Genomic DNA, 52,628 nt, shown 5'->3' with positions numbered 1-52,628 from the left:
ACCCCGGGTTCACATTGTTTTTAGCCCCACCACTCGCCGACGAAACTGGCAATAACCTCATGATCAACGCGGGTTTGGGCGGATGAGGTGGGGTGGACGGGGAAGGGCGCGCCGGCTAACCGGCGCGCCCTTCCTGCGAGCGGTGGTTCGGGGGGATCACATGCTGGAGATGTCGCCCTGCTTGGCGCGGACGGCTTCGGCGGCCTCCAGGAGGCTGGCGCGCTCGTCGGCGTCCAGGTCGGTCTCGACGACCCGCTTGACGCCCTCGGCGCCGATCTCCGCCTCGACGCCGAGGTAGACACCGGAGATGCCGTACTCACCGTCGACCCAGGCGCAGACCGGCATGACCTCACCGGAGTCCTCGGCGACGGCCTTCGCCATCCGGGCGGCGGCGGCGGACGGGGCGTAGTACGCCGAACCGGTCTTGAGCAGCGCGACCACCTCGGCGCCACCGTTGCGGGTCTTGACGACCAGCTCCTCGATCTGCTCGGCCGGCATCGCGTCGCGCAGCGGCTTGCCGTTGACGGTGCTCTTGGAGGGCACCGGCACCATGGTGTCGCCGTGTGAGCCCAGGGTCAGCGTGCGTACCGACGCGACCGGCACGCTCAGTGCCTCGGCGACGAAGTTGCTGAACCGGGCAGTGTCCAGCATGCCGGCCTGGCCGAGGACCCGGTTCTTCGGGAACTGGGTGGCGAGCTGCGCCAGGGCGGTCATCTCGTCCAGCGGGTTGGAGACCACGATGACGACGGCGCTCGGCGCGTACTTGGCGACGTTCTCGGCGACCTGCCGGACGATCTTGGCGTTGGTCTCCAGCAGGTCCATCCGGCTCATGCCGGGCTTGCGCGGCAGACCAGCGGTGATCACGACGACGTCGGAGCCCTCGATGGCCTCGTAGCCCTCACCGTTGGCACCGGTGGTCACACCGACCACCTTGGTCTCGAAGCCCTCGATGGCCCGGGACTGGTTGAGGTCGAGTGCGAGACCCGCGGGCTTGCCCTCCACGATGTCGGTGATCACTACGGTGTCGAAGACGTCGTACTCGGCCAGGCGCTGTGCGGTGGTGGAGCCGTAGAAGCCAGCCCCGACGACAGTGACCTTCTTACCCATGGTCGTCCCACTCCCTGATACCAGTCGGTTTTCCGGACCGTATCAGTCATCCTGGCACCCATCCGGCCAGGGGCGGCGGCCATCGCCGGGATGGGGCGAACGTCACCGCCGTCCTGGTTCGACACCCGACGGGCGAGTCAGCCGCGCTCGGCGCGCTCCACGACGTTGCTGAGCAGCATGGCCCGGGTCATCGGGCCCACGCCGCCCGGCATGGGGACCAGCGCGCCGGCCGTCTCGGCCACCTCCGGGTCCACGTCACCGGTGTAGCGGCCCTTGCCGTCCGCGCCGATCACGCGCGTGATGCCGACGTCGACCACGACCGCGCCCGGGTTGATCATGTCGGCGGTGAGCAGGCCCGGTACGCCGGCCGCGACGATGACGATGTCGGCGCCGCGGGTGTGCGAGGCGAGGTCGAGGGTGCCGGTGTGGCACAGGGTGACGGTGGCGTTCTCGCTGCGGCGGGTGAGCAGCAGGCCGAGCGGCCGGCCGACGGTGTTGCCGCGGCCGACCACGGCGACGGTGGCGCCGCGCAGGGCCACGTCGTGCCGGCGGAGCAACTCGACGATGCCGCGCGGGGTGCAGGGCAGCGGGCCGTCGTAGCCGAGCACGAGCCGACCCAGGTTGACCGGGTGCAGACCGTCGGCGTCCTTGTCCGGGTCGATCAACTCCAGCACCCGCTGGGTGTCGAGGTGGGCTGGCAGCGGCAGTTGGACGATGTAGCCGTGGCACGCCGGGTCGGCGTTCAGCTCGGCCAGCACGTCGTCGACCTGCTGCTGGGTGGCGTCGGCCGGCAACTCGCGGCGGATCGAGGCGATGCCGACCTCGGCGCAGTCGCGGTGCTTGCCGTTGACGTACGCCTGGCTGCCCGGGTCCGCCCCGACCAGGACCGTGCCGAGCCCGGGGGTGATGCCGCGTTCCGCGAGTGCCTTGACCCGTATCCGCAGCTCGTCCTTGATCTCCGCCGCGGTTGCCTTGCCGTCCAGAAGCGTCGCCGTCACGACCAGATCGTCTCACGGCCATCGCCCGCCGTTCGGACGACCTCGCTTCAGCGGCCCGCCACCAGCTGGTCACCATCGACCACGTGTGACGTTCGGTGACGTGGCGCTAGTCACTCTCAGTCACATATTGTGGATTCGGTCACCGGCGAACCAGACACGCCGCTGCGGCAAGGCAGAGACCGGACGACCGGACGAGAGGGCGTCAGCACGGCCGAGGCCGGCACAGCGTGCGCGCGAGCCGACCCAATATGTGCAGCCAGAGGGCGCATAGGTCGAATTTTGCTAGCAGAAACGCCGGCCTCCGACAAGCCCGGCGGTGCCGGACCGTTACCCACCCGCAACCGCGTCGTTGCCGAAGGCCCATCGCCGACCTACCGTTGCCGCTTGTTGCGCAGCGTAACCCAGCGTCGGGCCTGACTGCGCAGCGTGAGGAGATGAGGAGGCACGATGCGAGTTCGTAGACTCGCCGCCTGGACCGCCCTCCCGCTCGCGGTGACGCTGGGCCTCGCGGCCTGCGGCAGCGGCGGAGACGGTGGATCCGGCGGCAGCGCCAGTTCGGCGGTCAGCATTCAGATCGCCGAGCCGAAGCACCTGGTTCCCACCAACACCACCGAGACGTCCGGGTCGCAGGTGCTCGCCGGCCTGTTCAGCCCGCTCGTGGACTACGACGCCCAGAACAAGCCGTACGAGGTCGCCGCGCAGTCGATCACCTCGTCGGACAACAAGGTCTGGACGATCAAGCTCAAGGACGGCTTCACCTTCCACAACGGTGAGAAGGTCACGTCCGAGGACTACATCAACGCCTGGAACTACGGCGCGTACGCCCCCAACGGTCAGGACGCCAACGCCTTCTTCGACAAGATCGCTGGCTACGCGGACCTGCAGGGCAAGGCGCCGAAGGCCAAGGAGATGTCCGGCCTGAAGAAGGTCGACGACGCCACGTTCACCGTGACGCTGTCCGACCCGTACATCGACTTCAAGACCACGCTCGGCTACAACGCGTTCTTCCCCCTGCCGAAGGCCGCGTTCTCGGCCCCGGGCGTGCTCAAGGACGGCTTCGAGCAGGCGCCGATCGGGCAGGGCCCCTTCAAGATGAAGGGCACCTGGCAGCACGACAGCAAGATCGACGTCGAGCGCTTCGACGCGTACCCGGGTGAGAAGCCCAAGGTCAAGGACGTCGAGTTCCGGATCTACCAGCAGCTCACCGCGGCCTACGCGGACGTCCAGGCGGACAACCTGGACGTGCTGCCGACGATCCCCACCGAGAGCCTGAGCACCGCGCCGAGCGACCTGGGCGACAGGTACCAGACCAGCCCGATGTCGTCGTTCCAGTTCCTCGCGTTCCCGACGTTCGACAAGGACTACAGCAACCCGGACGTGCGCAAGGCCATCTCGATGGCGATCGACCGTGACGAGATCACCAAGTCGGTCTTCAAGGGCTCGCAGACGTCGGCGCGTTCCTTCGTCTCGCCGGTCCTGCCGGGCTACCGCGACAACACCACGGGCAAGGCGGGCGAGTTCAACCCGACCGAGGCCAAGAAGCTCTACCAGGCCGCCGGCGGCCCGTCGAAGATCGTCATCTCCTACAACGGCGACGGCGGGCACAAGGACTGGGTCGACGCCACGGTCAACCAGCTCAAGGCCAACCTGGGTGTGGACGCCGTCGGCTCGGCCGAGCCGAAGTTCGCCGACCTGCTCACCAAGGTCGAGAAGAAGCAGCCGGTGGGTGCGTTCCGGATGGGTTGGGTCATGGACTACCCGACCATGGAGGACTACCTCGGCCCGCTGTACAGCACCAACGGCTCGTCGAACTACTACGGCTACAGCAACAAGGAGTTCGACAAGCTGGTCAAGGAGGGTTCCGCCGCCAAGACGCAGGACGAGGCGATCGCCAAGTACCAGCAGGCGGAGGACATCCTGGCCAAGGACATGCCGGTGATCCCGCTCCGCTTCGGCGAGAACGTGTTCGGCCACTCGTCCAAGGTCAAGAACGTGCAGATGGACCTGTTCCAGCGGGTCAACCTCGTCAAGATCGAAGCGGCCAGCTGAGCTGACCATGGTGCGGGCCATCCGGGCGACGACGCCCGGGTGGCCCGACCGCACCACCGGGGCCGGGTCGCGGTAGCGGACCCGGCGTCGGTGGTGCCGGCTTCCCCGGGCCGGACGGCACGTCTCGGATATTTCGGGTACGACCAGAGATGCCGTCCTGCGACCCTTTCGCACATTTCCGGAGAGACTGCTAAGCATGTTCCGCTACATCTTGCGGCGCCTACTGCAGATGGTCCTGGCGTTCTTCGGGACCACCCTGATCGTCTACGCGCTGACATTCGCCGGGCAGGGCGACCCCATCCAGGCGCTCGCCGGTGAGCGGCCGGTGACGCCGGCCCAACGGGCCTACCTGACCGAGAGGTACCACCTGGACGCGACAGGCGTCGGCGGGTTCTTCTACCGCTACTTCGACTACGTGAAGAACCTGCTCCAGGGCAACCTGGGCGAGTCGCTCACCGGTCGGAACATCGGCGACATCCTCCAGCAGGCCTGGCCGGTCACCGTCCAGCTCGCGCTCATCGCGCTCGCCGTGGCGATCATCTTCGGTGTCACCGCCGGCGTGCTCGCCGGCATCCGCCGGGCCAGCATCTTCGACAACTCGACACTGGTGCTGACCCTGCTGGTGCTGGGCATCCCGACGATCGTGCTGGCGCCTCTGGCGCAGTACTTCCTGGGCGTGAAGTGGCAACTCTTCCCACCCACCGCCGGCTCCGACCCGACGTTCTACGCGCTCCTGCTGCCGGGCATCGTGCTCGGCTCGCTGTCGCTGGCCACCGCCCTGCGGCTCACCCGGGCCTCGGTGGCGGAGAACCTACGCGCCGACTACGTCCGGACCGCCCGGTCCAAGGGCCTGGTCAAGCGCCGCATCGTCGTCGTCCACGTGCTGCGCAACTCACTGATCCCGGTGGTCACCTTCCTCGGTGTGGAACTGGGCAACCTGATGAGTGGCGCGATCATCACCGAGGGCGTCTTCAACATCCCCGGCGTGGGCTTCAACCTCTTCCGCGGCATCCGCACCGAGGACGGCCCCCTGGTGGTGGGCATCGTCAGCGTGCTCGTCGTGGTCTACCTGGTCTCGAACCTGGTGGTGGACGTCCTGTACGCCGTACTCGACCCGAGGATCCGCTATGAGTGAGCGCAGCGAGGTGCAGGCATGAGTGAGCGCAGCGAACGAATCATCAGCGCAGCGTGCTTGGGCTCTCATGCCGGCGCCGAGCGCAGCGAGGTGCAGGCATGAGTGACTTCGAGACGGTGGCGGCCAGTGAGAACCAGGCCGCGCGGCGTGGGCCCTCGGGCGAGCCGGGCACACCCAACCAGGTCGGCGCCGCGAACAAGCCCCGCAGCCTGGCCGGAGACGCCTGGCGCGACCTGCGCCGTAACCCGATCTTCTGGATCTCGCTGGCGCTCGTCGTCATCTTCACCCTGATGGCGCTGCTCCCCGGCGTGTTCACCGCCAACAACCCGAACGACTGCCTGCTCTCCCGGCAGCACGCCGGGCCGTCCGGCGGGGCCATCTTCGGGTACGACTTCCAGGGCTGCGACACGTACTCCCGGGCGGTCTACGGCACCCGGGCCTCGCTGCTGGTCGGCGCGCTCGCCGCGCTCGGCACCGGGATCATCGCGCTGGTGATCGGCATGCTGGCCGGTTACTTCGGCCGCTGGGTCGACGCGGTGCTCTCCCGGGTGATCGACGTGGTGCTCGGCATCCCGCTGCTGCTGGCCGCGATCGTGCTGCTCAAGCGGGTCTCCAGCGACAGCCAGTGGGCACGGATCGGTGCTGTCGTCTTCGTGCTGGCCCTGCTCGGCTGGACCACCGCCGCCCGGGTGGTCCGCTCGTCGGTGATCACCGCCAAGGAACAGGACTACGTCTCGGCGGCCCGGATGCTCGGCGCGGGCAACGGTCGGATCATGTGGCGGCACATCCTGCCGAACTCGCTGGCCCCGGTCATCGTCGTGCTGACCATCGCGCTCGGCTCGTTCATCGCGGCCGAGGCGACGCTGTCGTTCCTGGGCATCGGCCTGAAGGCGCCGACCATCTCCTGGGGCCAGGACATCGACACCGGCCGCATCCACATGCGGGAGGCGGCCGCGCCGCTGATCGTCCCGTCCGCATTCCTCGCGCTGACCGTGCTGGCGTTCATCATGCTCGGCGACGCGATCCGTGACGCCTTCGACCCGAAGCTGCGGTGAGACACTCATGACCGTCCAACCCACACCCGCCTCCACCACGCCCGAGGGCGGCCACCTGCTGGAGTTGCGGGACCTGCACGTCGAGTTCCGCACCAACGAGGGCGTGGCCCGGGTGATCAACGGCGTGTCGTACCACCTGGACGCCGGCGAGACGCTTGCCGTGCTCGGCGAATCGGGCTCCGGCAAGTCGGTCACCGCCCAGGCGATCATGGGCATCCTGGACACCCCACCCGCGCTCGTCCGCTCCGGCCAGATCCTCTACCAGGGTCAGGACCTGCTCACCCGCTCCGAGGAGCAGCGTCGACAGGTACGCGGCAAGGAGATCGCGATGATCTTCCAGGACGCGCTGTCCGCCCTGAACCCGGTGTTTCCGGTCGGCTGGCAGATCGGCGAGACGCTGCGCCAGCGCGCCGGCATGTCCCGGGCCGACGCCCGGCGGCGCGCCATCGAGCTGATGGATCTGGTCAAGATCCCAGGAGCCGCCAAGCGGATCGGCGACTACCCGCACCAGTTCTCCGGCGGCATGCGCCAGCGCGTCATGATCGCGATGGCCCTGGCGCTGGACCCGAAGGTGCTGATCGCCGACGAGCCCACCACGGCGCTCGACGTGACAGTCCAGGCCCAGATCATGGACCTGCTGGCCGACCTGCGCCGGGAACGCGACATGGCGATGATCCTGATCACCCACGACCTGGGTGTGGTCGCCGGTGTCGCGGACCGGATCGCGGTCATGTACGCCGGCCGGATCGTCGAGCACGCCGACGTCCGCTCGCTCTACAAGGCGCCCGCCCACCCGTACACCAAGGGTTTGTTGGAGTCGATCCCGCGCCTGGACGTCCGCGGCGAGGAACTGTCGACGATCAAGGGGTTGCCGCCGAACCTGATGCGCATCCCGTCCGGCTGCCCGTTCCACCCGCGGTGCCCGTACGTCCAGCAGGTCTGCGTGGACGTCGTACCCCACGACCTGGTCCTCGGCGACGGCCGGACCAGCGCTTGCCACTTCGCGCAGGAGGTCCGTGATGACAGCGTCGCCCGCTAGTCCCGCCAAGGTCCGCGGCGAGACGATCCTCTCCGTCGACAACCTGGTGAAGCACTTCCCGATCACCCAGGGCGTCCTGTTCCAGCGGCAGATGGGCGCGGTCAAGGCCGTCGATGGGGTGAGCTTCGAGCTGCGTCGGGGCGAGACGCTGGGCGTGGTCGGCGAGTCCGGCTGCGGCAAGTCCACCCTCGCCCGGCTGCTGATGCGGCTGGAGACGCCCACCTCCGGCCGGGCCACCCTGGAAGGTCGGGACCTGTTCAAGGCCTCCGGGGGCGAGCTGCGTCGGGTACGCCGCAACATGCAGATGGTGATGCAGGACCCGTACACCTCGCTGAACCCGCGGATGACCGTCGGCGACATCATCGGCGAGCCGTTCGAGATCCACCCGGATGCCGCCCCGAAGGGCAGCAAGGCCAAGCGGGTCCAGGAGCTGCTCGACCTGGTGGGGCTCAACCCGGAGCACATCAACAGGTACCCGCACCAGTTCTCCGGCGGTCAGCGGCAGCGCATCGGCATCGCCCGCGCGCTCGCCCTGCGGCCCGAGATCATCGTCTGCGACGAGCCGGTGTCGGCCCTGGACGTCTCCATCCAGGCCCAGGTAATCAACCTGCTCAAGCAGCTCCAGGACGAGCTGGGACTGTCGTACATCTTCATCGCCCACGACCTGTCCGTGGTGCGGCACATCGCCGACCGGGTCGCGGTGATGTACCTCGGTCGGATCGTCGAGATCGGCACCGAGGACGAGATCTACGAGCGAGCCACCCACCCGTACACCCAGGCTCTGCTCTCCGCGGTGCCGGTGCCGGACCCGGAGGCCCGCGACCAGCGCAACATGATCCGGCTGGTCGGTGACGTGCCCAGCCCGGCCGACCCGCCGAGCGGCTGCCACTTCCGCACCCGCTGCTGGAAGGCCCAGGACATCTGCGCCGTCGAAGACCCGGCGACCGTTCCCCGGGCGGCCGACCCCCACCCGTCGGCCTGCCACTTCGCCGAACTCCGCCCAACCCCCTAACCCACCCCCCGGCCCACCCCCCACCCCCGCCCCCACCCCCGCCCTTCAGCGCGTTGATCATGGAGTTATTGCCCGGCCGACCGGCGTGTCGGCGCTATAACCTCATGATCAACGGGGCGAGGGGGTGGGACCGGTGGGGGTGCGACCGGTGGGGGTGGGACCGGTGGGGTGGGGGGTGGGGGGGTTAGTGGTAGAAGTGGCGGGTGTTGGTTAGGTACATTGTTACGTTTGCCTTTTTTGCCGCTTCGATTACTTCCTCGTCGCGGATGGAGCCTCCGGGCTGCACGATGGCGCGGACGCCGGCGTCGATGAGGATCTGCGGGCCGTCGGCGAACGGGAAGAACGCGTCCGACGCCGCGACCGAGCCCCTCGCCCGGTCGGCACCGGCGCGGGTGACGGCGAGCTGCGCCGAGTCGACCCGGTTGACCTGACCCATGCCGACCCCGACGGTGGCGCCGTTCTTGGCCAGCAGGATCGCGTTGCTCTTCACCGCGCGGACCGCCCGCCAGGCGAACGCGAGGTCCCGCAGCAGCTCCTCGTCGGCGGCCTCGCCGGTCGCCAACTGCCAGTTGGCCGGGTCGTCGCCGGGGGCGTGCACCCGGTCGGCGACCTGGGTGAGCACGCCACCGGTAATCTGCCGCCACTCGACCGGCGCCGGGGTCCAGGCCGGCGCCCGCAGCAGCCGGATGTTCTTCTTGCCCTGCAACACCTCGACCGCGCCCTCGTCGAAGCCGGGGGCGACCACCACCTCGGTGAAGATGTCGGCGACCTGCCGGGCCAGCTCGACCGAGACCGACCGGTTGACCGCGATCACGCCGCCGAACGCCGACACCGGGTCGCAGGCGTGCGCCAGGCGGTGCGCCTCGGCCACGTCCGCGCCCACCGCGATGCCGCACGGGTTGGCGTGCTTGATGATCGCCACCGCCGGCTGGTCGGCGAAGTCGTTCGCGGCCCGCCAGGCGGCGTCCGCGTCAACGTAGTTGTTGTACGACATCTCCTTGCCGTGCAACTGCTCGGCCTGGGCCAGACCCGCCGGGGCGTCCGGGTCGGTGTAGAGCGCGGCCGGCTGGTGCGGATTTTCCCCGTAGCGCAGCACCGTCGACTTACGCAGTGCCGACCCGGCGAACGTTGGCCAGGAGTCGTCGGCCGGGGCCAGCTCCCGGGCACACCACTGGGCCACCGCCACGTCGTACTCGGCGATGTCCGCGAACGCGCGGGCGGCCAGCGCGCGGCGCTGCGCCAGGGTGAAGCCACCCTCGCCGAGCGCGCCGAGCAGCGCCGGGTAACCGGCCGGGTCGGTGAGCACGGCGACCGAGGCGTGGTTCTTGGCGGCGGCCCGCACCATGGCCGGGCCACCGATGTCGATCTGCTCCACGCACTCCTCGACGCCGGCGCCGGACGCGACTGTCGCCTGGAACGGGTAGAGGTTGGAGACCAGCAGGTCGAACGCCGCCACGCCCAGCTCGTCGAGCTGTGCGACGTGCGTGTCCTTGCGCAGGTCGGCGAGGAGACCGGCGTGCACCTTCGGGTGCAGGGTCTTCACCCGGCCGTCGAGCACCTCGGGGAAACCGGTCACCGTCTCCACCGGCGTCACCGGGACACCGGCGGCGGCGATGGTGCCCGCCGTGCTGCCGGTGGAGACGATCTCCACGCCGGCCGCGTGCAGGGCCTGGGCCAGCTCGACCAACCCGGTCTTGTCGTAGACGCTGACCAGCGCCCGCCTGATCGGGCGGCGCCCGTCCTGAGTGGGACTCACGGAACCGTGACCTTCCTTCCGGTAATGGTCCAGCCTTCGCGGACCAGGCGACCGACCTGCTCGACGAGCTGACGCCGCTCGGCTTCCTTGATGCGCTCGGTGAGCGTGTCCACGTCGTCGTCGTCGAGCACCGGCACCGCGACCTGCGCCACGATCGGCCCGGTGTCCATGCCGGCGTCGACGAAGAAGAGGGTGGCCCCGGTGAGCTTCACGCCGTAGGCGAGAGCGTCGCGGGGGCCGTGGATGCCGGGGAACGCCGGCAGCAGCGTGTTGTGCGTGTTCAGGTAGCGGTCGCCGAAGGCCGCGAGGAAGTGCGGGCCCACCAGCTTGAGGAAACCGGCGGAGATGACCAGGTCGGGTTGGTGCTTCGCGACGTGCGCGGTGAGCGCCACGTCCCAGTCTTCCCGGGTGTCGTGGTCGCGGACCCGCTCGACGAACGTCGGCACGCCGGCCGCGGCGGCCCGGTCCAGGCCCGCGATGCCGTCGCGGTCCGCGCCGACCGCGACGACCTGTGCGCCGTACGCGGGGTCGACGGCGGCATCCAGCAACGACTGGAGGTTGCTTCCGGAGCCGGAGACGAGGACGACGATGCGGGCGACAGGCGCGGGCTCGGTCACCGGGCCACCCTATCGGGCAGGTCAGGATGCCCTTCCGCTGGGCGGTGCGCCGATCGTCGACGGTGCTGACGAGCATCGACCCGGTACGCTGCCGCTCGCTCGGGCCGAACGTCGTCACGACCCACGCCCGTCACTGCCTCGACACGCGGAACTGGCCAAGAAGGGCCCTTTCCCGCGCTTTGGGGGAGATGTCCTCCGGCTGCGGCACTGGGCTTTGGGAGGACTGACCGCGATCATGGATGGAAACAACAGCAGTAACTGACGGAACCAGTCCAAGGAGCTTTTCGAATGCAGCCCGGTAACCCCGGTCAGGACCCGTACGGCCAGCAGCCCAACCAGGACCCGACCGCCCCTCCGCCGCCACCCGCCCCGTACGGCCAGCAGCCCACCTCCGGCCAGCCGTACGGCCAGCAGGATCCGTACGCGGCACCGCAGGCCCCATACGGCCAGCAGCCCACCTCGGGTCAGCCGTACGGCCAGCCGCCGGCGTACCAGGACCCGTACGGCCAGCCGCTGCAGTACGGCACCGGCCCGACGTACCCGAACGCCGGGTACCCGCAGGCGCAGGGGCAGAACAACACCCTCGGCCTGGTGTCGATGATCCTCGGTATCGCGTCGATCCCGCTGCTGTGCTGCTTCTACCTGGGCATCCCGGTCGGCATCGCGGCCGTGGTCACCGGTTACCTCGCCAAGCAGAAGGTCGCCCAGGGCCAGGCCAGCAACGCCGGGCAGGCCAAGGCCGGCCTGATCTGCGGTGCGGTCGGCGTCGTGCTCGGCATCCTGCTGATCATCCTGCTCGTGGTGGCACAGGTCACCCTGCCCACCCAGCCCTGACCGGGCCGTTGTCGACGGGGCGCTCCGGATTCGTCCGGAGCGCCCCGCGCTCGTCCAGCACGAAGGCATGCGCCGGGTGCGCCCCGCGCTCGTTCAGCACCGAGTCCGGCGCGAGGGCATGCGCCGGGGCGCCCCGCGCTCGTTCGTTCAGCGCGAGGGCACGCGCGGAGGCATCGCGGCCTGCTGGGCGGGGGCGCGGGTGAGCGCTCGGGTGGCCGCGGCACCGAGCAGCGCGCCGACCGCGATGACACCCGCCGCCACCGCCCCGACCTGCCAGCCCACCGGCCCGACCTGGGCCAGCCGACCGGCACCGAGCGGCCCGCCGGAAACCGCGGCGGCCACGCCGATCAGCACCCCGGCCACCGGCCCGGCCAGCGCCGCGGGCGCCAACACCTCGGCCCACCGATGCGGGGCCCGCTCCGGCCCGGCGAGTCGAGCCAGCCGGCGGGCGAGCAGCCAGCCGGCGACCATCCCGGCCAGCACCGGCACCGCGAGCAGAAGAGCACCGAAACCGTCCACCGGGCCTCGCGGCAGGCCGGCGAGCAAGGGCACGGCCGGCAACGCGCCGACCGACACCTCGCTGGTGCGGACCGCGGTGTCGGTGCCCACCGCGAAACCCGGCCCGAGCAGGTAGCTGGCCGACCAGACCGCCGCGTTCGGCGCGTACGCCACGCTGACCAGGGTGATCCCGGCCTGGCCGGCGACCCCGGTCCGGTACGCGCCGATCATGTCGGCCGCGTCGCCGCCGCCGGTGGCCACCGCCAGGCCGGCCGCGCCGGCACCCGCGCCGAGCAGCAGCAGCCCGGCCACCAGCCCGGTGCGAACGCCGTCGCGCACCGGGCCCGGCAGCCAGCCGACGACAACCTGGGTCACGGCGGTGATGCGGGTGGCGCCGACCAGCGCGGCGAGTGTGCCGACCACAGCGAACGTCACCCCCGCCCGGAGCACTGACACGTCCGGTCCGTCGGCGCCGATCAGCACCGCCGCGAGCGCGCCGAGCAGCGCGTAGGCGATGCCGACCGCGCCCGCGGCGAGCAGCGCCCGACGCGGTGAGCGGGTGTCGCGGGCACCGATCGCACGGCTGACGTGCACTCCGGCCCGGGTCAGCCGCCAGAGCGCGAGCACGGTCAGCGCCAGCGGGGCGAGCCCGAGCGGACCGGACTCGGTGTGCAGCCCCACGCCGTGCCCGAGCAGCCAGCCGCCCAGTGCGGTGCGCAGCGTGTTGGTCAGGGTGCTGGAATCCGTGCCGAGGTGCACCAGGCCGAGGACGATGGCGACCGGCAGGTAGGAGGTGAGGGCAGCCCAACCGGCCGCCACCCCGGCGGCGACGGGCAACGGCGCTCGCCCGCGTGGCGACCCGGCCGGGCGGGGCGCGGGCACCCGTCGGGCCGGTGCGGCACGATCGACCGGCCGGTCGTCGGCGCGCACACCGCCGGGACGGCTGGGACGGTCAGGGGTGACGGGGGACATCCGCTCTACTCTGGCACGTCGCGCGGGCCGTGGCAGTCCGATAACCCACCCGAAGGGCGACGAGTTGACCGAACCCGGGCCCCCGGCCACCCGGTCCGGTCTAGCCTCGGCCGAAGGGGGCGCCAGTCGCCGCCGCCCGGGTCGGGTCCGCCGGTCGCGGTCCGCCGGCCCGCCGCCGACGAACGCCCGGAGGACGCTGTGACGACGCCATACCCGCCACCACCGCCACCACCGGCCCGGGGACGGGACCGGACCACGCTCTGGGGCGTGCTGGGCATCGTGTTGGGGCTGATCTGCTGCGGCATCCTGGGCATCATCTTCGGCTACCTGTCCATCCGCGACGCCCGGCGCAACGGGCAGTCACCGGTGCTGGGCTACCTCGCCATCGTGTTCGGCGTGATCAACATCATCGGCGGGGCGATCCTGCGCGCCACCGGCAACTACCCGTTCTGGAACAACGACTGACCAGTTCACCACCGCGTACGCCGAAGGGGGCCGACCGGCTGCGGTCGACCCCCTTCGGTGTTGCCTGGCCGGCTCAGCTGCCGGACATGATCTCCCGCATCAGGTTCGCGGTCTCGGTCGGCGTCTTGCCGACCTTGACGCCGACCGCCTCCAGCGCCGCCTGCTTCCCCTCGGCGGTGCCGGCCGAGCCGGAGATGATCGCACCGGCGTGACCCATGGTCTTGCCGGGCGGAGCGGTGAAGCCGGCGATGTAGCCGACCACCGGCTTGGTGACGTTGGCCTTGATGAACTCGGCGGCGCGCTCCTCGGCGTCACCACCGATCTCACCGATCATCACGATGGCGTCGGTCTCCGGGTCGGCCTCGAACGCCGCCAGCGCGTCGATGTGGGTGGTCCCGATGATCGGGTCACCACCGATGCCGACGCAGGTGGAGAAGCCGATGTCGCGCAGCTCGTACATCATCTGGTAGGTCAGCGTGCCGCTCTTGCTGACCAGGCCGATGCGGCCGGAGCCGGTGATGTCGGCCGGGATGATGCCGGCGTTGGACGCGCCGGGCGAGGCGATGCCGGGGCAGTTCGGCCCGATGATCCGGGTCTGCTCACCCTTCGCCACGTTGTACGCCCAGAACGACGCGGTGTCGTGCACCGGGACGCCCTCGGTGATCACCACGGCCAGCGGGATCGTGGCGTCGATCGCCTCGACCACGGCGGCCTTGGTGAACTGCGGCGGCACGAAGATGACCGTGACGTCGGCACCGGTCTCGGCCATCGCATCCGCGACGGACGCGAAGACCGGCAGCTCGGTGCCGTCGAAGTCGACCTTCTGGCCCGCCTTGCGCGGGTTGACGCCACCCACCACGTTGGTGCCGGCGGCCAGCATCCGCCGGGTGTGCTTGGAACCCTCGGAACCGGTCATCCCCTGAACGATGACCTTCGAGTCCTTGGTCAGCCAGATAGCCATGATCAGACCCCCGCAGCTGCCAGCTCGGCGGCCCGCTCGGCCGCACCGTCCATGGTGTCCACCCGCTGCACGAGCGGGTTGTTCGCGCCGTCCAGGATCGCCCGGCCGGCCTCGGCGTTGTTGCCGTCGAGACGGACGACGAGCGGCTTGGTGACCTGCTCGCCACGCTGCTCCAGCAGCGCCAACGCCTGGATGATGCCGTTGGCGACCTCGTCGCAGGCGGTGATGCCGCCGAAGACGTTGACGAAGACACTCTTCACGGCCGGGTCGGAGAGCACGATCTCCAGCCCGTTCGCCATCACCGCGGCGCTCGCGCCGCCGCCGATGTCGAGGAAGTTGGCCGGCTTGACGTTGCCGTGCCGCTCACCGGCGTACGCGACCACGTCGAGGGTCGACATGACCAGACCCGCGCCGTTGCCGATGATGCCGACCTCGCCGTCGAGCTTGACGTAGTTGAGGTCCTTGGCCTTCGCGGCCTGCTCCAGCGGGTCCACCGCGGCCTGGTCGACAAGCGCCTCGTGGTCCGGGTGCCGGAACGCGGCGTTCTCGTCCAGGCTGATCTTGGCGTCGAGCAGCAGCATCCGGCCGTCGCCGTTCTTGGCGAGCGGGTTGACCTCGACCAGGGTGGCGTCCTCGGCGACAAACGCCTGCCACAGGCCCACGGCGATCTCGACCACCTGGTCGGCGACCTCGGCCGGGAACCCGGCGGCGGTCACGATCTCGCGGGCCTTGGCCTCGTCCACGCCGTGCACGGCGTCGATCGGGGCCTTCACCACCTTGTCGGGGGTGTCGGCGGCGACCTGCTCGATGTCCATGCCGCCGGCAACGCTGGCGATGCAGAGGAAGGTGCGGTTCGCCCGGTCGAGCAGGTACGAGAAGTAGTACTCCTCGGCCACGTCCGCGGTCACCGTGATCATGACCTTGTGGACGGTGTGGCCCTTGATGTCCATGCCGAGGATGTCGGTGGCGCGGGCCACCGTCTCCTCGGCGCCCTCGGCCAGCTTGACGCCGCCGGCCTTACCGCGGCCGCCGACCTTCACCTGTGCCTTGACGACCACGCGACCGCCGAGGCGTTCGGCGATCGCTCGGGCCTCTTCCGGGGTAGTGGCGACGCCGCCGGCCAACACGGGCAAGCCGTGCCGCTCGAACAGGTCCCGCCCCTGGTACTCGTACAGGTCCACGATTGCGCGTCCCGTCCCGTCTCCGCGGCGCGCCGTCGCGCCGCCACCAGCGTTCAAAAAACAGTTTGACGCCTGTCATCAGTTGAAACAGGCCATTGGCCGCAGCCTAGCGAGGTCGGCACCGCCGGCAACCGAGCGGGTGCGCGGTGTGCGGTAATGCACAACCGGACATCGGTAGCGGCCGGATTCCGGCCGGGACGCCGGCCGCATCCACCGTCCGGGCGATGTTGCCCTGGTTGCGTAACCCGGCCGTGGGGGCCTCGTTGAGTCAGATGTCGGAGCGCTGAGCAGCGCAAAGACGGGATACGGCCGATGCCCTGTCGGTCGAGGGGTGGCGGCGGGGCATCGTGCATAGAGGGGCCGGACGTGTGAGGGGTGCGTCCGGCCCCTCCCCCGTGCCCAAATCCGGTCGCCGAGTAGACCGCCCCGACGAGGCTGTCGCCGAGCAGGCCGCCCCGACGAGGCTCAGGAAACCGGCTGCGCGACGTTCTCGCGGACCCACTCGACGATCGCCTGAGTGGTGGCGCCCGGCGTGAAGATCTTGGCGACGCCCAGCTTCTCCAACTCGGGAATGTCGCCGTTCGGGATGATGCCGCCACCGAACACGACGATGTCGCGGGCGTCCCGCTCACCGAGCAGCTCCAGCACCCGCCGGAAGAGCGTCATGTGCGCACCGGAGAGCACGGACAGGCCGACCGCGTCGGCGTCCTCCTGGATGGCGGTCTCCACGATCTGCTCGGGGGTCTGGTGCAGGCCGGTGTAGACGACCTCCATCCCCGCGTCGCGCAGGGCACGCGCGACGACCTTCGCGCCCCGGTCGTGGCCGTCCAGGCCGGGCTTGGCGACGACGACCCGAATACGAGAGCTCATCAGCGCACACCTTTCACCGGCTCCACGGCCTTCACCTGAACGAACGGTAACCCGGCGGACCCGGCCCGGGAAATCCGGGCCGGAAACCGGCTCCGCGACCAGTCAACCGCGCGGTGCGACCACCGGGCAGCCCGAAGAGACCCGCCGAGGCCATCCGGCACCGCCGGGGCGCGGTGATCCGGCACCGCCCGGCGTGGCGATCCGGCGTTGTCCGGCGCCCTGCGGCACGACCCGCAGTCAAGTCGGACGACTCCGCCGGACCGGTCACGCTCGGCGACGAACGGGCAGCAACAAGGGCACCGTTCGGCGTCACGATGCATGACAATCACGGACGCAAACGGACAGATCGACACGCCAATTTCTCGCTCTAGCTTGTGACTCGCCTGGTGGTTGGCTAACGTGTCCACGGTTGTCATCAGGTCCATGGACGGGTGACGACGCGGTCAGCGGACGTTCACTGGAGCTTCACGAACGCCCACCGGCCGCTTCGGAACCCCGACAACGGAGGGTGTGCGTGCGCCAGCGCCTGTCGTCTGAGCCCGATCGATATCGCGGTCGTCGCCGTGTGCCCACCCCACCGCGCAGCCGTTACGCCGCTGTCGTCACCACCGCCTTCGTCGGGGCCGGCATCGTCGCGCTCGGCGCGAGCGCCCTGCCGGACGCCAAGGACGTCAGCCCGACGGTGCTCGACGAGCTCAAGCAGGCGTCGGTCACCAGCCAGGACGCCGCGGCCCGTGCGGACAACGCCGACCGCGCCTCGCGGGACAGCCGTAACAAGGACAGCGCCGAGCCCGAGGTGTGGCTGCTGCCGCTGCAGGGCTACGACTTCAACTCCCCCTACGGGATGCGTTGGGGCAAGATGCACACCGGCGTGGACCTGGTCGCCGGCGAGGGCACGCCCTACGTCGCGATCCACGACGGTCTGGTCACCAAGGCCGGCTGGTTCGGTGGGTACGGCAACGCCGTGATCGTGCAGCACGCCGACGGCAGCGAGGCCATCTACGGCCACTCCTCCGCGGTCAGTGTCAAGGAAGGCCAGCAGATCAAGGCCGGCGACCAGCTCGGCCTCGTCGGCCAGACCGGTCACGCCTACGGCACCCACCTGCACCTTGAGATCCATGTCAAGGGCAAGCCGATCGACCCGGTGCCGTTCCTGCAGGACCGCGGAGTGGACATCAAGCTGCAAGTCGAGGCAATCTACAGCGAGGTAGCCGGCTCCTGACGCTGCGTACCGACCGTTGACCGCCCGGATCTGTCGATCCGGGCGGTTTTTCGTTGCGCGATGTCTTCCAGGTCACAGTGGAGATTGTGAGCGGCGACACCGTACCGCATGATCACTTTTCCGGTCTTAGTGCCGCAGAGTGGGTCATATTCGGGCAGGCAAGCCGCCGTCCAGCGCCGGGCCACCAGGTCCCCATCCCGCCCCCGGCCCGGCTCGACACCAGTATTTCGAGGTCAAGTGCCCCTCGACTGTGAAGGTCCGCCGTGCAGGAAGACAGCCCCGTCCAGAACGAGAACACCCCCGACACCGCCCAGACCGAGCAGCCGCGGCGCTCCGGCCGACGCAACCGCCTCATCGTGGCCGGTGCGGCCGCTCTGGTAGCCCTCGGCCTCGGTGGCGTCGTCGTCGCCACCACCGGCAGCGACCGCCCGGCACCCGCCGCCGTCTCCCTCGACGCGCAGGCCCGCAACGAGGCCGCCAGCCGGGCCGACCGCTCCGTTCGCGAGTCGAGCACGCCGGTCACCCCCTCGGTCAGCCCCACCCCGAGCCCGGCCGCGACGAGCGCCAGCCCGGCACCCACGAAGACGGCCGCCGCGAAGGCCAAGCCGAAGCCGAAGAAGACCACCAAGCCCACCCCCGCCTGGGTCAACCCGATGCCGGGCGCCGCCGTCACCTCCTGCTACGGGCAGCGCTGGGGGGCCCTGCACGCCGGCATCGACCTGGCGCTGCCCTCCGGCACGCCGATCCGCGCCGCGGCCGCCGGCACCGTGACCCAGGCCGGTGACGCCGCCGACGGGTACGGCAACTCCGTCTTCATCGACCACGGCAACGGGTACCTGACCCACTACGCCCACCAGAGCCGCATCGCGGTGACCGTCGGCCAGCAGGTCAAGGCCGGCCAGGTCATCGGGTACGAGGGCGCGACCGGCGATGCCACCGGCCCGCACCTGCACTTCGAGGTGCACCAGGGCATGTGGAACCAGATCGACCCGGCCCCGTTCATGCGGGCGCACGGCGTGGACCTGGGCTGCTGAGCCAGCGCGACATCCGGACAGGGGTGGTCTCCGTCGCACCGGAGGCCACCCCTGCCGTCATCCGGGGTCGGTCAGAGTTTGTCGACCGGGGCGTGCCGGAGCACCAGCCACATGGTCTGGTCGCCGAAGTCGATCTGCGCTCGGGCACCCGGGCCGTGCCCCTCCACGGCCAGTACCCGCCCCAGCCCGTACCGCTGGTGGTTGACCCGGTCGCCGGCCGACACCTTGGGCCCCTGCGGCAGCTCACTGGCCGTGGTCAGCCGGCTGGCGTCCACGCCGAGCCGTTGCGCCAACTGGGCCGCCTTCGGCGTACCCCCGGTGAAGTTGCCACGCGCGCCGGGCGCGCGGTCCGCGCGGCCGCCGACGCCGCCGCCCCCGCCAGCCCACGAGGTGTACGACCCTTCGGTGCGCTCCCAGTGCACCAACTCGGTCGGCAGCTCCTCCAGGAACCGCGACGGCGGGTTGTAGGACGGTTGCCCCCAGGCCGAGCGGGTCACCGCCCGGGAGAGGTAGAGCCGCTGTCGGGCGCGGGTGATGCCGACGTACGCCAGTCGGCGCTCCTCCTCCAACTCGCGGGTGTCGCCGAGCGAGCGCAGGTGCGGGAAGACGCCGTCCTCCAGCCCGGTCAGGAACACCACCGGGAACTCCAGGCCCTTGGCGGTGTGCAACGTCATCAGCGTGACCACACCCTGGTGGTCGGGGTCGTCGGAGGGAATCTGGTCGGCGTCGGCGACCAACGCCACCTGCTCCAGGAAGCCGGCGAGGGTGGCCCGCTCCCCCTCCTCGCCCAGCGCCTCGATCCGCTCGGTGTACTCCCGGGCGACGCTGACCAACTCCTGGAGGTTGTCCACCCGGCCGGCGTCCTGCGGGTCCAGGCTCTCCTCCAGCTCGGTGAGGTAACCCGAGCGGGTCAGCAGCGCCTCCAGCACCTCTTCCGGGGTGCCGGTCTCGGCCAACTCCCGGGCCCCGTCGAGCAGCGCCACGAAGTCGCCGATGCCGTTGGCCGCCCGGCTGGAGATGCCCGGCGCCTCCCGGGCCCGGCGCAGCGCCGCGCCGAACGAGATCCGGTCCCGGCTGGAGAGCGCCTCGACACACGCCTCGGCCCGGTCGCCGATGCCCCGGCGGGGGGTGTTGAGGACCCGCCGCAGGCTCACCGTGTCGTCGTCGTTGACCACCGAACGCAGGTACGCAAGGGCGTCGCGGACCTCCTTGCGCTCGTAGAAGCGCACCCCGCCGACCACCTTGTAGGGCAGGCCGACGCGGATGAACACCTCTTCGAAGACGCGGGACTGTGCGTTGGTGCGGTAGAAGACCGCGACGTCGCCGGGGCGGGTCTCGTCGGCGTCGACCAACCGGTCGATCTCCCGGGCCACCCAGTCGGCCTCGGCGTGCTCGGTGTCGGCCACGTAGCCGACGATCTGCTCACCGGCGCCGGCCTCGCTCCACAGCCGCTTGGGCTTGCGGGAGGTGTTGCGGTCGATCACCGCGTTGGCCGCGTTGAGGATGGTCTGGGTGGAGCGGTAGTTCTGCTCCAGCAGGATCGTGCGGGCGTTGGTGTAGTCCCGCTCGAACTCCAGGATGTTGCGGATCGTCGCGCCCCGGAACGCGTAGATCGACTGGTCGGCGTCGCCGACCACGCACAGCTCGGCCGGTTCCACCCCCTCGGTGCCGGAGACCAGCTCCTTGATCAGGATGTACTGGGCGTGGTTGGTGTCCTGGTATTCGTCCACCAGCACGTGCCGGAAGCGCCGCCGGTAGCTCTCCGCGACGTGCGGGTGCGACTGGAGCAGATGCACCGTGGTCATGATCAGGTCGTCGAAGTCCAGTGCGTGCGCCTCACGCAGCCGGCGCTGGTAGAGCGTGTACGCCTCGGCCAACGCCCGCTCGTTGGGCCCGGTGGCCCGCGCCGCGAACTGCTCCGGGTCGACCAGCTCGTTCTTGAGGTTGGAGACCTGGGCGGCAAGCCCGCGCGCCGGGTAGCGCTTCGGGTCGAGATCGAGCTCGCGGGTGACCAACTGCATCAGCCGGCGGGAGTCGTCCGCGTCGTAGATCGAGAACGTCGACTTGAGGCCGGCGTGCTCGTGCTCGGCGCGCAGGATCCGGACGCACGCGGAGTGGAACGTCGACACCCACATCAGGCGGGCCCGGGGACCCACCAGCGCGGCGACGCGCTCCTTCATCTCGCCGGCGGCCTTGTTGGTGAAGGTGATCGCGATGATCTCACCGGGATGGACGTCCCGTGCGGCGAGCAGGTAGGCGATCCGGTGCGTGAGCACCCGGGTCTTGCCGGACCCGGCGCCGGCAACGATCAACAGCGGCGAGCCGGCGTGGGTGACCGCGTCGCGCTGTGGCCCGTTCAGCCCGGCGAGCAGCTGCTGCGGATCGAGGCGCGCGGGGGCCGGCCCGGGTCGGTGCGGGCGGGCCGGCGCGGACTCCGGCGCAGGCGGGGACGCGGGAATGTCGAAGAGAGGATGCATCGCCCGACAAGTCTATGCCGCCGGTCAGACACCTGCCCCGCCCCGCTACGCCGCGACGCGAGGAAGGAACCGCTCGATCCTTGCGCGGCAGGTGCCGACGTGGGCATACTCGTCAGCGTGATCGCTGCGCGCTACCACTTTTACTATGGCACCGGGAGTCCGGCTGCCGTGGGTCGCGCCTGATCGATTCAGACCTGCAAAGCCCCGGGCTCCTGGAGTCCGGGGCTTTTTCCGTCCCGGGTTCCGGGCACCGGGCACCACAGTGCGAGAGGTACCCGATGATGACAGACGTGATGGAGCAGAGCGGCGGCCCGACCCGACCCGAGGCGGAGCGGCCCGTGCCGAACGGGACCGAGCCGGCGGTGTCCGCGCCCCCGGCGGTCGACAACGCCGGGCCGGTCGAGGCACGGACCGGCACCGAGGAACCCACCGCCTCCGCGCGGATCGTGCAGATCAGGGAACGGATCGACGAGATCGACAATGCGATGATCGCGCTCTGGCAGGAGCGGGCCGCGTTGTCCCAGGAGGTCGGGGCGACCCGGATGGCCTCCGGCGGGACGCGTCTGGTGCTCTCGCGCGAGCGGAAGATCCTGGAGCGGTTCCGGGTCGCCCTCGGCGCCGACGGCACCCAGTTGGCCCTGCTGCTGCTCCGCGCCGGCCGCGGCCCGCTCTGAGCCGCCCCGCCGGTGGCGAGCCCGGGCCGGCCGGCCCGGCCACGGACAGACGAGACCGCCTGCCGTCGTCGTGGTGACGTCGGCAGGCGGTCTCGGGTGACTCAGGCCTCGTGGGTGGCGACGATCTCGCGCCGCTCCGCGAAGTGGCAGGCGCTCGGGTGGTCCGAGTCCCGTCGGATCTCCAGCAGCGGCACCTGCTCGGCGCAGATGTCCTGTGCCTTCCAGCAGCGGGTCCGGAACCGGCAGCCCGAGGGCGGGCTGATCGGCGACGGCACGTCACCCGTGAGCCGGATGATCGTCTTGTTGTTCCGCTGCGTCGGGTCCGGAACCGGCACCGCCGAGAGCAGAGCCTGGGTGTACGGGTGGGTCGGCCGCTCGTAGATCTCGTCCTCGGTGCCGATCTCGACGACCTTGCCGAGGTACATCACCGCGACCCGGTCCGAGAGGTGGCGGACCACCGACAGGTCGTGCGCGATGAAGACGTACGAGAGCCCGAACTCGCTCTGGAGCTTTTCCAGCAGGTTCATCACCTGGGCCTGGATGGAGACGTCCAGGGCCGACACCGGCTCGTCGCAGACGATGATCTCGGGCCGCAGGGCGAGCGCGCGGGCGATGCCGATGCGCTGCCGCTGACCGCCGGAGAACTGGTGCGGGTACCTGTTGATGTGCTCCGGGTTGAGCCCGACCAGGTCCAGCAACTCCCGGACCTTGGCCCGACGGCTGCCCTTCGGCGCCACCTCCGGGTGGATCTCGAACGGCTCACCGAGCAGGTCACCAACGGTCATCCGCGGGTTCAGCGAGGTGTACGGGTCCTGCATGACCAGCTGGATCTGCCGGCGCAGACGCCGCAGCGCCCCGCCGGACAGCTTCGAGGTGTCCTGGTCCTTGTACATCACGCTGCCGGAGGTCGGCTTCTCCAGGTTCATCAGAACCCGGGCGAGGGTCGACTTGCCGCAGCCGGACTCGCCGACCACACCGAGCGTCTCACCGGCGCGCAGACCGAACGAGACGCCGTCCACCGCCTTGACCTGACCCACGGTCTTCTTGAACACCACACCCTGCGTGACGGGGTAGTGCTTGACCAGGTCACGGACCTCGAGGATGTTCTCAGTCACGGTTCACCAGCTCCTCGGCGAAGTGGCAGGCGCTGGCCCGGGCGGGCCCGACCTGCAGCAGCGGCGGGACCTTCTCCCGGCACACCGGCTGAGCCATGGGGCAGCGCGGGTTGAACGGGCAGCCCGGCGGGATGTTCATCAGGTTCGGCGGGAGGCCCTTGATCGTCCGGAGCTGCTGCCCCTTCTCGTCCAGGCGCGGGATCGAGTCGATCAGACCGATCGTGTACGGGTGCGCCGGCTTGGCGTACAGCTCGTACACGTCGGCTTCCTCGACGATCCGGCCCGCGTACATGACCGCGATCCGGTCCGCGACGTCGGCGACCACGCCGAGGTCGTGGGTGATCAGGATCATGCCCATCTGCCGCTCACGCTGGAGCTCGGCGAGCAGGTCCATGATCTGGGCCTGCACTGTCACGTCGAGCGCGGTGGTCGGCTCGTCCGCGATCAGCACCTCCGGGTCGAGTGCCAGCGACATCGCGATCATCGCGCGCTGCCGCATACCACCGGAGAACTGGTGTGGGTAGTTGTTGAACCGGCCCTTGGCGTTCGGAATCTTGACCTGGTCGAGCATGTCGATCGCGCGCTTCTTGGCCTCGGCGCGACCCATACCCCGCCGGACCCGGAACTGCTCGGCGATCTGGAACCCGACGGTGAAGACGGGGTTCAGCGCGGAGAGCGCGTCCTGGAAGATCATCGCGATGCCCTCGCCACGGATGCGGCGACGCGCCTCGTCGGACATGGTGAGCATGTCCTTGCCCTGGAAGCGAACCTGACCGCCGGTGACGAAGCCGGGCGGCGTGTCGAGGATGCCCATGATGGTCTGCGCGGTGACGCTCTTGCCGGAGCCGGACTCGCCGAGCACGGCGAGGGTCTCCCCCGCGTCGACGTGGTACGTGACCCCGTTGATGACCTTTGCGACGCCGTCCCGGGTGCGGAACTCCACCCGCAGGTCGTCGACCTCGAGCAGGCGACCGGAGGGGCGACCGGACCCGCCGGGTCCCGGCACGGACTGCTCGGACACGAGAATGTCGGACACTGGATATCCCCTAGCGGAGTTTCGGATCGAGGGCCTCGCGGACCGCCTCACCGAGCATCACGAAGCTCAGCACTGCGGTGACGAGGAACGCGGCGGGGAAGAAGACCAGCCCTGGCGCGACCCGGAGGAAGTCCTTACCGTCGCTGATCATGATGCCCCAGGAGACCACCGGCGACTTCAGGCCGACGCCCAGGAAGGACAGCGTGGCCTCGGCGCCGATGAACGAGCCGACCATGATCGTGCCGTAGACCAGCAGTGGCGCCAGGGAGTTCGGCAGCAGGTGCTTGAGGATGATCCGGCCGGTGCCGGCACCCAGCGCGCGGGCCGCGACGATGTAGTCGGCCTCCTTGGTGGCGAGCACCGAGGAACGCATGAGTCGCATCACGACCGGCCAGCTCAGCACGATCAGGGAGATGGTCACCAGGCCCATGATCTTGACTTTGCTGTTGCCGGAACCCGAGCCGTTGAACGTGGTCAGGATGACGATCGCACCGAGCACGAACGGCAGGCCGAAGAACACGTCGGCGATCCGGCTCAGCAGCCCGTCCACCCAGCCACCACGGTAGCCGGAGATGATGCCCATGGTGCCACCCACCAGCAGGGTGCCGAGCACGGCGAGCACGGCGACCTGGATGGAGGCGCTGGCGCCGTAGATGACGCGAGCGTAGACGTCGCGGCCCTGCAGGTCGTACCCGAACCAGGCGTCCCCGGACGCCTTGCCCAGGCTGCGGGACAGCGACCCGTTGATCGGGTCGCCCGGCGCGAACAGGGCCGGGAAGAGTGCCATCAGCACGAAGACCACGATCAGCGTGGAGGAGATCCAGAACAGCGGCTTGCGCCGGAGGTCCCGCCAGGCGTCGCCGAGCAGACCCCGGGGCTTCTCGTTACTCTGCGGCGCGCCCAGGGTGGCGGGGGCGGCGGAGTCGGTCGGGTGCGCGCCAGGGGTACTGACGATCGACGCGGTGCTTGGGTCACTCATAACGGATCCTCGGGTCCAGGGCGGCGTAGAGCAGGTCAACCAGCAGGTTCATCACGAGATAGACCAGCACGAGGACGACCACGATCCCTACCACGGTAGCGCTCTCCTTGGTGACGATCGCGCGGTAGACCGCACGGCCGATACCGTTGATGCCGAAGATTCCCTCGGTGACGATCGCGCCGCCCATCAGGGCGCCGAGGTCGGTGCCGAGCAGGGTGACCACCGGGATGAGCGAGTTGCGCAGCAGGTGCACGCCCACCACCCGCCGCATCGGCAGACCCTTGGCGATCGCGGTGCGCACATAGTCGGCGCGGCGGTTCTCCGCGATGCTGGTTCGTGCCACGCGGGCGATGTAGGCGACCGACGCGCTGCCGAGCACGAAGCCCGGCACGATCAGCTCGGACAACCGCATCTCGGAGGAGACGGTCGGCTTGACGATGCCCCACTGCACGCCCAGCAGCCACTGAAGAACGAAGCCGACGACGAAGACCGGCAGCGCGATCAGGAAGAGCGTGGAGACCAGGACAAGGTTGTCCAGGAAACCGTTGCGGCGCAGACCGGTCAGCACGCCGGCGCCCAGGCCGATCACGGCCTCGATGGCGAGCGCCACCAGGGCCAGCTTCAGCGTGTTCGGGTACGCCGTGGCGATGATGTCGCCGATTTCGCGTTGCGAGAACGTCTGACCGAAGTCACCCTGGAGCAGATTCTTCATGTAGTTGCCGTACTGCACGAAGACGTTCTGGTCGAGGTGGTACTTCTCGGTCATGAAGGCGATGTACTGGTCCGGGCAGCGGCGCTCGCCGCACTTGCCGGCGAACGGATCGCCGGGGACGGCCCAGACGAGCCAGTAGATCAAGAACGTCGTACCGATGAAGACGGGCACGAGTTGGAGCAGCCGTCTCAACAGATAACGGCCCATGGGGTGGTCCTCCAGACAGGGGGCGCGTCGGACGGCCGACACGGTGGTGACAACGTGCGCATCGAGTGTTGTAACACCCGATCGCGGAACGGCCCCGGGTCGGGCTCACCGGATGTGGCGAGCCCGACCCGGGGTCAGACCGTTCGGATCAGAGCTCGACCGAGGTGATGTCGAGTTCGCCGACGTTGTTCAGCTCGAGCTTCTTGATCTTCTCCGAGTGGCCGGACTGCTGGCCGTAGAAGTAGATCGGGATGCTCGGGACGTCCTGGTCGACCTTCTCGACGGCCTTGACGAACGCCTCGTGCGAAGCCTCCAGGCTCGGCGCGGCGCTGGCCTGCTTCGCCAGGGCGTCGACCTCCTTGTTGCTGTAGAGGCCGTCGTTCGAGGAGCCACCCGTGACGTACAGCGGGTTGATCCAGTTCTCGACGTCCGGGTAGTCCTGCTGCCAGGCAGCGCGGTACGGGCCCTTCATCGAGTGGGCGTTCACGTTCTGCCGGAAGACCGCGAAGGTCGGCACGCCCTCGGCCCGAGCGTTGATGCCGAGGTTGGTCTTGATCTGCTGCGCAACGGCGTCCATCCAGTCCTTGTGGCTGGAGTCCGAGTTGTAGTAGAAGACCATCTCACCGGAGAAGCCACCGGCCTCGGCGAGCAGCGTCTTGGCCGTGGCCACGTCGAACTTGCAGGCGGTGCAGTTGCCCGGCTTGGCGCCCGGGGTCAGCGGGTTCGCCCAGCTGTCGGCCGGCTTACGGGTGCCGAAGAAGATCTTGTCCGAGATTTCCTGCCGGTTGATCGACAGGGACACGGCGCGGCGCAGCTTCGCGTTCTGGAAGCGCTTGTCGTAGAGCGGGAACGCGATCAGCGCGGTCGTCGGCGTGACGGTGTTGCGGCCCCGCTCACCGAGGTCGGTCTTCCACTTGTCGCCGGCGAGCGCCGAGGTGGGGATGACCTCCATGAAGTCGAGGGTGTTGGACAGCAGGTCGGCGTAGGCGGCCGTCTCGTCCTGGTACAGCTTGACGTCGACGTCCTTGACCTTCATCTTGTCGCGAAGGTTGTAGTCGTCGAAGCGCGTCAGCTTGACGAGGACGTTGTCATCCCACGACACGAACTTCACCGGGCCGTTGCCGATCGGCTTCTTGCCGAACTCCTCGGGCTTCATGGTGAAGAAGGCATCCGGCAGCGGCATGAAGGCCGCGTAGCCGAGCTTGGTCGGGAAGACCGCGGTCGGCGCCGCCAGGGTGACCTCGAAGGTCTGCTCGTCGATGACCTTCAGGCCGGACATCTTCTCGGCGGCCGGGGCGGGGGCCTTCTTCGGGCCGTCCGCGCCGTCCGGGTCCGACGTGTAGGTCTGGTCGAAGCCCTGGATGTCGGAGAAGAAACTGCCGTTCTGCGCGCCGTTCGGCGAGTAGGCGGCCCAGTTCCAGGCGTCGACGAAGTTCTTCGACTTCACCTCGGTACCGTCGTGGAACTTGGTACCCTTCTTGATCTTGATCGTGAAGACCTTGGAGTCCGTGGTGTTGATGGACTCCGCAAGCGCGTTACGCGGGGCCCCACCGTCGTTCGGGTACTCGACCAGGCCGGTCCACAGCCAGTCGACGATCTTGCCGCCGCCGGTCTCCGTGGTGTTCGACGGGACCAGCGGGTTCTCCGGCTGGACACCGTGGATGACAATCGCGCCGTCGCCGCTGGCGGCAGTATCGCCGTCGCCACCGCTCGAGCAACCGCTCGCGACAAGCGCGGCAGCCGCGCTGAGCGCGATCGCGCTCGTCGCCCGCTTCGAGACTCTCATTCCGAGGGGCCTCCTCTTTCTAACCAGGTTCCGTCGTGGGTTTCACGCACGTTTGGGGGTGACACCGCCCGACCACCCCGGGGCGCGGGTCGCCGGGACCACAGGGAAGTTGGAGACACCCCTGATGTTCCGATCCGCCGGGCTCCCCCGCCAACGAGGCGTGACACGACGCAGAAGGCACGGCCACGAGCCGCCGCGAAGGGCGGGGACATGGTCATGGGCCGTACGGAGTGCCACACACCGATGGTGAGGTGCTGCCACTGTGACACCAACTGGCCTCTTCCGTGAAGGTGCCGTTATCAAGCCGTTAGTTGCCCGCCACGTCGCCGATACTTGAAAAATGATCATAAAACGGTCGACGTGGGCCGCACTGAGCAGGAAATACGTTGCGCCGCCCGAAGAAGTGACCCTGGGCCGCCCGCCGGCCCCGGGCCCACCTCTGCCCGATAGGACGTCCAACACCACCCGCATTTCGACCCATCCGGACAGGTCGACTACGGCTGCACGGACACGATCACCGGCTGGGTGGACGAGGGCGCGATGATCGTCTGTCTGATCCTCGGCCCCGGGCGGGGCGAGATCACACCAGCCGGCGATCCGCCGCCCACCGGGAGAGCTCGTAGCGGTTGGACATCTGCAGCTTGCGGAGCACGTTCGACACGTGCGTCTCCACCGTCTTGATGGAGATGAACAGCTCCTTGGCGATCTCCTTGTACGCGTACCCCCGGGCCAGCAGCCGCAGCACCTCCCGTTCACGGTTGGTGAGCTGGTCCAGCTCCGGGTCGGCCACCGGGGCGTCCGGCCGGGCCGCGAAGGCATCCAGCACGAACCCGGCCAGCCGTGGGCTGAACACCGCGTCCCCGTCGGCGACACGGCGGATCGCCGCGGCCAGCTCGTCCGGGGAGATGGTCTTGGTCACGTAGCCCCGGGCACCGGCACGGATCAACCCGATCACGTCCTCCGCCGCGTCGGAGACGCTCAGCGCCAGGAACTTGACCTGCGGGTGCGTACGCCGCATCGCCTCCAGCACCGCGCGACCGCCGCCGTCGGGCATGTGCACGTCGAGCAGCACCACGTCCGGTCCGACAGCCGCGATCCGGGTGACCGCCTCGGCCACCGTGCTCGCCTCGCCCACCACCTCGACGTGGGCGCCCAACTCCGCGCGCACCCCGGCCCGGAACATGGCGTGGTCGTCCACCAGGAACACCCGGAGCCGCTCGGGGCGGGCCTGGGCCGGGTCGAGGTGCTCGGTCGGCTGCTCGGCCATGGTCATCTGTTCCTCTCCGCTGCGGACGAGTCCCGGGAGATCGGCAGGATCAACCGGACCTCGGTCCCCTCCCCCGGGCCGGACCGGATTTCGGCCCGTCCGCCGTGCCGCTTCATCCGCCCGATGATCGAGCCGCGTACGCCGTGCCGGTGGTCCTCCACGGTATCCGGATCGAAGCCCTTCCCCCGATCCCGGACGAAGACGCTTACCTGTTCGGGCTCCACCTCGGCGTACAGCGAGACAGTCTGCACGCCGGCGTGCCGGGCCGCGTTCACCAGCGCCTCCCGCGCGGCCGCGACCAGCGCACCGACCTTCTCGTCGGTCTCCCGGTCGCCCACCACGACCGCCTCCACGGTGATCGCGTAGGTGTCCTCGACCTCGGCGGCGGCCTGCTCCAGCGCGGCGGCGAAGCGCTCGTTCGGCGACGCGGTGGGCTTGTAGAGCCAGTTGCGCAGGGAACGCTCCTGCCCCCTGGCCAGCCGCTGCACCATCTTGACGTCGCTGGCGTTGCGCTGGATCAGCGCCAACGTGTGCAGCACCTGGTCGTGCACCATGGCGGCCAACTCGGCCCGCTCCTGCTCACGGATGCGCCCCTCGCGCTCCGAGCGGAGCTGGCTGTACGTCCGCCACAGCACGGGCGCGGCGACCACGCCGACACCCGCCAGCCCGACCAGCGCGAAGATCACGCCGTTGATCACCGCATCGAAGTTCTGCGCCGGCGAGTAGACCGCCGCGACACCGATGATGCCGACCGCGACGAGCACCCCACCGCCGATGAACCGGAGCACGAACGCCCGCCGGTCGCTCTCCTCGACGACCGCGCCCAGCCAGGGCACCGGCATCGCCTCGCCCCACTGCCGCCGCCGTTCGGGTGCGGACTGGTGCCAGATGACCCCGGCGCCGACCGCGATGATGGCCACGAGCCAACCGGCGGTGCCGGCCGCGCCGACCGAGTCGAAGACCATCACCTGGATCAACAGGACACCGAGCCCGATCCCCACGAACGGCAGGAGCTGGGCGACGTCGCGCCGGGGCGGCACCGCGGTGTCGCCGGGCCGCAGCGGCACCACCGCCCAGAAGGCCGCGTAGAGCAGCAGGCCGAGCCCACTCAGGCCGAGCAGCACCATGAACGCGACGCGCACCCGCAGCACCGAGATGCCGAGATGGTCGGCGATACCGGCGGCGACGCCGGCGGCCATCCGGTGCTCGGGGGCGCGGTAGAGGCGCGGGGATGGAGTCACGGTGCTGATCGGAGGCTCCCTGGTCACGGTGGCGGGTGTGGCGCGGGTCGGTGATCCGATCGTCACACGCTGCGGCGCCCACGACCACGGGGACGCCCCCGACATTCCGGCCGCCGGATCTCAGGGTGGGGTCAGGGTCGTGTCCTGAGGTCGCTCGGGCTCACCGGGCAGCAGGATCGAAGCATGACCGAGGAAGCTGCCCCGCCGCCCCGACCGGGGTCGACACAGCCGGGTGGTTCAGCACCGCCCCCGCCCCCGCCCACCGCGACGCCCGCCGAATGGACCGCGCCCAGCGCGTTCGGTCCGTACACCGGCCCCGGCCCGGACACCGGCAGCACGCCAGCCGATCCAGCCGGCGGCTACCCGCCACCCACCGGGGGCCACTACCCGGGCCCGGGGTTCGCGGCCGGCACCGGCTACGGGGCCCCCGGCACGCCACCCGGGCCGGGTGGTCCGGGTCCGTCCGCGCCGCCGCCGTTCACCGGCACCGGTTTCACCTCGCGGTACGGGTTGGTCCGGCCGCGCGAGGGGCGGTATCTGGCCGGTGTCTGCGCGGCGATCGGACGAGCCACCAACACCGATCCGGTGCTCTGGCGGGTGCTGCTCGCGGTGCTCGGGTTCTTCGGTGGCATCGGCATCCTGGTGTACGTCGCCGCGTGGTTGATCATCCCGAACGAGGGCGACACCGCGTCCCCGATCGAGTCCATGCTCGGCCGCGGTCGTTCCAGCATGTCGCCGGTGACCGTCATCATCCTGGGCATCCTGGTCGCGGCCAGCTTCGGTTACATCGTCACCGACGCCTTCCGCGCGGTGCTGCTCGGCGCGGCCATCCTGGTCGCCGGCGCGCTGCTGCTCAACCGGGACAGCCGCAACCCACAGCCGGGCACCCCGGGAGGGCCGGCACCGTCCGGCAACCCGCCCGGCCCGGTCCCGCCGGTGACCTGGCCCGCGCCGTCGTACGACGTGCCGCCGTCGACCACCCCGCTGGCCACGACCACAACGGTGGTCAGCGGTGCTCCGGCGTACGCCGCCACGACCATGGCGGGGCCGCCCACCGTCACCACCCCGGCGTACGACGTATCCCCGGCCGCCCCGGCCCAGCCGGTGTCCGGGCAACCGGCCGACCCGACTGTTGCCGGAGCCGGCTGGCCGGTCACCCACACGCCCAGCGTCGGATGGCCGACGGCGCCGGTGACCGGCGCACCCGCTGCCGCGCCCGGCTATCCGACCGCCGCCCCGGCGTCCGGATACCGCCCCCCGTTCGCGCCACACGGCCCGTACGCTTCGCCGCCCCCGGCCGCTGCCCGTCCGCCGAAGCCACCGAAGCCACCGAAGCGCCCCAAGGAGCGTTCGCCGCTCGGCGCGGTGACCTTCTCCCTGATCTTCCTGGCCCTCGGTGTGGTCGCCCTACTCGACCTGCTCGACGTCTTCGCCATCAGCGCCTCGGCGTACTTCGCGGCCGCGCTGGCCACGATCGGGCTGGGTCTGCTGGTCGGCACCTGGTTCGGGCGGGCCCGCTGGCTCATCGCGCTCGGGCTGGTGACCGCGGCGGCGCTGGGCACGGGGACGGTCGCCGAGTCCTACGACCGGATCCGCGGGGTCGACGGCGCGGTGACCTGGGCGCCCACCGACTACCGCGATCTTGCCGACCGGTACGAGAACAGCTTCGGTGACGCCGTACTCGACCTGCGGGGGATCGACTTCGCGAAACGGGACAGCCAGGTGACGGTCGCCATCAACTTCGGCAAGGCGACGGTGGTCGTCCCGCCGAACGTGGACGTCACCACGGTGGCCGACGTCAACGCCGGCGACGCCATCGTCTTCGGCAACCATTCCGGCGGGCTGGACGGCCGCCAGCAGGAGTCCACCGACCTCGGCGCCGACGGTGCCGGCGGCGGGAAGCTGCGCCTGTACATCCACGTCAACGCTGGCAACCTGGAGGTGACCCGGTGAAGGCTCACCGCACGGATCTGGTGTCGTTCGCCTTCGGGCTCGTGTTCCTGGCGCTGTCGGCCTGGTGGCTGCTCGCCCAGATACTCGGGTTCGCGCTGCCGGCGGTCGGTTGGTTCCTGGCCAGCGCCCTCATCCTGATCGGGGTCTTCGGGCTGGTCGGCGCACTGCGCTCGGGCCGGTCGGGGCCGCCGAAGCCGACCGCCGAGGCCGGCGTCACCGAGGCCACCGCGCCTGTCTCCGGCGCGTCCGCTCCGGTTTCCGGTGCCGGCACGCCGACCTCCGGGGCGGCGCTTCCGGTCTGGGAGGCGCAGCGCTCCACCTGGGACACTCCGCCGCCGGCAGCGACCCCGCAGCCGTCGACCACCGAGGTACGAGCACCGGAGGCACCGACCGCCGACGTGATCCACCCGGCCTGGCTGGCCCACCAGCCGTCGGAGCCGCAGACCGTTCCGATCCCCGGCCACTCCGACGAGCCGACGATCGGGGTCGTCACCCGAACGACTCCGCCGGACGAGGACGAGCCGACCCGGCCCAACCAGCCGACCGCCAGCGCGGTCGGCGACCAGCCGACAGCCAGCGCGGTCGGCGACCAGCCGACAGCCAGCGCGGTCGGCGACCAGCCGGGTGACGAGCGGGAGGGTCGACGCGGAGAGGTCTGACCCTCGGTCGCCGGCCGGCCTCGGCTACTCCAGCACCGCGGCGGTGCCGCTGCCGCGGACGGGCGCATATGCTGGCCGGTGGAGATCTCGCCTCCGCCGGCCGGCCCGTCCCCGCCATGGCGGTCCCGCCGCGATTCCCGTCTCTACCCCCGTCAGGAGCCCGCCCGACATGACCCAGTCCCCCGCCGTGCGCACGACCGGCCGGTCCGGTCCGGTCCGCATCGGCGAGCGAGCCGCCCGTACCCTCGTCGCCGAACTGGCCCGGATCAACGACCCCAAGGCCGCCCTGCTGGTCGGGGTGGGCCCGGAGTCCGCGGTGCTGGCCGCGGCGATCGAGGCGCTGCTCCCCGGTGACCGGCTCACCGTGGTGCCCGCCGAGTCGCTCGGCGCTGCCGCGCTCCGCGAGCACGTCAACGCCCAGGGCCGCTGGGTCGCCGACCGGGTGGGCGTCGTCGACTCCCTGGCCGAGGCCGAAGCCGCCGAGGTCGTCATCGCCGGCGAGGTCTTCGGCGGCACCGCCGAGGAGACCCGCAGCGGCATCGAGGGCCTGGCCAAATACCTGTCCGACGGTGCGGTGCTGAGCGTGGCGACCACCGCCACGCCCGGCCGGACCAGCGGCGCCGCCACGGAGCTGGCCCGGCAGGACGCCCTCTACGGTGTCGGCGCCGACCTGGTGCTGCGCAACTCACCACCGGTCCGGGTCTACCGACTGCGATTCACCCCGGCCAGTCCCGCCACGGCCGACAGGTTGGCCCCCGCGTACCGGCCGTCGAGTGTGCCGCTGACCCGCGGCATGCACATCGACTCCAACGGCGTGGCCGCTGCCGGCATCACGCTGGGCCTCGCCGCGCTGGCCCGGGTGGCGCGTCCGTCGTCCAAGCTCTGGCTGCTGCCGGCGCTGGCCGCCGGGCCGGTCGCCGCGTTCTTCCGGGACCCGGAACGCGACGTACCGGAAGACCCGACCGCCGTGGTCGCCAGCGCGGACGGCAAGGTCCTGTCGGTGCAGCGGCTGCACGACGAGCGTTTCGGTGACGGCGAGTGGCTGCGGGTCGCCGTTTTCCTGTCCGTGCTGGACGTGCACGTCAACCGCTCCCCGGTCGCGGGCAAGGTGGTGGACTACTTCGTCGCCGATGGCGGCTTCGTCAACGCCATGAAACCGGACGCCGAGCACAACGTCGCGGCGTACACGGTGCTGGACACCGCCCGCGGGACGGTGGTGGTCGCGCAGCGCACCGGGCTGATCGCCCGCCGGATCGTGCAGCGCGCGCCGATCGGCGCACTGCTGGCCAAGGGCGAGCGCTTCGGGCTGATCCGTTTCGGCTCGCGGACCGACGTCTACCTCCCGGCCGACGCCGCGGACCCGCTGGTCGGGCCGGGCGACAAGGTGGTGGGCGGGTCCACGGTGATCGCCCGCTGGCGCTGACCCACAACCGAAGAACGGGGCGCCGCTGTCCGCGGCGCCCCGTTCGCTATGCCGAATCAGGCGGTACGACGCTGTCGCAGCCAGAGCACCGGCCCGCTGACCAGGTAACCCACCACGATCAGCGCGAACGTGAGCCGGATGTCGATAAGCGCGCCGATCACCGGGGCCAGCCACAGCCACGGCGGCAGCTTCACCAGGCGGGCGAGCTTGGCGTACGGGAAGCTGGAAACCATCGCGAAGGCGAGCAGCGCGACCCCGGCGACCAGCACGGCACCGGGCACCGGCAGGCCGATCGCCACCGTCACGGCGAGCACCGCAGCCGCCATCGTGGTGGGTACGCCGCAGAAGAAACGGCCGTCCTTCGGCGAGACGTTGAAGCGGGCCAGTCGAATCGCGGCACACGCCGCGACCAGGGCGCACGCCACCGCCGCCGCGGCCGTGGAGACGGAGCCGGCGAGCGAGGCGTAGACCACCACCGGTGCGGCAAGGCCGAACGAGCACATGTCGGCAAGGGAGTCCATCTGCGCGCCGAACGGGCTGGCCACGCCCAGTCGACGGGCCAGCGCGCCGTCCAGACCATCGAAGCCGACGCAGGCGATCAGGCAGAGCGCGGCGAGACGAACCTCGCCCTGCATGGCCAGGAAGATGGCCAGCATGCCCAGCATCAGACTGGCCAGCGTGCAGGCGTTGACCAGACCGAACTTCACCCGGCGGGCGATGGTGCGCTCGCCGGGAAGCAGCGGGATCGACCGCGACGAAGCCTCGTCGACGGGCGTCATGGGCGGCATCGCCGGGCTGACCGGCATGATCGCCTCGATCTCGGCTCGACCGACACCCAGAGCCGGACGGCTCAGCCGGTCCAGGCCGTAGCGGCGACGCTGCCGGTCGGCGTACCGATGCTCGGTCGGGGTCATGTTGGTCGCGTGCAGGTCGCCGTCACGGCGACCGACGCGGACCAACAGCACCTGGCGGGCGAATGTGCTGCTGCGGCGCAACGGGCCCGCCCAGCGACGCCCTGCGGGGCGCGGACTGTCAGTAGTACGACGCCGGCGCCATGGGGCTCTCGGCACGTTTCCTCCATCACCGGATCGGCTGGCCGCCGCGGGGCGGGTGTCCGGCTGTCTCGTGCCGGACCGTGCGTGGCCCGGCAGCCGTTTTGCGCGGAGTACACCATCGCATAGGGGGACATGGCTTGGCGATAGCTGCCGGCGGTGCTTACAACTGGTCTAAACCGCGCGAACCGCTCGCTTATTCCCATCCCGGGCTTCATCGCCCGTTTCCTCCATCATTCCCGCCTTTGACTGTACCGGAGGGTCACCAACTCGGCTCATCGAGCGGAGTGCTATCGGCCACCCTGTCCGATTGCCGAGGCAGCGATATCGCTCAACGGCAGGTCGAGAGCCTGCTCCCGGGTGAACCATCCGGCCCGCGCCGTCGAACCTCCGGCAGACTCGGTGACCACCGCGGCAGTGGGTACGTCCACCAGCACCCGATAGATCACCCGTACGCCATGCCAGTCCAGAGGACGACCCTCCGGGCCCAGCGCGGCAGGATTGTGCAGGTTGTCCACCCCGAGGATCTCCCCCACCCGGCCCCGCTGACCACCCTCCTCGACCAACTCCCGCAGCAGACCGGTGGCCGGCTGCTCGCCATGATCGGTCCCACCGCCGGGCAGGTGCCACAGGCCAGCCCCGGGATAACCGGCCGCGATCTCGGTCAGCAGGATCCGCCCAGCCGGATCGGTGACCAGCCCGTACGCCCCGAAGCGCAGCCTGCGGTCGGGATGCGCCGGCGGAAACAACCCAGCCGACCGACGCGCCCGGGGCGGCAGCGGGGTGACCGGCAGGCCGAGCACCCCGGCGGTGAACGGCGTCAGCGGCACTCGGGCCGCCTCCTCCAGAGTGCGCCAGCGCACCTCCTCGACCACGCCACCCCCGGCACCGTCGCGCGGTGCACCGTCGCCCGGAACGCCGCCGTGCGGTGCGCGGTCGCCCGGTGCGCCGTCACGCCGAACGGCGTCGTGCGGTGCGCCGTCGTGCGCGGCAAGCTCGAACAGCAGCCGGTCGGTGTGCAGCGCGACGGCCTCCTCCGGGTAGGTGACCACGTCAGCGACCACCGCCCGGAGCCGGCCGACCGCCACGGTCAACCCGGCCTGCTCGGCGAACTCACGGACCAAGGCATGCTCCGGGTGCTCGGCGTGCGCCACAGCACCACCGGGCAGCCGCCACATCCCCGGGAACTCACCCTCGACCCCGTCCCGAACCAGCAGGACCCGGCCCGAATCCCACAAAATGCCATAAACGCCAACCCGCCGCAGAAGGTCCATCCCCACCAACTCCGCTCCCCCACCCCGCCCAGCCCGTCCACCGGCCCGCCAGCCGCCCAGCCGCCCAGCCGCCCAGCCGCCCAGCCGCCCGTCGATCATGAGGTTATTGCCGTCCAGCTCGGCGTGTCCTGACAATAACTTCATGATCGACGCTGGGAGCGCGGAGATCCGCGCAACGGACGTCCGGTTTGGCCGATAGGGCTGCTCTGTGCTCAGGCTGCCGTGGCGCGGGAGACTGGTCTCGCGGTGATCGACCCGGGTTCATGAATGTCGGGGGCATCCTGGCGCGCTGGGACACCCCGAATTCAGCAAAACGGAGTCGATCATCCGGCCCGTACCGCTGTTTGGGACTTCTCGGCGATTCGCGCCCCCCGGAGGTCCGGAGAGCCGCCGGACCACCCGACCCCGATGCCCACCACCCGACGCCCCGACGCCCGACACCCCGGCACCCTGACACCCCGACCCCCGGCACCCTGACACCCCGACCCCCGGCACCCTGACACCCCGACCCCCGGCACCCTGACACCCCGACCCCCGGCACCCGGCCCGATGCGCTGCTCGCAGCGAGCACCAGCGCCGAGACTTCCCGCCAGCACGCACCGCCACCGACCACCGGCCGTGCGACCCGCTCCGCGGCGGAACGGGTCAGGTGAGCTGCGCGGCCTGGACCGCTTCGGCGGTTACCTCGGTGAGGTGGTGGGTGGGGAGAGCGCCGAGCTCCTCGCGGGCGAACCAGCGGGCTTCGCAGGTGGAGCCGCCGACGTCGGCCACGGTCAGCGGGTTGGGCTGGTCGACCACGACCCGGTAGAAGGCACGCACCCCGTGCCAGTCGATCGGGTAGCCCTCGGGGCCGAGCGACGCGGCGTCCCGGTGGCTGGCCACGCCGAGCAGCTCGACCAGGCGGCCGGTCTGCCCGGTCTCCTCGACCAACTCGCGGATGAGCGCCGCGCCGGGCTGCTCGCCGTAGTCGGTGCCGCCGCCGGGAAGGTGCCAGCAGCCGGCGCCCGGGTAGCCGTCGGAAACCCTGGTGAGCAGCACTCGGCCGGCCGGGTCGGTGCACACCGCGTACGCGGCGAAGCGCTGCGCCCGGTGCAGCCCGTCGGGGCCGGGCACCGCGTAGAAGGAGGGGAATTCGGGTGCCTCGTCGGGGACCACGTCGGCGGAGGACGCGGGCAGCCCGAGGGCACGTGCGGTGAACGAGCGCAGCGGCAGCTCGCGCGCCTCGTCGAGGGTGTACCAGCGGGCCAGGTCGGTGGGGCGCTCGCCGACCCGGTCGGCGAGCGTGCCGCCGCGGACCGCCACCCGGTAGATCAGCCGGTCGGTGTGGATGGTGATGCCGCGCTCCGGCAGCGCCCGCATGTCGGCGAGGACGTCGGCCAGGCCCGAGACGGCGACCGAGAGGCCGGTCTCGGCGGCGGTTTCGCGGACCACCGTGTGGTTGGGGTCCTCGCCGTGGTCGACCGCCCCGCCGGGCAGGGACCACGTGCCGGGGGTGCCGGAGCGCTCCGAGGCGCGAACCAGCAGGACTCGGCCTGTCGAATCAGCACAGACTGCGTATGCCGCGATCCTGCGGAGCGGCTCCAGCAAGGTGGTCACGAAAGCAAATTCTCCCCGGGCCGGGTTACCGGGACGGAAAAGAGTCGGATTCCTGACTGTCTGGTGCCGATCAGGGATTGGTCAGGGTAAGGATCCGGGCGGTCACCGAGGGCGGGGCGGGCGCCGGCGCGGACCGTGGAGTCATGACATCCACCACCGCTCCCCGCGCCCCGTACAAGCAGCTCCGTCGACCCACCACCGACCGCATGGTGGCCGGGGTCGCGAGCGGCGTCGGCCGCTACTTCGCCGTCGACCCCACTCTGGTTCGGGTGGCCTTCGCGGTCACCGGCCTGCTCACCGGCGGGCTCGCGCTGCTCGCGTACCCGATCATGTGGTTTCTGATGCCCGAGGAGCCCACCGGCGCGCCGGCCTGGCCGCACTCGGCGGGCGTCGCGCCGCAGGCAGGTCCGCCGCCGACCGCAGGGCCCGCGCCGGGCGGGCCGATGCCGGGGTACGCCCCGACGCCGCCCTACCCGCCGACGACCCCGTTCCCCGCGCCGCCGAGCCCGCCGCACAACCCGCACGACAGCAGCCCACCGCCGGCCGCGTGAGCGGCGGTCACTCCCACTCGATGGTGCCCGGTGGCTTGCTTGTCACGTCCAGCACCACCCGGTTGACCTCGGCCACCTCGTTGGTGATTCGGGTGGAGATCCGGGCCACCACCTCGTAGGGCAGTCGTGACCAGTCGGCGGTCATGGCGTCCTCGCTGGAGACGGGGCGCAGCACCACGGGGTGCCCGTAGCTGCGCCCGTCTCCCTGCACGCCGACGCTGCGTACGTCGGCGAGCAGCACCACCGGGAACTGCCAGACGCCCCGGTCCAGGCCGGCGGCGGTCAGCTCCTCGCGGGCGATCAGGTCGGCCTCGCGCAGCAGGTCGAGGCGCTGCTGGTCGACTGCGCCGATGATCCGGATGGCCAGGCCGGGGCCCGGGAACGGGTGCCGCCAGACCATCGCCTCGGGCAGACCCAACTCCAGGCCGAGCGCGCGGACCTCGTCCTTGAACAGGGTGCGCAGCGGCTCGACGAGCGCGAACTTCAGATCTTCCGGCAGGCCGCCGACGTTGTGGTGGCTCTTGATGTTGGCGGTGCCGGTGCCGCCGCCGGACTCGACGACGTCGGGGTAGAGCGTGCCCTGGACCAGGAACTCCACGTCGCCGTGCGAGGCGATCTCGCGGGCCGCGGCCTCGAAGACCCGGATGAACTCCCGACCGATGATCTTGCGCTTCTGCTCCGGGTCGGTCACCCCGGCCAGCGCGCCGAGGAACCGGTCGGCCGCGTCGACCACCTTCAGCTTGATGCCGGTGGCGGCGACGTAGTCCTTCTCCACCTGCTCGGCCTCGCCGGCTCGCAGCAGGCCGTGGTCGACGAAGACGCAGGTGAGCTGGTCGCCGACGGCCTTGTGCACGAGTGCGGCGGCGACCGCGGAGTCCACCCCGCCGGACAGGCCGCAGATGACCTCCTTGTCGCCGACCTGGGCGCGGATTCGGGCAACCTGCTCGTCGATGATGTTCTCGGGCGTCCAGGTCGGCTCGATGCCGGCGATGTCGTACAGGAAGCGGGTCAGCATCTCCTGGCCGTGCGAGGTGTGGCCGACCTCCGGGTGGAACTGCACACCGGCGCGACGCCCGGCCAGGTCCTCGAAGGCGGCCACCGGAGCGCCCGCCGACTCGGCGGTCACCGTGAAGCCCTCCGGGGCCGCGGTGACGGCGTCGCCGTGGCTCATCCAGACCGGCAGGTCCGCCGGCAGGTCGCGCAGCAGCACACCGGGGTCGAGCAGGCGGGGGCGCAGCGGCGTGCCACCGTACTCCCGGTTGCCGGTCCGCGCGACCGTGCCGCCGAGCGCCTGGGCCATCGCCTGGAAGCCGTAGCAGATGCCGAAGACCGGCACGTCGGCGGTGAACACGCCCGCGTCGATCTGCGGCGCGTCCGGCGCGTAGACGCTGGACGGGCCACCGGAGAGGATGATCGCGGCGGGGTTCTTCGCCAGCATCTCGGCGATCGGCATCGAGTGCGGCACGATCTCGGAGTAGACCTTCGCCTCGCGGACCCGGCGCGCGATGAGCTGGGCGTACTGGGCTCCGAAGTCCACCACGAGGACGGGGCGAGGCAGGCTCATGTGCGCAAAGCCTACCGACAGTCACGCCCACGTCGGGCACGGGCCGGCCCCTCCGGCGTGCCGCGGCGGCGGCTGCGGGCACGGCGGCCGGCCGGGAGGCCCCTTGACATCGACGTACGGCGATGACAGGTGGGGCGGGAGGACAGGTGTGACCGAGGCGGCGATCCCCTAGGGCGCGTTGTGTCCGGTTTGAGCCGGCTGCCAGTGTGGCGGGCGGCCGTCTGCTCCGCCCAACCACGTCGACAGCGGCCCCTGACGCTGGCCGACCGATCGGCGCATGGCATTGACCAGGGCCAGTTGCGCCCGGGCCGGTGCCACCATCGCCTGCTCGAACTGGTCCCGCGACAGTGGTGCGGTAGTCGTGTCCACCGACGTGGTCACGTCCAGGAGTCGCTGCACCGCCTGGCCGAACGTGTCGATCTCGGCGGTGACCGCGCTCGGGGCGACGAGGCTGGCCGACATCAGTGCGGCGCTCCACGCCCCCCAGTCGTAGTCCCAGGCCGTGCGTCCCAGGTGCGCGCGCCGCAGGATCATCGAGAACGTGGCGTACTCCCGCAGCAGGTCCTGGTAGGCGACGAGTTGCCGGTCCCGGAGCCAGTGTTGGTCCGTCGCACGCCGGGTGAGCATCCCGCCGACGAGGACCCCGACGGTCGCCGAGAGCGCGCCGCCAACTGTCGTGACAGCGATATCCAGCAACGCCATGCAGCCTCCCCGTGACCGTCGGGCACGAGCATCGATGATCACGGCCCTCGTCGTCAACGCAGGACGGGTCGCAGCGCGACCCGAGCCGCACTGTCGCAGCGCGACCCGAGCCTCAGGGTCGGAGCGCCCCCGGGGCGTCCGTCGGCACCGCCGGGTGGTGCGGGGGTACGGGCGCCAGCCGGCGGTACGGGGAGCCGAGGGGCGGTCGGGGGTCCTCGTCGCCACGGTTGGGCCAGAAGGACATCGCCCGTTCCGCCTGGGCGGTGATCGTCAACGAGGGGTTCACGCCGAGGTTGGCCGAGACCGCCGCGCCGTCGACCACGTGCAGCCCCGGGTGCCCGTAGACCCGGTGCCAGGGGTCGATCACCCCGTCGGCCGGGGTCGCCCCGATCACCGCCCCGCCCAGGATGTGTGCGGTCATCGGAATGTCGAACGGCTCGGTGAGCGGGCCGCCGGGAGTGCCGCCGATCTCGTCGGCGAGCAGTCGGGCGGCGGTGTTGCCGGCCGGGATCCAGGTCGGGCTCGGCGTTCCGTGCCCCGGGGCGGTGACCAGCCTGCGGCCGAGCGCGCCGCGCCGCCACCGGGTGGTCAGCGAGTTGTCCACCGACTGCATCACCAGGGCGATCACGGTCCGTTCCGACCAGCCGCGCACGGACAGCATCCGGGCGATGAGCAGCGGTTGCCGCACCATGCTGCTCAGCCAGCGCCGCACCCGGTGCGGACCGCCGTCGACGAGCAGCGACTGGAGCAGCCCCATCGCGTTGGAGCCCCGCCCGTAGCGGACCGGCTCGACGTGGGTCTGCGGGTCGGGGTGGAACGAACTGGTGATGGCCACCCCCTCGGTGTAGTCGAGGCGCTCGGACCGGGCCCGGTGGCGGGACACCGAGGCGGCCAGGATCGCCTCCGAGTTGGTCCGGGTCAGCTCGCCGAGGCGCGGCGAGAGCCCGGTCAGCACGTCGTCGGCCCGCATCCGGTGCAGCAGCCGCTGGGTGCCGAGCGCACCGGCGGCGAAGACCACCTGGTCGGCGTGGATCACCTGCCGCCGCCTGCGCAGCCAGGCGCCGGTGCGCTCGGTGCGCACCTCGTACCCGCCGTCGACGGCCGGCCGGACGGCGGTCACCGTGGTCAGCGGGTGCACCGTGACCCCGAGCCGTTCCGCCAGCCAGAGGTAGTTCTTGACAAGCGTGTTCTTCGCCCCGTGCCGGCAGCCGGTCATGCACGAGCCGCAGTGCAGGCAGCCGGTGCGGTCCGGGCCGGCACCACCGAAGTACGGGTCGGCGACCCGCTGGCCGGGACGGCCGATGTGGACACCGACAGGCGTGGCGTGGAAGGTGTGCCCCACCCCCATCCGCTCGGCCACCGCGCGCATGGCGCGGTCCGCGGCGGTGTCCAGCGGGTACGTGGTGACGCCGAGCATCCGTTTCGCCTGGTCGAAGTGCCGGGCCAGCTCGGCACGCCAGTCGGTGATGTCCCGCCACTGCGGGTCGGTGTAGAAGGCCGGCAGTGGCTCGTAGAGGGTGTTCGCGTAGACCAGCGAACCGCCACCCACCCCCGCGCCGGACAGCACCAGCACCCCACCGCCGGACCGTCGGTCGGCCGGGCGGAGCAGGGTGAGCCGCTGAATGCCGTAGCAGCCCAGCCTCGGCGCCCAGAGGAAACGGCGGGCCCGCCACGACGTCTGCGGGAACTCGTCGTCGGCGAAGCGTCGGCCGGCTTCCAGCACGGCGACGGAGTAGCCCTTCTCGGCCAGTCGGAGCGCGGTGACACTGCCGCCGAAGCCGGACCCGATGACGACCACGTCGTACCGCATGGAGGCATCATTACCCGCCAGTAGCGGTCGCGCCAGCGGCAGTTTTGCGCGATCATGCACCGGCCAACCCGACCCGACACCTCCTGGGCCGCAACCCGGAGTACCTGTCGGAGCGTTGTTCCCCCGACGGGTGGAAGGAATCCAAGATGATCCTCGGGTCGATGGCACCGCGCCGGCGGTGGTTGCTGCTGGGCCTGGCGGCTCTCGCCGCCGTCGCGTTGATCGCGGGCGGCGCGGTGGTGATCACCCGACTGACCGGCGACAGCAAACCCGACGCTCCGGTGGCCGGCTCGCCGACCCCGTCGCCACTCGGCACGCCCACCCCCAGTCCGAGCGGCCCACCGCCGGGCGCGGGCATCACCGGCCCGCTCAACCTGCTGCTGGTCGGGGTGGACACCCGGGTCAGCGTGCCCGGTTGGGAGCCGCACGGGGACGCCGTGCTGGTGCTGCACGTACCCAAGGGTCTGGGTCAGGCGTACCTCTTCTCGCTCCCCCGCGACCTGCTGGTGGACATCCCGGCGTTTCCGAAGGCCGGCTACAAGGGCGGCAAGACCAAGCTCACGCACGCCATGAGCTTCGGCAGCCGGGTGCCGGGCAAACCCAAACAACCAAGCACCGCCCAGGGGTACGAGCTGCTGCGCAGCACGGTCAGCGGCTACACCGGGCTGCGCATCGACGCGGGCGCGGTGCTCACGTTCAACGGGTTCGACCGGCTGGTCAACGCACTGGGCGGGGTGGACATCTACGTGGACCAGCGGGTCGCCTCACTGCACCGCCGACCGGACGGCAAGTACCGGGAGAGCGCACCCGGCGGATACAAGGGGCCGCAGCAGGTCTACGAGAAGGGCAACCAGCACCTCAACGGCTGGCAGGCGCTCGACTACGCGCGGCAGCGCTACATCACCGGCGGCGACTACGCCCGGCAGCGCCACCAGCAGCAGCTGATCCGGGCACTGACCCGCAAGATCCTGGACGAGGGCCTGGCCCGGCAACCGGAGCGGGTCGACCAGGTGGTCGCCGCGCTCGGCGACACCCTCGTGTACGCGGGTGGGCCTCGGATCGTCGACTTCGCGTACGCCCTGGGTGGGGTGCCGCAGGACCGCTTCACGCTCGTCGGCCTGCCCGGTTCCGGTGTCGGCAAGGGCAGCGCCTACCGCGGTGAACAGCTCACCAGCGAGGGCCGCACCTTCCTCACCGAACTCCGCGCCGGACGCGCCGACGCCTACCTGGCGGCCCACCCCGCCCTGGTCGTCAAGAACTGACCCCGGTCAGAGCCGCCTGGGCAGGGCGGGCCGCTGGGTGCCGTAGAGCCAGGCGTCGAAGAGCGCGTCGAGCTGCTTGCCGGAGACGCGCTCGGCGAGGGCCACGAACTCGGCGGTGGTGGCGGTGCCGTTGTGCTTCTCCGCCGCCCAGGCCCTGACGATCTGGAAGAACGCCTTGTCACCGACGGACATTCGCAGGGCGTGCAGTGTCATGCCGCCGCGCTGGTAGACCGACTCGCTGAACAGCTCCTTCGCCCCCGGCTTGCCCGGCGGCGTCTTCCACAGCTTCGCGGACGCCCCGGCGTACCGGCTGTCGAACGCCGCCTTGGCTGTCGACTTCCTGGTGTGCTCGGCCCAGAGCCACTCCGCGTACGTCGCGAAGCCCTCGTTCAGCCAGATGTCCTCCCACCTGCCCAGGGAGACGCTGTCCCCGAACCACTGGTGCGCCAGCTCGTGGGCGACCACCTCGGTGTTCACGCCCTGCCGGAAGAAACCCGCGGAGTAGACCGGGCGGCTCTGCGTCTCCAGGGCGTAGGAGATCCGGTTGTCGGAGACCACCACACCGCCGTACGCGTCGAACGGGTACGGCCCGAACACCGTCTCCAGGTAGTCGGCGACCTCCGTGGTCTCGGCGATCGACGAATCCGCGGAACCGTTGGCCGCGATCGCGACAGCACTGTAGACCGGCTTGCCCCGGTGCGTGGCCGTGGTGATCCGGAACTGGCCGATCACCAGCGTGCTCAGATAGCTGGCCATCGGCGACTTCTCTGACCACTTCCAGGTGGTCCAACCGTCCTTGCTGGCCTTACCGCCGGGTACGCCGTTGCTGACCGCGGTGAGACCGTCGGGGACGGTGACCTCGAAGTCGTACGTCGCCTTGTCGGACGGGTGGTCGTTGACCGGGTACCAGGTGCTCGCCGACTCGGGCTGCCCCAGGGCGATGGCACCGTCGGGGGTGTGCAGGAACCCACCCTCGCCGAGGGTCTCGTTCCGCAGCGGCTTCGGCACGCCCTCGTAGGTGATCTCGGCGACGAACCCGTTGCCGTTGACCAGGCCGGAGGCCGGCTTGATCACCAGCTCGTTGCGCTCCCGGCGGTGGGTTGCCGGTGCGCCGTCCACGGTGACCGCGGTGACGGTCAGGCCGGCCAGGTCGAGGTTGAACGTCGACAGGTCGGCAGTCGCGGTGGCCTGCACGGTGGTCGTACCGGTGAGATGGTCCTTCGCGGGGTCGTAGCGCACCTTGACCGCGTACCGTGCGACGTCGTAGCCGCCGTTGCCGTAGCTCGGGAAGTAGGCGTCGCCGGCCCCGGGCGCGCCAGCGGTGAATGTCCGCGACGGCGTGGGGGACGCGCTCGGCGACGGCGCCGCCTCGGTGCCCGTCGAGTCACATCCGGACAGGACGAGTGCCCCGGTCACCAGCAGAGCCGCGCCCACCCGCAGTCTGCGCCGCGTCACCCGCATCCCACACCCTCCCCGTGCCGGCCTACGCCGCTCGCCGCGAGCGGGGCTGTCCCCGCCGTCCCCGGGCGGCAGCATATCGACAGGCCATCACGGCTCCGTCACGGCAGTGTGGGCGCCGACCCGCCCACCAACCAGGCGTCGAAGAGCGGTCGGAGCTGCCGACCCGCCACCCGCTCGGCCAGTGCGACCAGGTCCGCGGTGGTCGCGTTGGCCGCCGCCCGCTCGGTGGTCCAGGTACGCAGGATGCGGAAGAACGTGTCGTCACCGACGGTCCGTCGCAACGCGTGCACGGCGAGCGCGCCGCGCTTGTAGACGGCCGCGCCGAACATCCGTTCCCGCCCCGGCTCGACCGACGGCTGCGACCAGTCGGTGGCCGCGTACTGAAGCTCGAAGGTGCGCTGGGCGGTGCGACCGCCGTCGTGTTCCTCCCACAGCCACTCGGCGTAGCTGGCGAAGCCCTCGTTCAGCCAGATGTCGCTCCACCTGCCCACCGACACGCTGTCACCGAACCACTGGTGCGCCAACTCGTGCGCGACGACGCCCAGGTTGGGGCGGTCGTCGGTAAAGAACGCGGGCCCGTAGACCGGGCGGGACTGGGTTTCCAGCGCGTACCCGATCCGGTCGTCGGCGACGGCGATCCCGCCGTACGAGTCGAACGGGTACGGGCCGAAGCGGCTGGCCAGGAAGTCGGCGATCGCACCGGTGCGGGCCAGGGAGCTGGCCGCGCCGCCGGCCGGGGGCAGGCTCGCCGCCACCGCCGTGACCATCGGCCGGCCGGCGTGCGTGGCCGTCTCCACCCGGTAGTCACCGATCACCAGCGTGCTCAGGTAACTGGCCATCGGGGTGCGTTCCGACCAGCGCCAGGTGGTCCAACCGTCGGCGCTGCTCTTCGGCCCGGGCACTCCGTTGCCCAGCGCGGCCAGCCCGTCCGGGACGGCCACCGCCAGGTCGTAGCTGGCCTTGTCGGACGGGTGGTCGTTGACCGGGAACCAGGTGGCGGCCGAGTCGGGTTGGCCGAGCGCGATCGCGCCGTCGGCGGTGTGCAGGAAGCCGCCACTGCCCAACGGCCCGTCGACGACGGCGGTGGGCACGCCCGCGTACTCGACGGTCACGGTGAACTGCTGGCCGTGTGGGAGCCCGTCGCGCGGGGTCACCACCAGCTCGCCGTCGTCGCGGCGGTAATCGGCCCGCGCGTCGCCCACCCGGACGGCGCTGACGGCCAGGCCGGCCAGGTCCAGATTGAACCGGGACAGGTTCTGGGTGGCCGTGGCGGTGATGACGGCCCGGCCGGTCAGCCGGTCGGTCGACGGGTCGTAGCGGACGTCCAGGCCGTAGTGCGAGACGTCGTAGCCACCGTTGCCGCGACCCGGCACGTACGGGTCACCGGCGTCGACCGCGCCCGGTCGGAAACCGTCGGGCTGTGCACCCGTACAACCGGCCAACGTCAGCCCGAGGACGCAGGCCAGCACGGCGGCGAGCCGGGTGCCGGCGGGTGTCCGTCCGGTCCGGACCATGCAGACTCCTCCCGCGCGGGGTCCCGGTCAGGACGAGCGTAGCCAGCGGCACCGGCCCCACGAGTTGCCTTTGTCGGATTCCCGGGGCAACGCACCGAAGGCCGGCCCCGCACCGCGCGGGGCCGGCCTTCCGGCGTCTGACGGATCGGTCAGCGGTCGAGGACCAGGCCGACCTTCTGGAACTCCTTCAGGTCGCGGTAGCCGCACTTGGCCATCGCCCGACGCAGCCCACCGAACAGGTTGAGCTGACCGTCGGCCTCGTCCGCCGGGCCGAAGAGCAACTCCTCCATCGACCCGAGCGGCTCACCGGCCACCTCGAACGCGCCCCGGGGCAGCGACGGGTGGCTCGCCGCCGAGTGCCACCAGGCACCACCGGCGGGCGCCTCGTCGCACAGCGACAGCGGCTCACCGAGCATCACCGCGTCCGCGCCGCAGCCGAGCGCCTTGGCGATGTCACCCGACGTCTGGATGTCACCGTCGGCGATCAGGTGCACGTACCGGCCGCCGGTCTCGTCGAGGTAGTCCCGGCGGGCCGCCGCGGCGTCGGCGATCGCGGTGGCCATCGGCACCCGGATGCCCAGCACCGACTCGGTGGTCGACCACTCGTCGCCACCGATGCCCACGATCACGCCGGCCGCGCCGGTACGCATCAGGTGCAGCGCCGTCTTGTAGTCCGTGCAGCCGCCGACGATCACCGGCAGGTCGAGGTCGGCGATGAACTCCTTGAGGTTCAGCGGCTCGTCGGTGGTCGACACGTGCTCGGCCGACACGATGGTGCCCTGGATGACCAGGATGTCCACCCCGGCGTCCAGGATCACCGGGGCCAGCGCCAGCGTGTGTTGCGGGGAGACCCGCACCGCCACCGTGCTGCCACCGGCGCGCAGCTCGCGCACCCGCTCGGCGATCAGGTCCGGACGGATCGGCTCCGCGTACACCTCCTGGAGCCGCTTGGTGGCGCGAGCCTCCTCGTCGAGGCCGGCCAGCTCGTCCAGCACCTTCGTCGGGTTCTCGTAGCGGGTCCAGAGGCCCTCGACGTTGAGCACGCCGAGACCGCCGAGCTGACCGAGCCGCACCGCCGAGGCCGGGCTCATGGTGGCGTCGGAGGGGTGGCCGACGCACGGAATGCCGAACGGGTACGCGTCGAGCTGCCAGGAGGTCGACACGTCGTCGACGTCGCGGGTGCGGCGGCTCGGCACGATGGCGATGTCGTCCAGGTGGTAGCCGCGCTGCGCGGTCTTGCCCAGCCCGATCTCGACCACGTCACGCATGGGGGACTCCAGGTGGTTGGGGGTGTTGGGTCAGCGGGTGTGGTAGTTGGGCGCCTCGACGGTCATCTGGATGTCGTGCGGGTGGCTCTCCTTCAGCCCGGCCGCGGTGATCCGGATGAGCTGGCCCCGGCGGTGCAGATCGGGGATGTTCTCCGCACCGGCGTACCCCATGGCCAGCCGCAGCCCGCCGACCAGCTGGTGGGCGACCCGGGACAGCGGCCCCCGGTAGGGCACCTGGCCCTCCACGCCCTCCGGGACCAGCTTGTCGTCGCTGAGCACGTCCTGCTGGAAGTAGCGGTCCTTGCTGTACGACTTGGCCTGGCCCCGGGACTGCATCGCGCCGAGCGACCCCATCCCGCGGTAGGTCTTGAACTGCTTGCCGTTGACGAAGATCAGCTCGCCGGGGCTCTCCTCACAGCCGGCCAGCAGGCTGCCGAGCATTACCGTGTCGGCGCCGGCCACCAGGGCCTTGGCGATGTCGCCGGAATACTGGATGCCGCCGTCGCCGATCACCGGCACGCCGGCCGGGCGGGCGGCCCGAGCCGCCTCCATGATCGCGGTCACCTGCGGCACGCCGACCCCGGCGACGATCCGGGTGGTGCAGATCGCGCCCGGCCCCACACCCACCTTGACGCCGTCGGCGCCGGCGTCGACGAGCGCCTTCGCGCCGGCGTACGTGGCCACGTTGCCGCCCATGATGTCGACGGTGACGTCGGCCTTGAGCCGGCGGACCATGTCCAGCACGGCCCGCTGGTGACCGTGCGCGGTGTCCACGATCAGCACGTCCACGCCCGCGTCGACCAGGGCGCGGGCCCGCTTGTACGCGTCCTCGCCCACGCCGATGGCGGCGGCGACCCGGAGGCGGCCGGCGTCGTCCTTGCTGGCGTCCGGGTACTGCTCGCTCTTGGTGAAGTCCTTCACGGTGATCAGGCCACGCAGCCGGCCCGAGTCGTCCACGATCGGCAGCTTCTCGACCTTGTGCTGGCGCAGCAGCGCCAGAGCGTCGTCCTTGCTCACACCGACCCGGGCGGTGATCAGCGGGGTGTGGGTCATGATCTCGCGGACCGGCGTGTCCGGCTCGGAGACGAACCGCATGTCCCGGTTGGTGACGATGCCGACCAGCTGGCCGTCGCCGTCCACCACCGGCACGCCGGAGATGCGGTAACGCCCACACAGCTCGTCGACCTCGCGCAGCGTGTCGTTCGGGCTGGCGGTCACCGGGTTGGTGATCATGCCGGACTCGGAGCGCTTGACCAGGTCGACCTGGAGCGCCTGGTCCTCCAGCGAGAGGTTGCGGTGCAACACGCCGATGCCGCCCTGGCGGGCCATGGCGATCGCCATCCGCGCCTCGGTCACCGTGTCCATCGCGCTGGACAGCAGCGGAATGGACAACTCGACGTTGCGGGTGAGCTTCGTCCGGGTGTTGACCCGGCTGGGAACCACGTCCGACTCGCCCGGCTGCAACAGCACGTCGTCGAAGGTGAGCCCGAGCGGAACCACGCGGGCAGAGCCGGCCGGCAGCTCGGGCAGGTGGCCGCCCAGGTCGGCGTGCTCCACGCCGGCCGGAAGATCGTTGCTGGGCGAATTTTCCACGATTGCTCCCCTGAGCTGCTCGGATGGGCTTCAGCGAGGTGGCGCGGGCGGGCACCGGAGCGCACCACGGTGCCGGCACGTCGCCTCATCGTACCCAGTGAGCTGGGCGACTCGTCCGTGGCGGGCCGGGCCGGCGCAAGGCCCGGGGGGCGGACGTCCCCGCCGCCTTGGGTCTACGGTGAGGGGGTGCACGACGAGCCCATCGACCCGTTCAACGGCGACCCGGCCGATCCGACCGCGGGTCTGGATGACCCGGGCGACGACGCGACGCCGGATCCGCTGACCGACGTCGAGCGGCAGGATGTGCTGGAAGACCTCGCTGACCTGGAGATCTACCAGGCTCTGCTGGCCCCGATCGGGGTCCGCGGGCTGGTGATCGAATGTGAGGACTGCCGGGAGCCGCACTACTTCGACTGGGACCTGCTCCGCGGCAACCTGCGACACCTGCTCAACTCGGGTCGCCCCCGGGTGCACGAGCCCGCGTACGACCCCGACCCGGATCACTACGTGACCTGGGACTACGCCCGGGGTTACGCGGACGGGGTGCACGACACCCTGAGCGAAGGCACCGAGGACGAGCCGGGCACCCCGACCGCCGCCGAGTGACGGCGGCGCGCCTCAGGCGACCAGGCCGGCCCGGAAGCCCGCGGCCACCGCGTGCGCCCGGTCGCGAGCGCCAAGCTTGCGGAACAACCTGCGGGCGTGTGTCTTGACGGTGTCCTCCGACACGAACAACTCCCGGCCGATCTCCGCGTTGCTCTTGCCCTCGGCCATGCCGAGCAGCACCTGAAGCTCTCGCTCGGTGAGCCCGATCGACGCCCGGGTGGGCCGGGTGTTCGGGCCGGGCCGGGCCGGGTCGGCCTGCTCGGCCGCCGATTCGCCGGTCGCGGCCTCGGCCTCGTCGTCACCCCGCTGCACCGGCACCGACGGCACACCCGCCTGCCCCTCGCCGGGCGTGCCCGTCCAGCCGGGCTCGGCCGAGCCACGCGGCGACGGCCCGGAGCGACCCGAACCACCCACCGCCGCGGCGTCCCGGGCCGGATCGGTGATCCGCTGCCGCGAGGCCCGCCCGGGGGCCGTGAGCAGCAGCAGCGCCTTCGCCACCGCGCTGGTCAGGTCATGGTCGACATTCTGGATGAGACCGCGCGCCCCAGCGCTGATGGTGGCCGCCGCCGCCTCGGACTCCTCGGTGCCGAGCAGCAGCACCGCGGCCTGCGGCGCACGGGCCAGCACCCGACGGACGAAGCCGGCGCTGTCCGGCCGGGTGAGGGCCGTGTCAGCCAGCACAACGTCGGCCGGTCGCTCGGCGAGCCGCAGCATCACCTCGGGATCGGAGACGGCGGTACGAACGATCGCGGACAACCCCAGTCGCGCGGCAGCAGAAGTAAGGTGCTGGGCCGCGAGTGGTGTCCGAACGCACACAAGAACGGTACGCACTGTGGTCTCCTCTCCGCCAACGAGCAGACCATGACGGGGTCGGCTGGGGAGGAGGTTCCCGGCAATCCTTCGAACTTTTCCGACAGTTGGGGCAAAAGCCGCAATTTCTAGGACGTTTTCGATCACAGAAGTGTGAGGCGACGACGGCCCGGGTACCGGGGGGTCCAGGCCGGGAACGGTGCGCCTGCGCGGCCCGCCGCCCGGATGCCGGCCACATGGATTCTCGCGGAGCCGCGCGGGAGGAGGGGTGCTGATGTCGAACGTACGTAGACTGCCCGGACCCATCGTCGATCTCTGGGACTGGCAGCGACTCGGTGCCTGCCGAGGCCGGGACAGCGCCCAGTTCTTCCACCCCGACGGCGAGCGAGGCTCTTCCCGACTGCGTCGGGAGTCCTCCGCCAAGTCGGTCTGCCGCGCCTGCCCGGTCCGGGCCGAGTGCGCCGCGCACGCCCTGTCCGTCCGCGAGCCGTACGGCGTATGGGGCGGCTTCAGCGAGTCGGAGCGGCTTCGGCTGCTCGCCGTCGGCTGGGAAGATCTGGCCGACCGCCGGCACGCCCGGGTCGACGTCGCACGCCTGGAAGCCCGACTGGGCCGCCCACACAAGTCGACAGTCCCGGCCCAACGCAACGTCGCCTGACCCCACACGTCCCCGAACCGCGCCTCCGCCCCGGAGGCGCGGTTTCGTGTCGCATGGTCAAATCCCACACGCCACCGCCGACACGGTCGCGATCGACCCCCGACACGGCTTGTCCGCGCGCCGACACCGTCGACAGGCCCGCCGACACCGTCGCGACCGACCGTGCGCACCTTATCGACTCGGGTTCCTTGAAATCGGGGCATCCCGCCCACCTGGACACCCCGATTTCCAGAACCCGAGAGGATCAAGCCGAGTGCGCGGCCCGACAGGCGAGCGGCGATGAGAGATTTGGGTCTTTTGTCGAACCCTGGGGTGTTCGGACTCCACGCAGAGCTTAGGCTCTGCACGGTATGCGAGATTTGTCCAGTGACCGGTCGCACCCGTGGGCCGGAATCGTGGCCGGGCCGGGGTCGTTACACACCCTGACGATCGCAGCACCACCCGCCGCCCGCCCGGCCCGCAGGGGTCAGGATGCGGTTCCCGCAGGTCGGAATGCCGACCCGGGCCCCGTCGTTACAGTCCCCACGAACGACCGTAGGCACCGCCCCGACGAGGGTGCCGCGCGACGGGCCA

43 protein-coding genes and 1 pseudogene are annotated in these 52,628 nt (G+C 70.9%); 17 read left to right on the top strand and 27 right to left on the bottom strand.

Translation table 11 applies throughout. The annotated features are described in order from the left end of the window. Positions 1 to 156 precede the first annotated feature (156 nt). Together AB0B14_RS34880 and AB0B14_RS34875 are read right to left on the bottom strand one after the other, a co-directional pair. The gene (locus AB0B14_RS34880; protein ID WP_357067685.1) at positions 157 to 1,107 is read right to left on the bottom strand and encodes a malate dehydrogenase; all 951 of its coding nucleotides are present in this window, start codon (positions 1,105 to 1,107) and stop codon (positions 157 to 159) included. Positions 1,108 to 1,244: 137 nt separating this feature from the next. Then, positions 1,245 to 2,105: a bifunctional methylenetetrahydrofolate dehydrogenase/methenyltetrahydrofolate cyclohydrolase gene (locus AB0B14_RS34875; protein ID WP_357526331.1), complete on the bottom strand. Its 861-nt coding sequence runs from the start codon at positions 2,103 to 2,105 to the stop codon at positions 1,245 to 1,247. A gap of 447 nt (positions 2,106 to 2,552) precedes the next feature. Between AB0B14_RS34875 and AB0B14_RS34870 the strand changes: the two genes are divergently transcribed. From AB0B14_RS34870 to AB0B14_RS34850, 5 genes are all read left to right on the top strand, one after another. Continuing rightward, a complete protein-coding gene (locus tag AB0B14_RS34870) occupies positions 2,553 to 4,154 on the top strand; it encodes an ABC transporter substrate-binding protein (protein ID WP_357067681.1) in 1,602 nt (533 codons plus the stop codon). Between the two features lie 196 nt (positions 4,155 to 4,350). Then, a complete protein-coding gene (locus AB0B14_RS34865; RefSeq protein WP_357067679.1) occupies positions 4,351 to 5,289 on the top strand; it encodes an ABC transporter permease in 939 nt (312 codons plus the stop codon). A gap of 98 nt (positions 5,290 to 5,387) precedes the next feature. Then, positions 5,388 to 6,344, top strand: a complete 957-nt coding sequence (locus tag AB0B14_RS34860; RefSeq protein WP_357526329.1) for an ABC transporter permease — start codon at positions 5,388 to 5,390, stop codon at positions 6,342 to 6,344. Positions 6,345 to 6,351: 7 nt separating this feature from the next. Further along, positions 6,352 to 7,383, top strand: coding sequence for an ABC transporter ATP-binding protein (locus AB0B14_RS34855; protein ID WP_357067675.1), 1,032 nt, complete (start codon positions 6,352 to 6,354; stop codon positions 7,381 to 7,383). Further along, positions 7,364 to 8,395 carry a dipeptide ABC transporter ATP-binding protein gene (locus tag AB0B14_RS34850; RefSeq protein ID WP_357067673.1) on the top strand — a complete coding sequence of 344 codons (1,032 nt, stop codon included), beginning with the start codon at positions 7,364 to 7,366 and terminating at the stop codon, positions 8,393 to 8,395. The genes AB0B14_RS34855 and AB0B14_RS34850 overlap by 20 nt, the downstream gene beginning before the upstream one ends. A 184-nt stretch (positions 8,396 to 8,579) precedes the next feature. Here AB0B14_RS34850 and purH read toward each other — a convergent pair whose 3' ends face one another. After that, on the bottom strand, positions 8,580 to 10,151 hold the full coding sequence (purH, locus tag AB0B14_RS34845; protein WP_357526327.1) for a bifunctional phosphoribosylaminoimidazolecarboxamide formyltransferase/IMP cyclohydrolase: 1,572 nt from the start codon (positions 10,149 to 10,151) through the stop codon (positions 8,580 to 8,582). Then, on the bottom strand, positions 10,148 to 10,768 hold the full coding sequence (gene purN, locus AB0B14_RS34840; RefSeq protein ID WP_357067669.1) for a phosphoribosylglycinamide formyltransferase: 621 nt from the start codon (positions 10,766 to 10,768) through the stop codon (positions 10,148 to 10,150). The genes purH and purN overlap by 4 nt, the downstream gene beginning before the upstream one ends. Positions 10,769 to 11,056: 288 nt before the next feature. Between purN and AB0B14_RS34835 the strand changes: the two genes are divergently transcribed. After that, the gene (locus AB0B14_RS34835; protein ID WP_357067667.1) at positions 11,057 to 11,602 is read left to right on the top strand and encodes a DUF4190 domain-containing protein; all 546 of its coding nucleotides are present in this window, start codon (positions 11,057 to 11,059) and stop codon (positions 11,600 to 11,602) included. 147 nt (positions 11,603 to 11,749) lie between these two features. Here AB0B14_RS34835 and AB0B14_RS34830 read toward each other — a convergent pair whose 3' ends face one another. Beyond that, entirely contained in the window at positions 11,750 to 13,072 is a 1,323-nt protein-coding gene (locus AB0B14_RS34830; protein WP_357526325.1) for a DUF6350 family protein, read from the bottom strand. Between the two features lie 198 nt (positions 13,073 to 13,270). On the opposite strand from AB0B14_RS34830, the gene AB0B14_RS34825 reads away from it, so the two are divergent. Then, entirely contained in the window at positions 13,271 to 13,537 is a 267-nt protein-coding gene (locus AB0B14_RS34825; RefSeq protein ID WP_357067663.1) for a DUF4190 domain-containing protein, read from the top strand. Positions 13,538 to 13,610: 73 nt separating this feature from the next. Here the strand turns inward: AB0B14_RS34825 and sucD are convergent, their stop codons facing one another. From sucD to AB0B14_RS34810, 3 genes are all read right to left on the bottom strand, one after another. Next, the gene (gene sucD / locus AB0B14_RS34820) at positions 13,611 to 14,498 is read right to left on the bottom strand and encodes a succinate--CoA ligase subunit alpha (protein ID WP_357067661.1); all 888 of its coding nucleotides are present in this window, start codon (positions 14,496 to 14,498) and stop codon (positions 13,611 to 13,613) included. Between the two features lie 2 nt (positions 14,499 to 14,500). After that, a complete protein-coding gene (gene sucC, locus AB0B14_RS34815; protein ID WP_357067659.1) occupies positions 14,501 to 15,679 on the bottom strand; it encodes an ADP-forming succinate--CoA ligase subunit beta in 1,179 nt (392 codons plus the stop codon). Positions 15,680 to 16,144: 465 nt separating this feature from the next. Next, positions 16,145 to 16,549 (bottom strand): cobalamin B12-binding domain-containing protein, encoded by a 405-nt coding sequence (locus tag AB0B14_RS34810; RefSeq protein WP_088987674.1) that lies wholly within the window; start codon positions 16,547 to 16,549, stop codon positions 16,145 to 16,147. Between the two features lie 514 nt (positions 16,550 to 17,063). Here AB0B14_RS34810 and AB0B14_RS34805 point away from each other — a divergent pair. Both AB0B14_RS34805 and AB0B14_RS34800 read left to right on the top strand, forming a co-directional pair. Next, positions 17,064 to 17,771 (top strand): M23 family metallopeptidase, encoded by a 708-nt coding sequence (locus AB0B14_RS34805; RefSeq protein WP_357526323.1) that lies wholly within the window; start codon positions 17,064 to 17,066, stop codon positions 17,769 to 17,771. Between the two features lie 263 nt (positions 17,772 to 18,034). Next, entirely contained in the window at positions 18,035 to 18,805 is a 771-nt protein-coding gene (locus AB0B14_RS34800; RefSeq protein WP_357526321.1) for a M23 family metallopeptidase, read from the top strand. Between the two features lie 71 nt (positions 18,806 to 18,876). Here AB0B14_RS34800 and pcrA read toward each other — a convergent pair whose 3' ends face one another. Beyond that, complete coding sequence (gene pcrA / locus AB0B14_RS34795; RefSeq protein WP_357526319.1) at positions 18,877 to 21,282, bottom strand: DNA helicase PcrA; 2,406 nt, start codon at positions 21,280 to 21,282, stop codon at positions 18,877 to 18,879. 278 nt (positions 21,283 to 21,560) lie between these two features. Between pcrA and AB0B14_RS34790 the strand changes: the two genes are divergently transcribed. Further along, complete coding sequence (locus tag AB0B14_RS34790) at positions 21,561 to 21,956, top strand: chorismate mutase (protein WP_357526317.1); 396 nt, start codon at positions 21,561 to 21,563, stop codon at positions 21,954 to 21,956. A 101-nt stretch (positions 21,957 to 22,057) separates the two neighbouring features. Here the strand turns inward: AB0B14_RS34790 and AB0B14_RS34785 are convergent, their stop codons facing one another. The 7 genes from AB0B14_RS34785 to AB0B14_RS34755 form a co-directional block, all read right to left on the bottom strand. Continuing rightward, positions 22,058 to 23,071, bottom strand: a complete 1,014-nt coding sequence (locus tag AB0B14_RS34785; RefSeq protein WP_357526315.1) for a dipeptide ABC transporter ATP-binding protein — start codon at positions 23,069 to 23,071, stop codon at positions 22,058 to 22,060. Continuing rightward, positions 23,064 to 24,092 carry an ABC transporter ATP-binding protein gene (locus AB0B14_RS34780; protein ID WP_357067891.1) on the bottom strand — a complete coding sequence of 343 codons (1,029 nt, stop codon included), beginning with the start codon at positions 24,090 to 24,092 and terminating at the stop codon, positions 23,064 to 23,066. Before AB0B14_RS34780 ends, AB0B14_RS34785 begins: the two co-directional genes overlap by 8 nt. 25 nt (positions 24,093 to 24,117) lie before the next feature. Next, positions 24,118 to 25,086: an ABC transporter permease gene (locus AB0B14_RS34775; RefSeq protein ID WP_357067646.1), complete on the bottom strand. Its 969-nt coding sequence runs from the start codon at positions 25,084 to 25,086 to the stop codon at positions 24,118 to 24,120. Beyond that, positions 25,079 to 26,005: an ABC transporter permease gene (locus AB0B14_RS34770; protein WP_357067644.1), complete on the bottom strand. Its 927-nt coding sequence runs from the start codon at positions 26,003 to 26,005 to the stop codon at positions 25,079 to 25,081. The genes AB0B14_RS34775 and AB0B14_RS34770 overlap by 8 nt, the downstream gene beginning before the upstream one ends. Before the next feature lie 148 nt (positions 26,006 to 26,153). Further along, positions 26,154 to 27,791, bottom strand: coding sequence for an ABC transporter substrate-binding protein (locus AB0B14_RS34765; RefSeq protein WP_357067642.1), 1,638 nt, complete (start codon positions 27,789 to 27,791; stop codon positions 26,154 to 26,156). A 580-nt stretch (positions 27,792 to 28,371) separates the two neighbouring features. Next, on the bottom strand, positions 28,372 to 29,058 hold the full coding sequence (locus AB0B14_RS34760; RefSeq protein ID WP_357067889.1) for a response regulator transcription factor: 687 nt from the start codon (positions 29,056 to 29,058) through the stop codon (positions 28,372 to 28,374). A 2-nt stretch (positions 29,059 to 29,060) separates the two neighbouring features. Further along, positions 29,061 to 30,326, bottom strand: a complete 1,266-nt coding sequence (locus AB0B14_RS34755; protein WP_357067640.1) for a PspC domain-containing protein — start codon at positions 30,324 to 30,326, stop codon at positions 29,061 to 29,063. Between the two features lie 156 nt (positions 30,327 to 30,482). Here AB0B14_RS34755 and AB0B14_RS34750 point away from each other — a divergent pair, with 156 nt between their 5' ends. The 3 genes and pseudogenes from AB0B14_RS34750 (at position 30,483) to AB0B14_RS34740 (ending at position 34,334) form a co-directional block, all read left to right on the top strand. After that, positions 30,483 to 32,252, top strand: a complete 1,770-nt coding sequence (locus tag AB0B14_RS34750; protein WP_357067638.1) for a PspC domain-containing protein — start codon at positions 30,483 to 30,485, stop codon at positions 32,250 to 32,252. Continuing rightward, positions 32,249 to 32,455: pseudogene (locus AB0B14_RS34745) on the top strand (hypothetical protein); the annotation flags it as partial. The gene AB0B14_RS34750 and the pseudogene AB0B14_RS34745, both read left to right, overlap by 4 nt. A 625-nt stretch (positions 32,456 to 33,080) precedes the next feature. Next, a complete protein-coding gene (locus tag AB0B14_RS34740) occupies positions 33,081 to 34,334 on the top strand; it encodes a phosphatidylserine decarboxylase (RefSeq protein WP_357067636.1) in 1,254 nt (417 codons plus the stop codon). Positions 34,335 to 34,390: 56 nt separating this feature from the next. Here AB0B14_RS34740 and AB0B14_RS34735 read toward each other — a convergent pair whose 3' ends face one another. From AB0B14_RS34735 to AB0B14_RS34725, 3 genes are all read right to left on the bottom strand, one after another. After that, on the bottom strand, positions 34,391 to 35,329 hold the full coding sequence (locus AB0B14_RS34735) for a CDP-alcohol phosphatidyltransferase family protein (RefSeq protein ID WP_357067634.1): 939 nt from the start codon (positions 35,327 to 35,329) through the stop codon (positions 34,391 to 34,393). A gap of 347 nt (positions 35,330 to 35,676) precedes the next feature. Continuing rightward, a complete protein-coding gene (locus AB0B14_RS34730; RefSeq protein ID WP_357526333.1) occupies positions 35,677 to 36,660 on the bottom strand; it encodes an NUDIX domain-containing protein in 984 nt (327 codons plus the stop codon). Positions 36,661 to 37,305: 645 nt separating this feature from the next. Beyond that, positions 37,306 to 38,256, bottom strand: coding sequence for an NUDIX domain-containing protein (locus AB0B14_RS34725; RefSeq protein WP_355032446.1), 951 nt, complete (start codon positions 38,254 to 38,256; stop codon positions 37,306 to 37,308). A 143-nt stretch (positions 38,257 to 38,399) separates the two neighbouring features. On the opposite strand from AB0B14_RS34725, the gene AB0B14_RS34720 reads away from it, so the two are divergent. Beyond that, positions 38,400 to 38,807, top strand: coding sequence for a PspC domain-containing protein (locus tag AB0B14_RS34720; RefSeq protein ID WP_357526312.1), 408 nt, complete (start codon positions 38,400 to 38,402; stop codon positions 38,805 to 38,807). A gap of 7 nt (positions 38,808 to 38,814) precedes the next feature. Here the strand turns inward: AB0B14_RS34720 and guaA are convergent, their stop codons facing one another. The 3 genes from guaA to AB0B14_RS34705 all read right to left on the bottom strand — a co-directional run bounded on the left by guaA (position 38,815) and on the right by AB0B14_RS34705 (position 42,883). Then, positions 38,815 to 40,371, bottom strand: coding sequence for a glutamine-hydrolyzing GMP synthase (gene guaA / locus AB0B14_RS34715; protein ID WP_357067627.1), 1,557 nt, complete (start codon positions 40,369 to 40,371; stop codon positions 38,815 to 38,817). 168 nt (positions 40,372 to 40,539) lie between these two features. Continuing rightward, a complete protein-coding gene (locus AB0B14_RS34710; protein ID WP_357067625.1) occupies positions 40,540 to 41,073 on the bottom strand; it encodes a hypothetical protein in 534 nt (177 codons plus the stop codon). A gap of 112 nt (positions 41,074 to 41,185) precedes the next feature. After that, positions 41,186 to 42,883, bottom strand: a complete 1,698-nt coding sequence (locus AB0B14_RS34705) for a GMC family oxidoreductase (RefSeq protein ID WP_357526310.1) — start codon at positions 42,881 to 42,883, stop codon at positions 41,186 to 41,188. 146 nt (positions 42,884 to 43,029) lie between these two features. Between AB0B14_RS34705 and AB0B14_RS34700 the strand changes: the two genes are divergently transcribed. Beyond that, positions 43,030 to 44,145, top strand: a complete 1,116-nt coding sequence (locus AB0B14_RS34700) for an LCP family protein (protein WP_357067621.1) — start codon at positions 43,030 to 43,032, stop codon at positions 44,143 to 44,145. A 6-nt stretch (positions 44,146 to 44,151) separates the two neighbouring features. On the opposite strand, the gene AB0B14_RS34695 is transcribed toward AB0B14_RS34700, so the two are convergent. From AB0B14_RS34695 to guaB, 4 genes are all read right to left on the bottom strand, one after another. Further along, positions 44,152 to 45,606, bottom strand: coding sequence for a M1 family metallopeptidase (locus AB0B14_RS34695; RefSeq protein WP_357526308.1), 1,455 nt, complete (start codon positions 45,604 to 45,606; stop codon positions 44,152 to 44,154). A gap of 98 nt (positions 45,607 to 45,704) precedes the next feature. Next, positions 45,705 to 47,120 carry a M1 family metallopeptidase gene (locus AB0B14_RS34690; RefSeq protein ID WP_357067617.1) on the bottom strand — a complete coding sequence of 472 codons (1,416 nt, stop codon included), beginning with the start codon at positions 47,118 to 47,120 and terminating at the stop codon, positions 45,705 to 45,707. A gap of 149 nt (positions 47,121 to 47,269) precedes the next feature. Then, entirely contained in the window at positions 47,270 to 48,388 is a 1,119-nt protein-coding gene (locus AB0B14_RS34685) for a GuaB3 family IMP dehydrogenase-related protein (protein ID WP_357067615.1), read from the bottom strand. Between the two features lie 30 nt (positions 48,389 to 48,418). Next, positions 48,419 to 49,981 (bottom strand): IMP dehydrogenase, encoded by a 1,563-nt coding sequence (gene guaB, locus AB0B14_RS34680; RefSeq protein ID WP_357526305.1) that lies wholly within the window; start codon positions 49,979 to 49,981, stop codon positions 48,419 to 48,421. Positions 49,982 to 50,167: 186 nt separating this feature from the next. Here guaB and AB0B14_RS34675 point away from each other — a divergent pair, with 186 nt between their 5' ends. Then, positions 50,168 to 50,587, top strand: coding sequence for a DUF5319 domain-containing protein (locus tag AB0B14_RS34675; protein ID WP_357067611.1), 420 nt, complete (start codon positions 50,168 to 50,170; stop codon positions 50,585 to 50,587). A gap of 12 nt (positions 50,588 to 50,599) precedes the next feature. On the opposite strand, the gene AB0B14_RS34670 is transcribed toward AB0B14_RS34675, so the two are convergent. Next, complete coding sequence (locus AB0B14_RS34670; RefSeq protein WP_357526303.1) at positions 50,600 to 51,418, bottom strand: response regulator transcription factor; 819 nt, start codon at positions 51,416 to 51,418, stop codon at positions 50,600 to 50,602. A 253-nt stretch (positions 51,419 to 51,671) separates the two neighbouring features. Between AB0B14_RS34670 and AB0B14_RS34665 the strand changes: the two genes are divergently transcribed. Beyond that, entirely contained in the window at positions 51,672 to 52,055 is a 384-nt protein-coding gene (locus AB0B14_RS34665) for a WhiB family transcriptional regulator (protein WP_357067606.1), read from the top strand. Positions 52,056 to 52,628: the final 573 nt, after the last annotated feature.

The organism is Micromonospora sp. NPDC049171 (assembly GCF_040648275.1).
Classification (GTDB): Bacteria; Actinomycetota; Actinomycetes; order Mycobacteriales; family Micromonosporaceae; genus Micromonospora.
Note: the sequence above shows the minus strand (reverse complement) of the source record. Positions and strands in the feature narration are given on the sequence as shown.

What these genes read in the sequence shown, in the direction of transcription:
- AB0B14_RS34710 (WP_357067625.1), bottom strand. Translation starts at nt 41,073, where the DNA reads ATGGCGTTGCTGGATATCGCTGTCACGACAGTTGGCGGCGCGCTCTCG.
- pcrA (WP_357526319.1), bottom strand. Translation starts at nt 21,282, where the DNA reads ATGCATCCTCTCTTCGACATTCCCGCGTCCCCGCCTGCGCCGGAGTCC.
- AB0B14_RS34695 (WP_357526308.1), bottom strand. Translation starts at nt 45,606, where the DNA reads ATGCGGGTGACGCGGCGCAGACTGCGGGTGGGCGCGGCTCTGCTGGTG.
- AB0B14_RS34705 (WP_357526310.1), bottom strand. Translation starts at nt 42,883, where the DNA reads ATGCGGTACGACGTGGTCGTCATCGGGTCCGGCTTCGGCGGCAGTGTC.
- AB0B14_RS34665 (WP_357067606.1), top strand. Translation starts at nt 51,672, where the DNA reads ATGTCGAACGTACGTAGACTGCCCGGACCCATCGTCGATCTCTGGGAC.
- AB0B14_RS34730 (WP_357526333.1), bottom strand. Translation starts at nt 36,660, where the DNA reads ATGGACCTTCTGCGGCGGGTTGGCGTTTATGGCATTTTGTGGGATTCG.
- sucD (WP_357067661.1), bottom strand. Translation starts at nt 14,498, where the DNA reads ATGGCTATCTGGCTGACCAAGGACTCGAAGGTCATCGTTCAGGGGATG.
- AB0B14_RS34855 (WP_357067675.1), top strand. Translation starts at nt 6,352, where the DNA reads ATGACCGTCCAACCCACACCCGCCTCCACCACGCCCGAGGGCGGCCAC.
- AB0B14_RS34750 (WP_357067638.1), top strand. Translation starts at nt 30,483, where the DNA reads ATGACCGAGGAAGCTGCCCCGCCGCCCCGACCGGGGTCGACACAGCCG.
- AB0B14_RS34830 (WP_357526325.1), bottom strand. Translation starts at nt 13,072, where the DNA reads ATGTCCCCCGTCACCCCTGACCGTCCCAGCCGTCCCGGCGGTGTGCGC.
- AB0B14_RS34860 (WP_357526329.1), top strand. Translation starts at nt 5,388, where the DNA reads ATGAGTGACTTCGAGACGGTGGCGGCCAGTGAGAACCAGGCCGCGCGG.
- guaA (WP_357067627.1), bottom strand. Translation starts at nt 40,371, where the DNA reads ATGAGCCTGCCTCGCCCCGTCCTCGTGGTGGACTTCGGAGCCCAGTAC.
- AB0B14_RS34690 (WP_357067617.1), bottom strand. Translation starts at nt 47,120, where the DNA reads ATGGTCCGGACCGGACGGACACCCGCCGGCACCCGGCTCGCCGCCGTG.
- AB0B14_RS34770 (WP_357067644.1), bottom strand. Translation starts at nt 26,005, where the DNA reads ATGGGCCGTTATCTGTTGAGACGGCTGCTCCAACTCGTGCCCGTCTTC.
- AB0B14_RS34700 (WP_357067621.1), top strand. Translation starts at nt 43,030, where the DNA reads ATGATCCTCGGGTCGATGGCACCGCGCCGGCGGTGGTTGCTGCTGGGC.
- AB0B14_RS34760 (WP_357067889.1), bottom strand. Translation starts at nt 29,058, where the DNA reads ATGGCCGAGCAGCCGACCGAGCACCTCGACCCGGCCCAGGCCCGCCCC.
- AB0B14_RS34740 (WP_357067636.1), top strand. Translation starts at nt 33,081, where the DNA reads ATGACCCAGTCCCCCGCCGTGCGCACGACCGGCCGGTCCGGTCCGGTC.
- AB0B14_RS34765 (WP_357067642.1), bottom strand. Translation starts at nt 27,791, where the DNA reads ATGAGAGTCTCGAAGCGGGCGACGAGCGCGATCGCGCTCAGCGCGGCT.
- AB0B14_RS34775 (WP_357067646.1), bottom strand. Translation starts at nt 25,086, where the DNA reads ATGAGTGACCCAAGCACCGCGTCGATCGTCAGTACCCCTGGCGCGCAC.
- AB0B14_RS34850 (WP_357067673.1), top strand. Translation starts at nt 7,364, where the DNA reads ATGACAGCGTCGCCCGCTAGTCCCGCCAAGGTCCGCGGCGAGACGATC.
- AB0B14_RS34835 (WP_357067667.1), top strand. Translation starts at nt 11,057, where the DNA reads ATGCAGCCCGGTAACCCCGGTCAGGACCCGTACGGCCAGCAGCCCAAC.
- AB0B14_RS34810 (WP_088987674.1), bottom strand. Translation starts at nt 16,549, where the DNA reads ATGAGCTCTCGTATTCGGGTCGTCGTCGCCAAGCCCGGCCTGGACGGC.
- AB0B14_RS34720 (WP_357526312.1), top strand. Translation starts at nt 38,400, where the DNA reads ATGACATCCACCACCGCTCCCCGCGCCCCGTACAAGCAGCTCCGTCGA.
- AB0B14_RS34870 (WP_357067681.1), top strand. Translation starts at nt 2,553, where the DNA reads ATGCGAGTTCGTAGACTCGCCGCCTGGACCGCCCTCCCGCTCGCGGTG.
- AB0B14_RS34880 (WP_357067685.1), bottom strand. Translation starts at nt 1,107, where the DNA reads ATGGGTAAGAAGGTCACTGTCGTCGGGGCTGGCTTCTACGGCTCCACC.
- AB0B14_RS34685 (WP_357067615.1), bottom strand. Translation starts at nt 48,388, where the DNA reads ATGCGTGACGTGGTCGAGATCGGGCTGGGCAAGACCGCGCAGCGCGGC.
- AB0B14_RS34790 (WP_357526317.1), top strand. Translation starts at nt 21,561, where the DNA reads ATGATGACAGACGTGATGGAGCAGAGCGGCGGCCCGACCCGACCCGAG.
- AB0B14_RS34865 (WP_357067679.1), top strand. Translation starts at nt 4,351, where the DNA reads ATGTTCCGCTACATCTTGCGGCGCCTACTGCAGATGGTCCTGGCGTTC.